The organism is Arcicella rosea, assembly GCF_040543805.1.
Classification (GTDB): domain Bacteria; phylum Bacteroidota; class Bacteroidia; order Cytophagales; family Spirosomataceae; genus Arcicella; species Arcicella rosea.
In genome coordinates, this window is the sequence record NZ_JBEUMS010000019.1 from 57,672 (window position 1) to 115,342 (window position 57,671).

The following is a 57,671-nucleotide window of genomic DNA, read 5'->3' on the forward strand; positions in this document are numbered from 1 at the left end:
ATTAATAAATTTATCACTTCAACTGGTCGTTGATTCGTCGTATTGAAAAGTTGGTTCAGAGCTATCATATTCTTTATTTTTGATAAACAAATTTGCTGAACATCTTCCTACTCTCCAATCTGAATTCAGATAGTTTCCATCTGCTTTTAGATATTTTAAAAAAACATGGGTTTTACTTGTAAAATTCATTCAGCCGTGATATTTTTATTTTAAATTAATAATTCTTCATTCACTTATACTTTTACAATTAAAATCATGTCAAACCTAGGAAAAACTATCAGAAATCTACGTCTGAAAAATCGCCTTTCTCAAGCAGCTTTAGCTGATTTAATTAACATTCCTTCACAAAGTAAAATATCAGCATGGGAAAGTGACCAAAGCCTTCCTGACGTATTTGAAGCTCAAAGGCTAAGTCAAGTATTCGGAGTAAGTTTAGATGAGTTGTTGAAAAATTCAATTAAGCAATGAAATAAACCTTGCTTTGCGTGTTTTATTGGAGAGTTTTTACTACTACATATTAGTGATGGTTCTCTTTACAATGAAGACTATCACTAATAGAATAGCAAATCAAAAACTAATACAGATTATTCTTAAAATTATCGGACTGCTTAAAAATATACTGATATTGCTTGTCTTTTTCTATTTGGGTGATAAACGTATTGTATTCATCAAGATGTAAATTATTTTTCCTTTCAAGTCCAATATTATATCATCTCGGTTATTATTATATAAAGTTTTATCTTATGAATCAACAAGGTCATTTACATGTGTTTGCCAATGTTATGAGCTTGTATTATAGCTAAAAAATATTATAAAAAGCTTTATTAAGCCCATAAATTTAGGCTCAAGAGTCTGTATTTGAATAAATTTATGTTATGTAACATTTTAATTTCAGTTTTATCTAATCAATCAATAAATCAACTAATTATTGTCATTTTCTTTCAATTGTTCTTCTATTTCTTCAATAGTTGGCAAACTACTTTTTAGATTATCTGGTAAATCAGGTGTAACAATATACTCACTTACTCCTATGGGTTTTGACATATCCCTAAGTGAAAATTCGACTTCTAGATTGTTTTTTTCTTTACAAAGCAATAAGCCGATAGTTGGGTTATCATCAGGCATCTTCACCAGACTATCCACAGCTGAGAGGTAGAAATTTAACTTTCCAGCATATTCTGGCTTAAACTTGGTGTTTTTCAGTTCAATAACCACGTAGCATCTAAGACGTGTATGATAAAACAGTAGATCAAGGTAATAATCATTATCGGCAATGGTCAAATGATATTGTTGTCCCATAAAAGCAAATCCTTTTCCTAATTCCAACAAGAACTTACTTACGTGTTTAATTAATTGATTTTCAATGTCTTTTTCTCTATACTGTGTGTCAAGCGTCAGGAAATCAAAGAGATATGGATCTTTGAGTGTTTGTTGTGCCAAGTCAGATTGTGGATGAGGCAATGTCGTTACAAAATTGCTAATGGCTTTATTTTGGCGTAAATGTAACTGATTCTTAATTTGCCAATCAAGCGTTTCACGTCCCCATCCATTTTCAAGACACTGTTGTGCATACCAAAGCCGAGTATCAGTATCTTTTATTTTCTGTATAAGCAATATATTATGCCCCCATGGCAATTTTGCCACAGCTTGTGGCAAAATTGCCATATCAGGATATTCGTTAAAAAAAGTGAGCATTCTACTCAAATTTCGCTCAGAGTAACCTTTTTGTTCTGAAAATTCATTTTTTAGATCTGCGGCCAATCTAGGAATCACTTTAGCAGACCATCCTTCATTAGCTTGCTTTTTGGCTATCATTTTTCCAATTTGCCAATAAAGTATAATCCCTTCGGAATTTACGGCTAAAGTCGCTCGTACTTGAGCTTGATGAATGGTTGACTTTATTTGATTTAAAAGCGTTTGATATTCTTGTAATTCCATACTAATCAGATATTAAAATTGATTGAGGTGTTGATATTTTTTATTATAATAGAAAAAAAAGAATTTATTGAAAATTTAAACCTCTACCCTATCCACCCTAAAGTTCTAAGTTCTTGTTTCAGGCTATTCTCTTGTCTCACAAATGGCTCATCAAGCTCTTTAAATATGGTTGGATACAATTCTCTTACTTTTGTATTTAATACTGCGACAAATGAAGCCCTAGCTAAATTAGCTTCAAGACTAAGTTGCTTGTTATATTCAGCCCCAAAGGTTAATCCTTCTATGATTTTTTCTTGAATATCAGGATTTTTGATGAAAAATTCTGATACTAATCTATTCTGATTTTCATAGTAATCAATTCTCAAACTTTCTAGTTCTTTTTCTTTTCTCTTAATTATTACTTTTATGTTTTCTTGTTGCTTCGTATCAGTTTTTGGACTTTTAGTTTCTTGCTTTTGAGGAATAAAAAGAACATCCTGAAGCATTAATTTTTGTAAATAACCCATTGGATTTTTAATAACCCTCCCCTCCTTTTGATACTTCTTGAGGGTTTCTATTCTTTCTATAACATATTTAGGTGGATATTTTTCTAACCACTCATTCACAGTTTTAATATTAACCCCTTGAAAATGTTCTATCAAACTATGTATTTCTTTTGATGTTATCTCTTCTTGTTCTTGTTGATTAGCTACTGGCACTATTTCTTCTACATTTTCAGGAAGTTTTCGTTCATCTACAACGGTTTTGTTAGAAAAAATAAAAAAGACAATAGAATGGACAGCTTTCCCCCTTTTATCTTCTTCAAATGTAAACTTAATGTCTGTGTAACTCTCTAAATCTTCTTGTGCTTTTAGAATAACCCTTTGTTTGAAATTGGCATACAACGGGTACTTGTCAGCCACAGCCAATGTATCTTTTAATTCCGTAAGCGTAAATGTTCGTTTTCCAATACGTTCATATTGTTTTAATAATTCGTAAATACGTACAGAGAAAGAGCTTTGTAACTGTAAAATATTGCGCACATCATACATCAAGAATTGCGTTTGCAATTGCAAAAGAAAAGGTTTCATCTTGGGATGAAACGAAATATCTATATAACTCCCCTGACTTTTACTTGTAAAGCTATCTAAACCCACAGCAATGTGCGTCAAAAACTCTTTCTCCCCTTCATCTGTATCCCTTACGATTTTAATTTCCTTTTTCATCAACTTAACTGCGCCACCTTTCAATAAATTATAGGCCTGTTTATCAGTCGTTAAGTTAAAATCTTCTATTACATCTTTTAAATAAATTCTATATTCTTTAAAATCCTCATCATTAGGTAAGATAAGGGTTAGCATTTTAGTGAAAACACGCATTTCCCAAATATCAAATCGATATTTGCCTTCTACAAGATTGTTAGATTTTCTTATCAATTTAACTGATTGTGATCCATCTTTACCGTTATCCTTTTTTTTCATGCGCAATATTAAATTATATCCTGTAAATATACCTAAATCTGTTATAGTTAGCCCTAATTCTGTTATAGAAAACCCTAATTCTGTTATAGTTAATCCCTAAAAAAGTTATAGAAAACCCTAATTCTGTTATAATAAACCCTAATTCTGTTATAATAAAAGCTATAACCAATTGATTTTAAAGTAGTTACAAAGCCTGAAAATACATAAAAAACATAAAATAAAAAGTAAAATACTCAAAACAGCAGTTTGCTATTATTTTCTAATTTTGTATACTTTTTTAATGATTATTTAATAAAATATACATATTTGTAATATTAACTTATTATCTTTTTAAACTATCAAAGATCAATAGCCCTAAATTTGGTATAATTGTTAATAAAGGCTAAACCATTAATTTCTCCCCTATTTTTGTTATAGATAAATAGCTCGCCAACCCTAAATTTGTTATAATATAACCTTCAATATGTATTTCTGATAGCAATTTCTTCCCTAAATTTGTTATAATAAGTCCTTTTTTAAACAAATTGACAACTAAAAATATGGGAATGATATAAGAATAAGTCATCCCTAAATTTGTTATAGTAACTTTTTAAGCGCCTCTGAAGCTTGTATTAATTCATCACAAAGCGTTGGATTGGGATTAATTGATAATTTCTCTACTATTCCTTGAATTTTTTTCTTAATTATTGTCAGTTCATCAATATTATCTGAGTTGTTTGGTGAATCTTCTGCACTATGTTCGTCCAAAAGGTTAGATACTTCTTCTAATGATGCAATAGATTTTTGATTTACATTTTCAAGTTTAGCAAGTTGTTGTATTGAAGATTTCTTTGCTTTTACTTTTCCTGATAAAATATCTTTTTTAAGACTAGGTGCTAGTAGGTCGATACCTTCTGCAAATTCAGCATCTCTTTTTATAGTTTTTTCACTAACATTATATTGTTTGGCAAGTTTAAGTGAAGTAGCTTCTTTTTTGGCTTCTGGAGCATAAGGGACATTTTGACCTTTATGCTCTTCACGAGAATATTTACCCTTTTCGAGCTTCTCTGTATTATATCGAATACCTCTTAAATAAGAAGCCTGTTCAGGAATTAGATTTCTCCTGCCTAATTGATTATCAATCATATATTCCTTTGCGTCTTTTAATGATTCAAAAGAAACAAGGTGGATTTTAAAATTGATTTGATGTTTTTGGCAAATTCCATAACGGTTGTGTCCATCTACCAAAACATAGACAGTTGAGTTATCTGAAGTAGTATTATCAATAATGTTTTTGGTAGTTTCCCAAACCATCAAAGCTTCTCTACAACCTTCAGCTAAAATATTTTTTTCTAATTGTGAATATTCTTCTTCTTGGAGCGGTGGAATAAGGTCACGAAGTTCGTCAACGATATAAATCTGTTGTTTGATTGCTTCATGATTTAAAAGACTTTGATCTTTAATGATTGTGGCCGTTCCGAGATTGCCCATATATTTTTTTGCCATGATATTATTCTAAGAAGTTTTATGTGTTTGAGCAAAATTCTTTTGCCAAATTCATATAATCTACTGCCCCGTTTGAGTTTTGATCGTAATCAAAGATGTTGATTTGTGAAATCTGCGATTCCTTTACTGATACATTATTTCTAATCTCTGTTTTGTATATTTTGAAGTTACTTAGCGTTTTATACACATACTCAATCATGTCTTTGTGTACTTTTAAACGCTTATCTACCATTGTTAATACAATTCCTTCCACTACAAGCTCAGGATTAATTCGTTCTCGTACTTGAGAAATTCGTTCAAACAAATTGTTAATTCCTTTCATCGCAGAAACCTCTGGCTGTAAAGTAACCAGACAGCCATTTGAAGCAACCAAAGCAGAGTTTGTAAAGATATTTAAGGCTGGTGGGCAGTCAATTAAAATATAATCGTATTTATCTCTAAGTGGATTCAATTTGTTTTTAAGTTGATTGACCCCTCCTACTGCTTGAACAAGTTCTAAATCAGCAAAAGCTAATTCTAAATCACTTGGAGACAAATCGTAATTTTCTGCAATTTGAACTACAGGCAGGTCTTCATTTTTTAGTAAAGCATTAACTACCTGTTTTTCAGGATTATCTATACCCAAAGCCTGAGATAAATTTCCTTGAGAGTCCATATCAACTAATAAAACTTTAAATCCTAGTTTATTTAAAGCTCTACCAAGATTAATGGTTGTAGTTGTTTTACCTACTCCTCCTTTGTGGTTAACGATAGAAATAATTCTAGCTTTATTATGCTGAACCTCATTATATCCATACTTAATTAAAATAGGATAAAGTGCATTGAGATGTTTGGTATTGAGAATTCTATCGCCGTTGAGCGCTTTTGAAAGCGTACTTGCAGGCAGTCCAGCTTCTTTTTCAAGAATTGAAACTGAAAGAGCTGGATTTTTTCTTAGAAATAAGATTGTTTTATCGTGAGAGAGCATATTTCTGATTTTATTTGTCTTAAAATTAAGATAAATAAAATTATTTGTCAAGTATTTTTGACAAATAATCGTAACGGTTTTAATTTTTTCTTTCTACCTTCAGTTATTTAATGACAATCCCCTTCTCAACTTTCTTATAATCCTCTTTCCGAATAAAATAACTTCCTGACTGTTCATCAAACTGAATGACTTTAGCAATATGCTTGTAATGTGCATATTGTTTTTCATTAGATTTTAGTATTACCAAACCCATCCAAAACACAGATAAAAAAATAGAAATGCCTAAGACTATGCTACCATATTTACCAATGCCAAGGATTAAAGCCGTTTTAGGATGATCACAATAAATAGGAGATACTTGTTGTTTCATCAAAGTTTCAATCTGTTTTGATTGATGCTGAAAGCTATCTACAGACTTTTCAAGACGATTTGCCATATTATCAATTGCCATTAAAATAGGAATGATAGAAGGATCTAAATCCTCAGCAGCGATGTCGTATTTATGGGCAAGTTGATGCCTAGTTTCTTTCAAATTCACCATGATGTTCAGCAATAATTAGTTTTACCTGTTCTAATACTTTCCTAAAAGTTATTTTACCCATCAGATTGAGAGCATCTTCCCCTTTACCTTCGGTTAAAATTTTAATCACATCTTTGCCCGATTCAGCATTTCCTAAATTGCCAAAACCTTTGAACATAACCTCAGTACCTATAAAATTTTGCTTAACTAAAGTTATTGTCTCAGCATCTGAAAAAGTACCTTCGTTAATAAGCACTATCATTTGGAAGTGTGTTTCAATGAGTAATTTTAACTTTTCATAATATGAATAACAAGCTACAAAAGCATCTCTACCAGCCATAATGATATAAAATCTAAGGTCTATCTCCATTTGAGAAAGTTCCTCTTTAAGAATATAGGCAGGAATATCAAACTCTAATAATTTTTTAAATTCTTCAGATTCAGCCGCACCAAAATCAATAAAAATAGTCGGAGATTGTACTTTAGACAAAGACTCAAAAAGTGCAATAATTTTCTCTCGTTCTAACCTTTTATAATCGTTCAAAATATCAACATGACGGATTCTATTTTTTCCAACAACCGACTCAAGCCGATTAGCAGTTGTTTTGGTCGATTCATCCAAGTCAATAAATGAAGTTTTTTTATCTTTTTCAGCTTGTGCCACAAACCAAGTAAAAAGTGATTTGCCAACGCCTCCTTTGGCTTGTAGGATTAGATTAATTTGTTTCATGATAAAGATGTAATAAAGGTTTTTGTTTTATTAAAAATCGTTTCCAAAATCAAATTCATTTGTTTTTTGGTTGGCTAGCTTCATTTGAGCAAATAACTTTTCTGCCGTTATAGATTCTTGATTTTGTTCAATATTTGATTGAATACCCTTACTATTATTTTTGAGAATCAATGTTGGGTCTAATATTTTCTTCGTACTCTTTTCAGTATTGTAATACCTGAATTTAATTTGGTAGAGAACCTCTTCAGAGATTACGAAATTATATGTTTCCAAAAGGAATTTTGCGATGGCATCCATAGGCATATTTTCATCAAATAACGGTTTGATAAATGGGAGTAATGATTTTCTCCACTTACGTTTTCCTGCTAATTTTCGTTGTTTTATTTCATCAATCGTGAGCATAAAAATTAGGTTTTGTTTGATTATTTCTCTTATAAATTTGAAGTAGGATGGTTTAAAAAAGCTTAAAAAAGCACTATTGTCAAATTAATGTAAGATTAATGAAAGACTATTGTCAGATTAGTGTAAGAATGCCTGTTATTGTAATATTTATACAATAATAGTGTAAAAATGATATAAAATTAAGGAATTTAGATAAAATAATTAGTTTTGTGTATATTAAAATATTTTTTCGCTACTTTTGTAGTGAAGCAAGATGGAGATTATGTATACATAAACTACCGTGCAAGCACTTTTTGAGGAAGGAATCATTTTACAGAAAATACACATCAACCTAAAATATCACAAACCTATGGAAGCAAAGAAGCCAAAACAATCAGGACGACCTAGATTAGAAGATGCCTTGGAATGTGTTATTCCAGCGAGGTTCACCCAGACAGAATTTGAAGAGATTAAACAAAAATCAAAAGGCTTAAAAATGTCAAGGTCAGCTTATATTCGTTCCATGACGCTCAAAGGGAAGGTTCAAAATTTGTTTACGGAAGAAGAACAAAAAGCCAAAAAACAATTGATAGGAATTGCCAATAATCTTAATCAACTCTTGAAGCTTTGTCATATTCATGGCATAGAGAAAATGATAAAACAAGTAAATCTACAGCTAGGAAATATTGATAAAATCTTAGATAAGTACAATCATGGTGGGAGTAGTGAGTGAAAAGGGAAAATCATTTGAAGGTCTAATTAATTACTTGTTTGAAGGAAGACTAAAAGATAGAGGAAGTGCTAATAAACGCCCTGAAATCGTGAGTCATGCAGAAAATGTGAGAATTCCTTTTGGAATAGAAGATAAAGTAGGTCGAAACAGGCTTATCTCAGATTTAATCAATCAAGCTAAACTACATCGCAATTATGGTGATTATAGCACGAAGTATGTTGGAGAGCATATTTTATCTTTTACGGAAAAAGACGTTAAAAAATTAGGGAAAGACCAGATAAAAGAACTTTGCGAACAGTATGTAAAAGATGCTGGTTTAGATAAAACTCAATATGTAGCCATCTCACATGCTGATACAGAGCATTATCATATTCATGTTATCTTTAATAGGTGCCAGAATGATAATACGCTGTATCCGGATTGGAAAGAAAAAGCAAAAACAGCAGAGAGAGCTATAGCGCTTGCTTTAAAATATGATTTAGGTTTAACAGATAAGCAAGAGCACATGGCAGATAGTAAAGGGGTTTTGGAAATAAGGGCAAATCACGGAGATATTATAGATTTAGCCAAAAATCCAGTTCTCAATAGTATCAGAAATATAAAGCATTTAGAAAAAATCTGTGAAGCTCAATACATTCCATTTTCACTAAAGAGAGACAAATTGAATGTCGGAAATAAGACCTTCAAGAAGCGAGATTTAGAGGCTGTGTTCTTTAGGAACCGTCAAATGAGCAAAGAAGAAAGAGACAATAAAAAAGCTAGTGAGTATTCATCTCAAAAAAGAAAAATTAAACAAAAACCAGCCTATACCCTCAAAAAAGAAAAGATTAAAAGAAAATCAGAAGAGCAGCAAAAGCAAGAAAAGAGTAATATTAACCTGAGCATTCTAGATGAACCATTACAAAGTATTCCTCAACCCTTAGAAGAAAATCTGGAGTTTAATTATAAAAAGGCATATAGTAAAAGTGATAAAGAAGAAAAAATGTACTATAAAAGAAGAAAAAGGCGTTAGTATTTTGAAAAATAAGTATTTAGCTCTATAGTTCCCTTAATAATTTGAATACTTCCTATGAATGAACAAACCAAAAATGCAGAGTTTATCAAAGTGATTGGCATTACACTTATTCCTGTACACCTCTTTTTCTTTTACTATCCATTGATGCGTAAAAGCTTACACATTTCATGGCTAGATCCTATTTATTTGTCATTAAATGGAAGGCTTTCCATGGTAAATTCGTCGATACTGATGAACACTTTAGCTGTTTTTATGCTATTAGTATATGCCATTACAACGCCAATTGGAAAAGATAAAGAGCTTAAAAAATCACAAATAGTCAGGAATACTAGCTTTGGTTGTTTACTTATTCTAATGAGTGCTTTCTTGTTTTATGTATTGCCTTATAACCAGTGGGGATTTTACGTATACATAATAGGGTTGGGGATAGGATATTATTGCTACATGAGTAATATTGCTTTACTATTACAACTGGTTCAGCTCAATCAATCAGAGGAATTTAATGTTGAAAAGGAGACATTTCCTCAGATGCTAGAAAAAGTAGAGACAGCGCATAGTATTAATATCCCATATCATTTTTACTACAAGCAAAAATGGCATAAGGGCTGGCTTAATTTTGTTAATCCCTTTCGAGCCATCTTAGTAGCAGGTTCTCCTGGTTCAGGAAAATCTTTTGGAACAATCAATTTAGCCATCCATCAATTAATTCACAAGGGCTATTGTTTGTACGTTTATGATTTTAAAATACCAACCTTAGCACTAGAGGTGTTCAATGGACTTTGGCATTACAAAGAACTACTCAAACAAGAATACGGGAGCATAGCCCATTGGGAGAAAAAGACAGGAAAGTTTTTTCCCAAGTATTATCAAATAGACCTTAAAAACCCTCTTAAATCCAACAGAATCAATCCCATAGGGTCAAACTTAATCCTAGAGGTGGTTGATGCTGCAGAAAGTGCCAAATTTATCATGCAAGGCTTAAGAGGAACAGAAGGTGGGGGAGATGGGAGTAGTAAATTCTTCGACCAATCAGCAGAAAACTTATTAACGGCTTGTATATACTTTTTAAAAAGAAAGTCTAATCAATATGGAAAGGAATTTTGTAGCCTTCCCCATGTAGTAGAACTGCTACAAAAGCCCTATGAAATACTCTTTCCACTTTTAATGTCCGATCCTTATGTCAGAAACCTCGCTTCGACTTTTAACAATGCTTTTGAAAAAGGCGTTTTTGAGCAGCTACAAGGGCAAGTAGATTCCTTAGTGATACCGATGGGACAATTAAGTGATCCCGGCATCTACTGGGCCTTTACAGGAGCAGATTTTGATATTAATATTTCTAATCCTAAAAATCCCTCCATTTTAGTGATTGGAAACGACCCAGATAGAGAAGATACCTATGGAATATTACTTTCATTACTCAATGGAAAGCTCACTAAAACCATCAACAAAAAGAATCAATTACCTTTAGCGGTTATTTTAGATGAATTACCCACCTTACCTTTTAATTCGGTGAGTAATCTAATAGCCACCGCACGTTCTAATAAAGTAGCCTGTATTTTAGGGATACAAGATACTTCACAGTTTGTATTAAGATACGGGCAAGAAAAAGCCAATATGATTATTAATATGGTGGGTTCTATTTTGACAGGACAAATTCGAGGAGAATTAGCCAAGACTATTTCTGAATGTATCGGGAAAATCAATCAAGAACAGGTTTCAGAAAGTATTTCGGCTCAGGGAATTTCTTATAGTGTATCGACCCAGCTTAATGAGGCGGTAACCATTTCTACGATTGCCAATTTATCGCAAGGAGAGATGGTTGGAACCATTTCAGATGATTTTGTCGCACCACTTAAATACAAACGCTTTCACGGGAAAATAGATGCCTTAGCACACGAAGCATCACCCACGACAACAATGCCCATCAAAGAAATCCCAGATTTGAATCCTGCTTTTCGTTTAATGAAAGGCGAAACAGAAAGCGATAGAGAAATGCGAGTAAAAATTATGGTGAGAGAAAACTATGAAGCAATCAAAAAGGATTTAGTCCTCTTACAATATTTAGAGCTGATACGCTTTCAGTTTCAAAAGGAAGAAAGTCAAGATATTAATTTAGAAGTACTGGCAGAAGGAATGCTGAATTATATCATGAAAGTGAATAAATACCTCACCAAGGAAGGCTTAAGTCCTCAAGGAGAAGTATTTATGGATAAATTAGAAATCATGAATACCATCTTTCAGAACAATATTGCTAGTAAAATAGCCTTGTCAGAAACTGAAAGTCAGGATAGTTTAGTGGATGGAAAGATTGTGGCAGCTCCCAAGAAATTGTATGAAGAATATACCTCTGAAGAAGCCAAAACCTTACAAGCACATTACCGAGAGTTTTTTCAAGTGTATAGCAGTGCTTCTGTTCAAAAACCGATGAATGATTATGAAAGTTATGATGGCGATGATTTTTAAGATTGACTCCACTTTCTCCAAAGCATTTCAAGGACACCCATGTTATTAACCACCAAGAATTTGCTAAAGAAGAGTATCACTAATTGAATGATACAATAGGAGAAGAAGAACTCATTAAAATACCCTTCTATATTGCTGTCAGACCAAAGCCAAATGCTTGTAATGATCATATTTTGAAGTAAATAAATGGTAAGACTTCTTCTACCAAAGGGGATGAAGAAAAGAACCAAAGAATAGTACTTTTTAATGAGTAGATAGAAGCCAATGACAAAAGATGTAGATAAAGAAAGGATATAAGTAAAGAAGAATATTTTAACCAGAGCACTTCCATTTTCAAGGATAAAAAAGATAGTGGCTAACGCTATAAACATCATTGATAAAGAAAACCACAAGAGCGTAAACCTTTTTCTAAGAATGAATCCTTCTAAATGAAAGAAGGAGATAAAAAAGCCTATTGAAGCCATTAATAGCATTTCTAAGTGATAACAGACAGCGAAATATAAAGAATGAAGGTTTAGGTTAATACAGTATTTAAGATTAGCGATAAAGATGTTTGAATCATGGAAATAGTCTTTTGGGTTTCCCGCTTCATTCATATCAAATGGAATATAATAGAGCGCCAAGAAGGTCAGGAAGCAAATGAATAGGAGGGAAGAAACAGGATATTTTGCTAAAATAGGATGAGCATAAAATAGTATTAAACCAATGATGGCATATTCTTTTAAAATATCTCCGTAGAAGAAAAGATTATTAAAAATTCCCAACAAAAAAAGCAAAAACATTCTTTTAGCAAAAGCAGATGGCTTGTCTTTAGAAAGCTTAATCAATAGACCAAAACCATAGCCAAAGATGGCACTTAAACAGAACCATCCCTTATCGTTAATGAATAAAAGAATGGAAGAAAGAATAAGATTAGGCTGTATTACATTAAAAACGGCAAAGGTGTTATACAAGCCAATCCACAAAATAAAATAGCCACGAAGCGCATCAATGACGCTGTTGCGATTGTTCTTAGGATTCATGTATGATAGGTTTTAAGGGTAACTCAGTACTCATGTAGAGAGTACTGAGGAATAAGTATATTGTGTGTTACTTCTTCAAAGACTTAGGAGTACTGATTTCATTTTTAGGTACTTCAAGTACTTCTTTCACAACCTCTTTTTTATCAAGGGGAATGGAAGGTGTTTTTTTTAAGAGACCTGTATAGGCAGCATCCTCCAAAAGTGGAATTTTTAAGGCTTTTTCATTGGTTTTTGTCTCAGCTGTTGGTATGACAGCTTGAGCTTCCCCTTTCTTAAAATGGAAAACGATTCCTTTTTCAGCATCTAAAGTAATGTTAGCATCAAATAGCTTACCTGTCTTATTGCTGGTAAGTCCTGTGAGGGAAACGGACTCCCCTACACGTAATTGATTTCTTTGCTCCTCAGAGAGTTCTAAACCCAACAATTTTTTAGGAATATCTTGGATGGGCTTGAGCTCCAAATGGCCATCTTTTAAAGAAACAGCAGCACTAAATAGGTTACCTGTTTTGGCCGAGCGTAAATCGTACAGTAACACAGTCTCTCCATGTTTAATTTGTTCTTGTTGCTCTTTGTCCAATTTTACACCCAGTATTTCTTTAGGAATGGATAAATCAACTTTTTTAAAGCTCAAACCTCTATTAAGTGCATCTACACTAACAACAGCGTCCCAATTTTCACCACCATCTTTGGCGGTAAGTCCTTTTAAAAGAATGGGATTTCCTTGTTTGAGATTTTCCTTTTGTTGCTGGGTTAATGTTACACCAAGAATAGTATCTGCAACTGATAATTTAGAAGCACTCATGGTTGCCAAGGTATTTGTCTCTTTATCTAACGAAACATATTTGGGTGTTGCTATACCTTTTTCATCCACATAAATGACTCTATTAGCATTGCCAAATTGCTGTAATTTATCAATATCTTCCTGACTTAAAAACTGCTTTAAGGCAGAAGGAATTTGTAAGGTTTGTTGTTTTTCAATAAAATGCAAAGTTGGTTTCTGCTCAGGATAGGTTAATACATACTTTCCTTGGCGACTTTCACCTTCAGGATTCATTTCAAGGAGAGGCGTTCTTTTCCCATCAATCAGGTTTTTCGCCATTTTACTTAAATCCCCAATTTCCTTGTAATCATTGTGCACGACGATGAGTACATTCTTTAAGATTTTCGCTAATTCTTCTGAAAGGGCTGCAATGTTTTGCAGATGTTCTTTTTCATTAAATTGTGCCATGAGATGAATGTTTAAAAGATTAAATTATACCTGATTGGCAGGCTTTGAGGAATTACTTTGTGTATTGGCTCCCGATTGAGGAAGTCCGTAAATTTTACTAGCATTACTATTACCCCCGCCACCATCAGTACTATTGCCACTAGTCCTTGCCATTTCTGCTGCTTTAATAGTCCGAGCCGCTTCAGCGATAGGTTTACTAATGGTCTGTGCCGTTTTAAGGGCAAGAAAACTGGTGGCTGCCACAAATGTTGAGCCTGAGATAGGAGAGTTGGTCATTCCCCCCGAAGCGCCACTGACAATTAAAGTCACCAAAGAGGGTGTTTTGAGCACAGCAAAACAGCCAATGATAGTAACACCAATGGACAGAAATACAGGAGTCCAATCAATGTATTGAATGGTGTTATAAGCCTCTAGTGTACTATTAGCCGTCGCTAAAGACCCACCAATGATGGTTCCTCCAAGAATATGCGTGTTTTCTGCAAACTTAAGCAGTACATCATAAGCATTTTGGTCAGAAATGTTTTTAAGGCGGTAGGCGATGGCTAAACACATATTGGCCACAGGAAACCAAAGTAATTTCCCGACATAGTTGGCATAAAAATTCTTCCAATTATCAGAAAAAGCATGAAAGACAGAAAGACCAATAGCGATAGGACCAAAGGCAATTAAAATGGCAAGATTGATATTTTGCATGGTCAGTACTGCTAGATAACTAATTTGCAAAGCCACATTAATTAAGGCATTGATAATGCCTACAATCATTCCTATCCACCATGAAACAGCAGTAAATAGCTTGACATTGTAATAAATATTAGAAACCGTTTGCTTAACACTACCTAGACCGTCACTAACAGCATTTTTTATATCATCCAGAAAGCCCTCATCTTGTTCTACAGGACTGTTTGTGCCATTGCTAGGTGTATTGTTGATATTATCCGCCTCTTCTGTTTGATTATCTTTAATTGTCTTCTCTAAGTCAATTTTATACTGCTCTTCTAATGCTTGATTTTGCTCCATGTAGGAAATTGCCCAGCCTTGAGTAGAAGCGCCGACGGGAGAGATAAGAAAATCACAAAGACTAAGGGTCGTATTATAGAAAATGAGTAACATTGCCAGCATAAATGGACGAACAAATGCTTCTAAGTGCGTTGCTAATCCATCGACTTCTCCACTGGCCATGATTCTCCACATTTTAATGCAAATCCAAAAGAGTGAACCGACTCCTGCGATGGTTCTACCCACGGCAATAAAAGGAGAAAATGCCGATTTTATATCGGAAGTAATCACATTGATTTCTGAAACAAGGGCTGAAATATCCATCGGTTTATTGGCTAAGTAAGAAGCTACAGGTTAAGAATTCAGCGCCTAAATCAGATTTTTTATTATCATAATACACATTCAGTGTATCCCCATGAAAACTGATAGTATGTTTATGCGGGAAAAGTAATGGAAAGAAGTAATTCGTAGATTTTTGATGGTCTATTTGATGAATCTTTCTATTCAAATAAAGAGCTTTTAGGATTGATACAGCCGTATCTTTTTGATTTAAACCTCTTGTACCTGTTTTTTTAAGGATTTCAAAAGCACTGTTGTCATCCTTGATTTTTATTTGATCAGTCCATTGGATTTCAGATACTTTAGTTCCATGGTCAATGATTTGAAAAGTAGCCGTTGAATCGAAAATGTTCTTTAAGTCCAAGGTAATATATTTTTCATATCGATTGCCCAGCCAATTAGCTGTTTTCCCTTTGTACCAGCGATAAATTTTATTTCCGTAACGGAAATGGGCTTCAATGCCAATGAGCTGAAAATTCTTAGCCGAATAGGCTTTAATGACATCTGAAGCAGTTTCTATCTTAGCATCGTTTACTTCAGATGTTGAAGAACAAGCTACAGTAAAGATTAATATGAGTAGGAGCGAGATTCGCTTTAAGTTAATGGTTTTCATAAGCATAAGAGTTAAGAGAAATATATTTTAAAGGTTTATTTATCGAAATTCATCATTTTTCCAGCATCCATAGCACCAGAGTTTTTATAGAAATCAGAAACATTAAACTTATTATCTTTACTAAACAGAGCGTTTTCATGTTGCTGTTTAAGCATGATGAGTTCGGCATGAAGTTTATTGATTTCTGAATCAATTTTTGTGTACAAATCAACTTGTTTATTGATTAATTGGATTCTATCAATGTCGGATAATCGCCCTAATTTGGCATTGATTTCAACAGCTTGACCTTTCCCTTTTTCATTGGCAGAGCCACCAAATATTCCTCCAAGGTTTAGGCCTAAAGCATCTGATAGCGTAGAAACCATTTGATCTTGAAAATTAGAGGCAAGTTCATCAATAGAATTTGAAAGACTTGATTCAAGGTTATTAAAGACGTTCCCAAGATTGCCACCAGACTGAAGTGTTTGGTAGAAATTATTCAAAGCTTGAGTATTGCCAAACTGAATAAGGTGCTGTTCTAGCACAGCGAGTTTGATTTGTTCTGAGCCATCAGAATTCTCAAACTCACTCTTTAAAGTGCTGAGTGTTGTTAGTTGATTGGTGACTGACTGGGTAGCCGCATTAAAACTGTTTTCAATGCCCTTGGTATTGACCTGTGCGCCAAGTCCCGTACCTGTTTCTCCTTGATTGGTATAAGATGCTGGATTGGTATCAAAAGAGATTGGTGCAGTATTACCCTGTGTATTGGTAAAAGGCTGATAACGAGTATCTATGCTGATAATTCCTTGATAGAGACCATTAAACTTTGTGATGTATAATTGCTTTTGAAGGGGATTAATAAAGGGTATGATAGCCTGCTGAAAATAACTTTTTACTTGTTGTAAATGCGTTAAAACCGCTTGATTTCTTCCTCTGATATTCATGTCCTTTTCATAATAGTTTTTAATTAAGTCAGAAGGATTGTTGTTGTAGTTAAACTCTGCCATCTCAAGGTTTAGCCTCGTTTTCTCAGTTGAATTCATGCCAATGACATCTGCCGTTGTTTGATTTTCTGTTTTTAATTGAGAATTCGCAATTTCTTTATGGTCTCCCTCAATTTTACTCATCAGTTTTGATTGGATAACTTGTGCAATATTTTGAGCAAGGTTTGAAGGGTCAATCACTGCGGCATGGCTGGTAAAGCTTAATAAAATACCCAGTAGGAGGTAGTGTGATTTTTTCATCTTTTTTATTTATGATTTAGAAAATAGGAAAACAGTTTTGCCAAAAAATAGGAATTACTGATGATAAAAAGTACAGGTAAAGTACATGAATTCAACAGGAAATAAATTTCAAGAAACGTAAAATGAGTAGATACTTTCTCTTGTAAAAATTCTTCTTTTTGCTCATCTGAGGCATTCTTTGAGGGAATTTTGAAATATTTAAGATGAAGCTTTAGCAGTACAAATCTTAGTTGCTTATAAAAACCAACAAAGGTCATTTTATGTCTGCTTAGCCATATCAATCCCTGAAGAAAAAAAGCGATTAAAAAGTAAAGTATTTGCCCAAAAAAGGGCTTTATACCATACAATGTTTCAATATCATTCAAAAGTGTAATGGCATAGAAATATGGAAGTACATATAGTCCAGTATTCTTGTGAATCAATTGATTAATTTTTTGTACAAATGGCGAAGATGCAGTCTCCCCATGCCTGATGATTCCCTTTCTTTCCAAAAAGGCAATGAATGCTAAAAAGCATACGGTGGTCATAAGGTCTATATAAAATACTAGCATAGTGGAATTCCCCCTCATTGATATAACAAGTTTACCTATTGGATTAATTACAATCAGGTTTATAAGGACTATAGGGCATCAAAGAGTTTAAATTTTAGACCTACTTGTGCATTTGCTTTGATTTGCCGAGTAATCGCAGCGGTTGTTCCATCGGCATCAACTTTGGCGAAAACTGCTATTTTACGAGAGAAAAATTTCTCTACATTAAAGCCAATCGTCAAGAATGGATAAGCCTTACCTTGGCTAGCTCCATTAGCTGTTCCATTACTAAGTGATTGAAATCCAGCACCTAATCCATATAAAAATCCGAGAAATGAAAGATGATATTTTCCTTTCAGTAAAGTTGCTTCATAGCTATATTTTAGTTGATAGTTTTTAAGTAAAGCGGCAGTATTATCTTGCATTTTCTCTTGTCTATAAGCAAAACCAATTCGATGATAATTGGATGTAGCAGTACCAAAACATAAGGATGCGGCATAAAATCTATCACCTTGTTGCCAGTTTTGTGGGAAATTGTTATCCTCAAAAAGTAAGGGTATTCCGCTTGAAACTTCAAGGTATTTTGTGCTTTTATTCCTGATTTGTGCCTGAGTGTCAGTTAAATATCCTGTTATCAAAATGGCTATCAAAAAGTATGTTTTCATAATTTTTTCATCTGATAGTAAAAGGTTTCATAATCAATTTTAAGGTTCATATTACGGCTACCGTCTTTCTCTACGATGTCAATTTCAAAGTTTTTGTCTTTACCAATTGAAAACTTAGGCATCATAAACACAAAGTTGAAATAAGCACCAGCGTCTCCTAGTTTTCGTCCATCTGGAGCACCCTCTTGTTCGAGGTAAACGAAATTGGGATTAAGTTCAATTTCTTGTGAAACTTCCTTTTTGCGCTTTGTTTTATCACGTACATAGAATTTCATGTACTCCAAGCCATAATCTAAGGGCGAGCTATTTTTCATGCTAATACATACAATAATCTTCCCTTCCTTAGTAACCAACTGTATGAGTTTGAACTGTACTTTTCCGACTTTATCAGCAATGTGTTGAATAGTATGCCTAGTTTTTGATAGCTCAATCATCTTTTTAGAGAAATGAATCATCTCCGTTTCCGTATAATAAGTATCGCTAAAGACTATTTTCTCTGGTCTATCGCTAACCTGTTTCTCAAAAGCATCATTTAAACCTGCTGCCATGGTAATATTGAGTTTGTTGGGAGATTCGTTATAGGAAACCAGAAAACTATAATACTTTCCATCATGCGTAATGACGGTAACATTGGTTTCAAAAATGCCTATTTGAGCTGCTTTAAGCTTTAATACATTATCGACACCTTCCACTCTATCGCAAATAATTCGGTTAGAACCAGCATCAAAATATTTAATAGGGGCATCAAATACAATATGAGTAGTCTTATAAAAAGCGACACTCACAGGATAACTCCCTTTGATGTTATGCTCTTTGAAGGTTAAGACCTTCTTCTGATTGGCGGAAGAAATAAGACCCGTAGAATCAGTTTTAATCAGGTTCAATGTCTGTGCTTCCATCAAGAGTGAAAACAGCGTCAAACAGCAAGAGAGTAGATATTTCAGATTTTTCATAGATTAGTTTTTGATTAAGAGGAAGAGTTGTTGTCCAGTTTTAATGCTGACTTTTACATCTCTAATTTTTGCATTAACATATTGATTAGCACCATTGAGGGACTGATTGACTAAAGAACCCACCACCTGATTGCCGACGGTTTGGGCAAGACTTCCTTGGGGATTATAAACCAATAGCGGATTCATAGCACCTAGCGTACTTCCTACATTTTGTCCCCAAGCATTCTTTTGCATTTCGTTTTCAGCATCAATGCTTACTTTCAAGCCTAACAAGCCATCCAGATCCATCACCTGAGCGTTGAGGGCTTGATAAACATCATTTTTGATATAACCCTCTACAGAAAGTAATAGTCTATCTCCCTGAATATGGCTTTTAGCACCAATAATATCGCCCGCTTGATAGCGTAGATTATCCAAGGATTTACTTTCGGTCAACATAATTTTGACTGTTGTATTATTACGCACTGTTTTAGATTCTAATAATTTTCCTTTGATTAAAATATGTTGTTTACTCTTTCCTAAGTTGCTACTGGGATCAATGCCAATGGTTGGCATATCTTCTTTCATTTGATGATTAGCATAAAAGCGATTATTGACAGGTGATAAAAATGGATTATCCCATGCTGTGGATTGATCATTTTTAGCTTTTAAATCATCATCACTAAAGCTAAATCCATCGTTTTTAGATTTTTCGGAGTCTTTATTAGCTCTAAGAGGAGTAGTCACATTGTTTTTAGGTTTATTGACCGTTTCTAATACTTTGATTCTTTCCTCCAATCGTTGAATGCTTTGAAGGTTTTTATCCTGATAAGAAGACCTATTTTCATTTGAATAAACCTTCTTCTTTTTCTCCAGTATTTTAGAAGAATCAACGTGAGTTTTTCCTAAATACTCAGGATTGTTCTCCCATGAATTGGGTGAATTTTGTACTGGTTCGCTAGCCCAAAAACGCTCATTCTCTATTTCCTTTTTTTGATTAAAAGGCGTTTTTTCTTCAATCTTTTTATCAGCCGCAGGAATGTCAAAATTGATGGCTGAAAATTCATTTTCATGCGTTTGGGCAGCTCCATCTTTTTGAGGAATGATGTACAAGTAAAATCCTACGAGAATCATATTGATGATCAGCGAAATAGGATATTTAAGAAAGCTTAAGTTAAAATACTTTTCCATATTGTTTAAAGGGTAAGAGCCAACTATAACAAAATTAGGGATGGAAAAAGTCTTAGAAATCTAAGGATTGCTTGGATTAATGACTATATCTTTTGTCCCCCGACTATTGATTTCCTTATTGCCAATGACCTTCATTTTATTGAGAAAAAAGCCATAAAGATTATTATCCGTTCTATCTCTTTCTTCCATCGAAAATTCAGTCACTAGAAAACTCTCTTTGGTAACGCCCCCTTGTCCTCTGAGTAATACTTTTCCGTAAAACCGCCCCATAGAGCCTCTAAAGACAATACTATCGACCTTAATGTACTGAATGGCATTGCGTTGAACGATGTTATTATAATAGTTTTGGCTGTTGTAAAATTCGTACAATGGAATAAAGTCAGCATAGTAAAAACTCTTTTGAATATTACTATGGATTTGCTGTTCATCTGGTTCGAGTCGAAAGAAAAGCTCATGGGCTTTAGCTACCATCGCCTTTTTTGCTACTAATTCAAAGCCATCATTATAAACATCATATACTTTACGAATCTCTCCATTTTTATCCATGATGTAAGGTTTAGGCTTTTGAGAAGTAACAGCATCTTTATACAAAACCATTGAAGTAATAATCAAGATGAGAGCAAAACCCAACACGCCAAAAACTAGGTACTTTCCCGTATGGTTAATGCGATCAATATCTCTGAGATACTTGATTTCAAAGCTTTTTTCTTTACTCATATTCATAGGAAATCATGCGAGGATTATGGCTGATTTTAGAATTATAATTGAATTTTTCATCACAGAATCTGATAACTGCTTGAGGTGAGCCATTGAACATCATCATTAATTCAGCGAGGTAATTAATCGTTAATTCAAAATTTCGGTTGAACTCTCTCAAATAAAGAAATTTGACTAAATTCTTCTCAGGTGCTTCAGTAGTATATGCCCAGTATTCTTTATGAGATAATAAAATGCCATAGACACCATACACCTCATTTGTCCAAAGAATCAATAATTCTCTGAACCTATCATCTGCTTTTAAATCACGATTAAGACTTAACAACATGGCAACGTGTTTATCTTCCAAAGAAAGTACCTGAGCGATTTTATCAATCTTCTTCATATACTTAGCCATAGAAAGAATGAACTTAATGTCTGACTGAGTAACGACTGTTTCTTTGATAATAGGAGAGGAGATAATGTCATCTAATTCCTGCGTTACCAAACCAATGGTTCCTTTAAACTTCCTGGCAGTTTTATAAACCTCTTTGATGTACTCTGCAAACATATCCGACATGATAGCCTTCCAGGCTTCCTCAATAATGAGATATTTTCTTTGGTTAAGCTTTTCCTTGAGAATCTCCTCATAAGTACCTATCATGTAAATGACGACGAGCGGGAAAAGTACTTTATTCCCTTTGATATTATCTAATTCAAAGACAATAAAACGCTCATTTTTAAGGTCAATTTGATAAGAAGCATTTAATACTTCTGCATAAATACCACCCACATGAAAAATCTTTAATACATCTAAAAAATGATTGATGTCAAAAAGCTTAGAAGTGTTCAAATGCGGTAAATCCTTATGTCTAAAAACACTCGCCATGTATTCATAATAGCTATTGAAACAAAGCGGAATCATTTCGTTTTCCTCTCTTTTCTTTGTTGCTACATAATTGTAATAATAGCTAATGGATTGTAACACAATGTTTTCATCTAGTTTACTAGGCAAGTCATCTCCTTTCCAAGCTTTGAGAAGCAATTTTAGCATCATATCCAAACGCCGTTCGGAAGGCATTTCAGTATCAATCACAAAAGGGTTAATTTGAATGGGGACTTCGTCACCAAAAGAAAAATAAGAACCTTTGAGATAGTTTTTACAAAGGTTTTCATAACTATGTCCTACATCAACAAGCATTACAAATGCTCCACTTTCTACAGCCCAGCGGACTAAATAATTCATGCTTACGGATTTTCCTGAACCCGTTGGTCCTAAGCAAAAGAAATTATACCCTGTAATGGCTTTTCGCTGTCTCGAATTGCCACTTTCCGCAAATACATCAACAATTACTCTTGCCCCATTGCGATTGACAAGTGGTAATCCCAAGGCTGACTTACCATCGAAGGCAAATGTTTCTTCAAAGTTTAAAAAAGATGAACCCACCGCATCATAGGTCAAAATCATTTGGTCAGCACCGATGTTACCAGCATTGCCCGGCATGGTATTCATAAAGACAATGGGTAATTCTTCATTACATTCAAAAGGAATTAAATCAACTTTTTTGAATCCATCATTGATTTGAGACTTGAGTACTTTTAAATCTTCATAACTATCAGCATGCCAGAAAACTAGATTGGCATAAAAGCGAATAGGAGATAAGCGTCCAGATCCATCAATCAAATTTTGAAGAAAGAGTTTGGTATCCTGTAAAGAGTGTTCATTTTCCTCTGAAAAAGAAAGAATCCCACTTTTTTGCTTGATAAGGCTTTGCAGAGATGACTTAACATTTTCAAGACTTTCTTTATAAATCACCACATTGTAAATACACTCTCCGTCTATTTTATGCGTAAAAGATTTACACAAGGCAGCAGGGAAAAAACTAATTTCAGTGGAAAGGTTTTTATCCCCCGTAAAACTTGAAATGGTATCGTTGATGGATAAGATGGAATCAATTTGATAGATTCCACAGTATTTATCACCCACTTTCAAGCAGTTTTTATCAGGCAGGTAAATAACATCCTTGATCGCATCTTGAGTATCTTGGGTGAGCATCATGTATTTTTCACAGAGATTAAGATGGCTTTTAGTGCCTAATAAATCTTTCTCATCCACCAAATGAAAAGAAAAATCCATGCCTTGTGCTAATGTTCTAAGAAAAATCTCAATACTGCTGGTAAATTTCTCAATAGACTCTTTTTGTATGTTCTTCTTATCTACTTTGATAAGCGAACTAAAAATACCATTGGTAGAGAGTGTTTTCTTAGTAGGAGGAGTATTAACCAAAGTAAAGAATAGATAACTTTTGGTTTGTTTAAACCTTTTTTCAAAAAGTAAACGTTCGTTAGCTCCTCCAAGATAAGTTTCTGAAGAAGCCTGTAAGTTAATATCACCCTCAGTATAATCGTTAAAACAAAAAAAGGTCTGCGCATGTAAAAGCGTATGAGCAGGAAGGCTCGAAAACGCATTTTTAAAATTGAGGTTAACTTGCTGATAGCTATCAGCCGATAAAGTATTTAGGTTAGCAAAAACACCTTCATAACATAAGGTTATATCACCATTTCGACTGAGTAAAGCCCCAAAATCAGTCGCACCAATGATGGGAAAGCTTTCTTTGTTATTAATAATCATAGAATAGATAATTAGGTTTAGCGGTGAAACAAACTTAGAAACCAATACCTTTTTCAAGTAAGTACAAGAATAAGCACAAGAGTAAATACAAGGACTGTGTTTAAAACAATCTTATCTTGGTCATAGTAGGTCTTCCACCTGCTATTTTATGAACCCGAAAAAAATACTTTACCAACATCTTTTCATAACCGAAAGGACCAATTTTTCTAAGGAAGACGAAAGAGAAAAAGCCAACACAAGCAACCGTAATGATTGAAAATAAAGAACCAATCAATAAATGCCCAATTTTAATAGCAATGATTAAACATACTAACATGGTTACTAGTAAGATAACAGCCCAAACAATGATTAAAGACATTGGAAAGCCTTTAAAATAAGGCGGTTGATTCACGCCTTTGTGGGTGTAATATTGGGTAATCATTTGCTAGAAAAATAAGATTTTAGAAAGCCCAACACCTATGAGGATGACCAATGAACCCATCAAAACACCCTGAAGGTTTTTAAAGGCTTGCTGATCGCCTTGTTTATACTTAAATCCAGCAGAGGTAATACCTATGAGGAAAACCACACCCGAGATTGCCATGAGTAGTGTGGTTACACCATCAATAATACTTCTGATTTCTGTAGCCCCAGATTCAGAGGCGGAAGCCACTTTAGTCCCCCAATTAGATTGGGCTTGGATATAGCATCCATACAGAGAGAAGAGAGTAGTCAGCAGTAAATGCTTAACTTTTTGCTTGTTTGATTGCATGATAGAATAGATTTAGGTTTGAAAAATTTGCTCATAAATTCAGAAAGAAAACAATCACTGATTAATCATTGCATCGAACTCCACCTTTTCGGCTTGAATTTGGGTACGAGTATCTAATGATTTACCTAAAGAAGAAGGATTGTCAAACATAGATTCTTTGCTATGCTGACCACTGATAAAGTAATCATAGAAGAAGAAAACAGTCCAAGTACAGAGGGTTAAAGTTCCTACCCCTATTCCATATACGTTCCAGTTAAATAATAAAATTGAAGAATGATTCATAATTGTATAATTTTGGATTGACTATTTATATATCATATATCAAATATAATAAAAAAATAGATAAGTATATATTAAACTAATAAAAATGAAAGAAAATATTTTACAGTATTGTATTATCTTTTGCACTAAGTATAAAAAAACACTTTTGACTGAAGAGCTTCATGCAGATTTTTTGAATCTTACATATCGTTATTGTTATGAAAACTCCATAGCTTTGTTGTCATTAGACATTAGAGATAAACATACGGTTATCCTTGAAATAAGTACAGAGATAGCGATGGAGTCTCCTCATGTAATCATTACCAATTTAAAGGCATACTTGGCGGGAGAATTAAAAAAGAATTATCCGCAGCTTAAATCAAAAACCCCAAGCCTTTGGACAAGGCAACATTTTATTCAAACGATAGGAGTAAGGAATGATGAATTAATGGAAGCTTTTGTATTCAATCAGAAAGGATTAAAAGATTAGCTTAGCGTTTTAAGATTAAATTTAAATTATAATATAATCTTTTTGTTAGTTTGGTGGTAGTGTATTGAATAAATTAAACAAATTGTGTAATTTTACCAATATAACCACAATTCAATACATATTACTTTTATGCAGATGGATTTATTGTCAGGTCTCAAAGAGCGATTCTTTGTGAGTGCTGAACAAATTGAAAAGATTAAGTTAAATACTATTCATGATAGTATCCTTCATACAACTCCTTCTGAGAAACCAAGTTTGATTATTGTGGGTGGGCAATCAGGGAGTAAGAAGGAAGAGTTAATTTTTATGGCTACAGAAGAGCTTGCTGGAAATACCATGCTATTGTCAGCTGATATTTTACGTAACTATCATCCTAATGTTACTGAGATTAAGCAAGAATATCCTGATATGTTGCTGCCTCTAACAGCAGATTTTACCAAAGAACTTTTGCTCCATATTGAGGACTATGCCATTCAAAACCATTACAATGTTGTATTGGAAGCAAGTTTAGGTAATGCAGAAAAAGCAGTTCAACGATTAAGTAAATACAAAGAGCAGGCTTATTTGATAGCCTTGAAAGTACTATCCATCAATAAAATGTTTAGTTATTTGAATGCAGAAGAAGAATATGAAAATCGGTTACTAACAGAAAAAAGCGGAAGGCTAGTATCTAAACAGTATCACGATCAGCTATGTAATAAGATTCCTCAGACACTTCAAACGTTATATGAACAGCAATTACTGGATAAAATAAGTATTTACCAACTTCATACTTTTGAAGAAAATAGGGTATTAAAATCCAAGCCAACCATCTTGGAAGAAAAGAAGGAGAAGGCTTTAGAAGCTTATTTGAATGAACAAAACAGAGATTTTACTTCGACAGAATTAGCTTATTTAAAAGAGAAAGCTCAAAAGGTAAAAGCTATGAAAGTAAACAGAGAAGCTAACTTTTTAGAAAAAGTACGTTTCGATTTCAACTTCAAGTTTATTTTAGAAGGTAAGGAAGGAAAAACTAAAAGTAAGAAGATGACGGCAGTGTGATTTTAAGCCTATCAATACATAAAATCTCTTTTATGTATTGATAGGTAAAAGTAAGGAGTGTTCACTAAACTGTCATAAATGCTCTGCTAATCATTTCCTGTTCGTTTCTACTTATTTTATATTTTGTAGCTATTGTTTTCCATTCAGCCACAACTCCCTTAATCTCTTCAATAATTTGCTTGGCACGTTCTTGTTTTAGCCTAAAAAATATAGCGACTTCCAATGCAAGATTTGTATCCAAAGCATTATCATTTTCTGAAATGTTTAATTTTAATCCAGTGCCGGTTTCAATGGGATTTATATCAAAAGCAGGGGAGAGTTCCCAACCTTTGTTTGTCAATAAAAATCCATGATTTCTAAGATGGTCATCTGTATTAGAGACACAAATATTAAAGACAATTCTTCTCCAAAGCTGTTCTAAATCACCCTCAACGTTTGAGCCATTTCGCATGATAAATTCGGCTAAATGTAAGTAACTTACCCCATCTTGAAAATCTGTTCCATCGGTATGTCCTAGTAGTGTCATAGCAGAGGCAAAATGAATCCTTTTATTATTAACTCTATCAAAACGTTTTGTCAAAAAAGTATGATGATGACCACTAAACTTTTGAATCATTGCTTCAGACATTTGAATACCCGATTTTTGAGCTAATTCATAAATAACCATTTCCCATGCAGCAGTATCTCGATTATCAAAGTTACTTGGGAATTTTGCAATCCATAAATGGTTATTGGTATCCACAATACTTGCTTTGGGTCTTGCACCTCCTAAAGATGAACCAGGAGCAATGAGCATATTTAACCACTTTAAATAGTCAGGATTATCTACACTGTCATCTTTTTCAAGTAGAAGACTAGCTTGCTCTAATTCTCTTAAAGAGGTAAAAGGTGGAGCCGCCATTGCTTTATTATCATTTAAAAATGGCCCCTCAATAGATTCCTTAAATCGTATTGCCCCCATTCTATGTTGGTCATAGACACCCAAAAGATAATCTGTTTCAAAAAGTAATTGTTCTCTGCGTCCCTCAAATCGTGCTATAGCGGCTTCACGCCTACGCATGAGTAACCGTCCCCATCTGTCGGGAGAAGAATCCATAAAAATTCCAAAATTACTTTTAGTATCATTTAGGTATTGCTTCCCACTATATAATGCTAAATCAGGATCAAGTGAAAAGAGATATTCATTAACTTTCAACCACTGTTTATCATATTCAAAAGCAAATATTTCTTTTCCTCTGATTTGCGTTGCAGATAATTCACCCATTAATTGAGGTATTTCTGAGCTTTCCCAATCTGTAAATACAGTGATATGTCGTTTTTTTTCTGCCATTATCTTATGCCTCTTTAGGTTTTCTGCTTGCCCGTTTTTTGACCAATAAATCAGCATCTTGTAATTTTCTACCTAAAGTATCATCATTGGCTAGGTTTAGAAAGTTTCTTTCTAAGCCCAATACAAATAATACTTGAACGTATGCTCCCATCGCAACACTTGGTGTACCTTTTTCAATTAACCATAGTGTGGTACGACTAATATCCGCACGTTCTGCAACTTGTTCAGCGCTTAGTTTTCTTCTTAGTCGAGCCAGTCTAATATCTTCTCCTAATTGAGCTAATATTTTAGCAGCAGTCGGTAATAATATAGTTGCTTTAGTATTCATAATGTTTGATATTATGAACAAATATACAATTAATGTTTATAATATCAAACATTATGAATTAATCTGATTATTTCAAATTTTAACTCTCATCCCTTTCTTTTCCATCTCATTAACCTGCTCTTCAGCATTGCTTGATGGAGTAATATTGATGGACTTTTCCTTCTTTTCAATGGTTTGATCAATTTTTTCTTTTAGGGAGTCAAGTTCTTTTTTGACTTTGATCAGCTCATTTTCTCCTTTAAAGTCCTCTTGGATAAACTTTCTTAAATCATTGATGTTCTTGTTAATGTTTTCAATGTTCTGTTGAACGCTTTCTAATAATACAGGAATTTTGAGGAGTGCTCTTTGAGGATATTGTACAGCAATGTCTGGCGTACTGGCAAGATAACCGCCATTGAAAGCATACTTTTCATTACTCTGTCCCTGCAAGATTAAGATATTCTCTAAACTTACTCTGTTATCAAAGTCCCTTATCTTAGTCGCCTCAAAATACATTTTAAATCCTGCATAAGTGCCTACTTCCGTAATACCTTCTTGAGCAATGCTATCTCTTAATTTAACAAGATATGTGCCTAGTCCTTTTTCAGTCCTTATATCAAGTTCCTTTTTATCAAAAAGTGAATCTGAATGACGAGTAATAAAACTTTCTAAGCTTTGTGAATTAACCAGGTATTTGTCAAGATTAATTTTTTCTGACTTAAAATCTACTTGTTGGTCTAAAAGGAACTTTTGATCTTTCAGCAATGCTTCTTTTTTTATTTCATTTAGCCGTAAGGAAGTTTCCAAACCCTCTATCTTTTCTTCAGCCAATCGTTGATCTTTCAAAAACATAAACTTTTCAGATTCAACCTTTCCAAGCTCACGTTCTAATTTTGCTTTATCAAGAAGCATGGTATTTCCAGAAAGAATGGCGCAGTACTCGGCATAATTCATACCATTGGCTTCGTCCATACCGCCTTCATCAATTTTTCGTACACCTAGCTGATTCGATTTAATCTGATTGATAAAAATACTCTTGTTAAGCAGAAGATTGAATTTATAGGAATCTAGCGTCTGTTCAACGGCATAGACAAAATTATGTACTTCATTGTTATTAAACTTCATGGCATATTCGTTACCTTGCCTAGCACCTCGACCAATGCGCTGTTCAAATTCAGAAGGTTTCCATGGAATATCCAGGTGATGCATGGCAATCATACGACGCTGAGCATTTACGCCAGTACCTAAAGTACTTGTTGAGCCAATCAAAACTCTCACTTCACCATTATTCATTTTTTCAAAGAGTTTTTCTCGTTGTTTATCCGTTTTGAAAGATTGAATAAATGCAATTTCCTCTGGCTTTAAGCCTTTTTCTATCAACTTATCCTTAATAGCAAAATAAACATTGAAGCCAGTACTTTTAGAAGAAGGAGTACTTAAATCACAGAAAATCATTTGAGTCGCTTTAAAGTGATTACCTTCCTGATAGTAATCTAATACTTTATGACAGCATTGATTGATTTTATTATTGACATCATCGTTAAAACTAGGATGAATCAAACGCATATCCAATGCCATTTTCTTACTCTCATTGGTGGCAATTAGCATCTTCGCCTTTTCTTCACTTTCACTTAAAGGATTACGATAGATTAAGGTACCATCACCAGTATTAGCAAAATCTTGTAAACGCAAAGAAAAGTCTTGTTGCTCTTTGGTTTGTGGTAAAACCACTAATTCTGTTTTAGCTTTGGCTGGAAAGATGCCAACCATATCACTTGTTTTATAGTCTGTAATTTGACTATAGAAAATAGCTAATTCAGGTACTTTGATGTATTCTCTAAAACGTTCTTTCTGAATGATATTATTGGTGATGGAGATTTCGTACTCGGTTGATTTAACCCCATAAGTAGCAATCCAAGAATCGAAATTAAAAATCTGTTGTTTCTTTAATTCTTTGGGTCGAAGGTATTTAAATAACAAATACAGTTCATTCAAAGAATTCGAAATGGGCGTTCCAGACAGAAAAGTAACCCCTAAATCTCTCCCTTTTTTCTCTTGTAAAGTTCGTAGCGCAACCAACATATTTAAAGCTCTATCACTTCCTTCCATACTTCCTAGTCCAGCCACATTATTATGACGAGTACTGTAAGTAAGGTTTTTATAAATATGCGATTCATCGACAAAAATATGATCAATCCCCATAGAATCGAAGTTGAGCACATCATCACGATGTTCTTTAATCGCTTCCATTTTGGTCTTAAGCTTACTTTCTAAATTAGCTTGACGTTTCAGTAAGCCTTTGTATTGTTGTTTGGTCTCATACGTTTGAGACATCGAATTCATCACCTTCAAATCCTTGTTCAGGTTATTCAATTCATCTCCAAGAACAGCCGAAAAGGCTTCATGAGAATGAGGTATTTTGCTAAACTGCTCATGGGTAAGAATAACGCAGTCCCAATTATTATTCTTGATTTGATTGAAGATATTCTCCCGATTCTTTTTACTAAAATCAACATCACCACTGTAAAGTAAACTAGCATTAGGATAAGCCTTTTTATAGGTTTCAGCAATCTGAGCAATGTTCGCTTTCAAGCAAAGAATCAAAGGTTTATTAGCCACGCCTAAGCGTTTCATTTCATGGCTTGTTACAATCATCGTCAATGATTTACCTAAACCCACTTGATGGTCAACAATTCCACCATCTTGCTGAATCAAAGCCCAAGCGGCATCTTTCTGGGATTTATACAAATCAGGAATACCTAAATTCTGTAAGTTTAATTGAGGGAAAGTTAAATGTCCACCATCGTATTGAGGTTTTACGTAGCAGTTAAACTTCTGATTATAAGTTTTGGCTAAATCGTTCTTAAAATCAATGTCTTGTTCATTCAAAAAGGCGATGAATTTGTTTCTAATATCTTCAATCTTGTTATTGACTAAGATGGTTTTATCTTTATCAGTTACATAAATATTTTTACCTCTGTCAACATCATAGCCAATTAACTTTTCCATTTTTGGCGTAGTATTGTACAAAGCATGTTCTAGCAAATCAATTCCATTTACTTTATTGTTGTCGGCAGTAACGGCATACAAAGTATTAATATTCTCATTGCGTTCATACTTTTGGTATCTAATCATGTAGTTATCAGTATTTTCTAAATAATCTACCGTAATACTTGAACTGTTGAAGAGCTGCCGAGCAAAGCGTTCATAGATTTTAGGGGAAATCCATCTTTCACCCAGATTAAAATCTAAATCATTATAACTAATAGGAGTGGGGAGAACCTCCTTTAAACAATCTAAAGTATGCTGTAATCTTTCTTTTTTTTGCTGGTCTTCAATGTTAGGGAGATTGTTTTCTAACCAATTGATTTTCTCGACCACATTCCCTGAAATGACAGAAGCAAAACCCTCAAACCTTGCTGTTTTAGGATTAAAAGCAATAAGTTTATCCGCTAATAATTGCTGTTCAATTGCTGCTTCATTATGTTGACTAAGTTTAGTTATGTAACCAGTATCAGCAAACCCATATTGATTGAGCGAAACATAGAAAGCATCCTTGACAGAATAATCATGTACTTGATTAAAAGCAACGGGTTTATAGAAAATATCCGACTTGACAAACTCTTTATTTTCAACCCGCTCTAATCCGAAAACTTGCTTATTCTTAGGGTCTTCGTCTAAATAAATTCTATTGGTATTAAGAGAACCATAAACACTCTTAAAGTTATCGTACTGTTCATTGAGTAATTTCCTTAAAAAGGAATGCTCAATTTTTTCGGCTAATTCGTAGCGATACAAATCATCATAAGTTTTACGGATTTGCATCACAGACAAATACATATTTTGCAGTTCCAAAGTATAGTCAGTGGGAACAAGGTAATTAGCACCAACATCAATTTTAAGCTTGTATAACTTCTCATTTTCAACGACAAACTGACCATCAATATCGCTTTCGGTCAGTGGCGTTTTATAAGGAATGTTTTTGGGCAATGCTGGCGTAATTGATAAAGTGGTTTCAATAGGATTAACAGGAGCAGCAGGAGCAAAGAGGTCTAACTGGAAAAGATTAGCTTTCTTACTGACAGAAATAGCTTGAAAAAGAGAATGTTCAGATGATTTCACAGCAAGATTAATGGTAAAGTTTTTCTTGAAATCAGATGCCAAAATTTCATCCACCGCTTTACAGATTTCAAGGAGTCCACCCGCTTTTAAATACGCTAAATTGGGTCTTCCATATTGGTCTTTCCCGAAGGTCAACTCATCAGAAATGATAGCATTACGATTCAGGTGGAAATATTCATTAAGTTGAAATTTGTGAGATGACTGCTCATTAGTGATTAAAGCAGTTCGCACTAAAGATTGCTCCATTGGATTCAGCGAAGTTTTTGGACCAGTCTTTTGTAAAATCAATAAATCAGCACCAGCCTGAGTCCCGGCATCTAAGAAAGTATTTTGAGGTAATCGAATCGCTGAAATAAGATTAGCATTAGCCATTACAAATTGCCTAATGGGTAAATTAACTGGACTATCCAAAACACCATAAGGCATAATATGCGCTAAAACCCCGCCTTCCTTCAACAAGTCAAGTGATTTGATAAGGAAGAAATTATGAATATGATTGCTCGCCTGTCGTTTTACTTTATTCTTATTGAGATTATATATAGGGTCAAAAACTTTAAAATCACCGAAAGGAATATTGGAAGAAATTAAATCATAAGTACCCATTTTATGTTTTCCAACAGTTTCAAAAGGAGCATTTACACTGTTCGCATGAAGAGCCTTTAAGATTTTAGCGGTTAAATCATCTTTCTCCAAGAGTAAGCTATCTTTCATGGCAATTCCCAGTTTTTGAAACTCGCTAAAAAATAATCCAGAACCCGCACTTGGATCAAGATAATTATCAGCTTTCACAGCATTTTTTAGCAGGGCATTTCCAATGGAGCGAATGAGTTCAGGGGAAGTATAAAAGCTGGTGAGAATACTGTTTTTGATACTCTCGATATTTTGCTCGTAGTTTGGCTTTGAGGATAAGAAAGCATGTAATTCTTCAATGTGAGGTTTAATTTTTAGAGACTCTAAACTCCAAGAAGAGATATTATCCAAAGGCAAGAGTAATTCTTTTAGACCACCCCAACCTTTAAATGCTGAAAGAATCTCTTTCTCCTCAGGACTGGCAACTCTTTTTTCATCGAGGATTTGGTACGCAGTTTTGAGTCCCTCCAAATTATCTTTGAGGACTTGCTTCTTATGATAGGACATTTTAGATAGGAGGTTTAGAATAATGTAGTACTGTGTGTGTTTAATGAAGTTGATTTAATCCAGGAAAAAGGATTCAATCAGTGTTGAGATAGATTTCTCTTCATCAATCAAAGAGCGGTATTCTTTAGAGAAATAGCGCATTTTTGCGCTAGTCTCAGCATCAAAAACATCAATACTAAAGGCGTATTGCTCCACCAGCATATCATACAGTCTTGAGTAGCTCGTCTGAAAATCAAAGAGATTTTTAGAGACCATTTCCTCAGCTTCAGCTGATTGAAAACCTAGGAGTATAAGCCTTTCCAATTCACTATAATAGTGCTGAATTCTTTGATTGATAAGTGTTTCCAAATCGTTTTTTGGATAATAATCCAAGATGTCAGGATTGTTTGCTTCTAAAAAAGCAACGACTGTTTTCTGTTTTTCAGTAATGACAGAGTTTTTGAAAGATAATTGCGCTTGCATATAAATATAGTTTAGTGTGTATATAACTAATTTTAAAGTAAAGATAATAACTTAAAGTATTATTCAAAATTTAAAAAGAATAATTTGGAAGAATACATCAAAAAAGAAGAGATGAATTAAAAGAAGAACCTGAAAATCGGCATAACTGTTGTCCAAAGACAGCCTTCTCTGGGCTGATACACAAGGCTTACGAAGACAGTCTTTGGAAGTGATTGCAAGAGTTCCCATCATGAAATGAAAGCTCAGGCTACACACGATTTCATGATTGGAACACTTGCTTGGGCTATATTAGTGGAAATAACACCTACATTTTGTTGCCTATTTAGAGAAAGATTAGCCCATAAAAGTCGTTTTAGATTGGTTAAACCTAACATGTACTATTGGGAGTTTTGGTAGTCATATACATGAATTCGGTCGATTTGCACGAATTGGAGTTTCAATCCTTATTCAACTCTTGATTATCCTTGATATGAGATAAGAAATGAGGGGTTAGAAAGTATAATTCCTTTTATACAATCCGAAAATTATATAAAACAAACGACTCAAAATGTAACAACTTGATATAAGCTTATTAATACCTTTGTATTCAAGCTGAAATAATGAAAACACGTTTGACTCGCATATTTTGTTTGCTAATGGCAATGCAGGTACTTTTTATGAGTACAGGCTTTTCCATGATTGAACATTATTGCAAGATAAAAGGTAAGCAAACGTTCATTTTTACAAAACCACCACAATGTTGTGCGAATAAAATTCAGCACAAAAAACAATCAAGTACATCAGTAATTAAGAAGAAAAAGTGTTGCGAAGAACACAAAACTTTTCTAAAAATTACGCCCAATGCTTCTCATGGTCATGATGTAGCGCAAGGGTTTGTGCATCATGATTGGATTGATATTACCCCAAAAATATCATTTATCTCTGTCTGGGTATCTGAAGCTGTATCTTTTCAGATTTCTCATCGTTACAGTCCAGCACCGCCACTTTCAGGACGAAATCTTCTTGTTTTTATTCAATCGTTTCTTATCTGATACTGTTGGTTAGAATTGCCTACTATTTTCTTGATTTTACCAAGAAAATGAACTCAATTTTTAACCTAAACTGTATCGTTTATGTTTCATTCCACTCTTGTTTCTATTTATAAAAATCAGCGTAAGTTACCTGTGACAACTTATTAGGAAAGCTTTGAAACTAACGCCAGCATATCATGGGTAATACCGATGCAGTAACGGTTTCAAAAGAAATTCAATTATTGAGATTATCAATCAAGTTAGTGAACAAGTATCCTGAAGTACAACGCAAATGCAATTTAAAAAGTAGTAGATTATACGAAAACACGACACATTTTAAAGAATTATTAAAGAAAAATATCTATTAAAGAAACATTCTTGATTACGTCAAAACGCAAAGATGAAAAAAATAATCATTCCCATTTTTACTCTAATGCTAGGTGGTTGCATAAGTAAGACAAGTGAAGTTCCTCAACTAAATATAAATTATCCAGCCGCTTATGTTGTCAATGGCGAGAGTAGTACGATATCCATTATCAACTTAAATATCAATGAAGTTGCCGATTTGATACAATTAACGGATGATATGTCGGGAATGGCTCATGGAGCAAATGCGATGTTTTTACAATATCCACATCATATTTATTTGAATCCTAGTAAAAGTCAGATTGCCATTGCAGCTCCAGGAGCAGATTTGAGTCAAGGACATGGAACGACTGCAAGCCATTCGGGCGGAGCAAAAGTTGCTGTTCTAAATGCAAGCTCTGGCATAAATGTAAAGTTGATTGATGTACCAATGATGAATCATAATGCTATTTACACGACCGATGGAAAGGAAATTTGGACTTCTCAAATGGATGAAGCAGGAAAAATATTGGTTTATGATGCCACTACCTATACTTTGAAAAATACGATTTCAGTGGGAAAAGAGCCTGCTGAAATTACGTTTTCCAATGATGGAACAACTGCTTTTGTTGCAAATGGAATGGATAATACTGTAACAGCGATTAATCCAAATACCAAAACCATTTTAGCTACGATTCCTGTTGGAATGAATCCTGTGGGAGCGTGGACGGGTTCGGATAATCGAATGTACGTGGACAATGAAGAGGGGCAAACTGTATCAATTATTGATGTAAAAACCTTGAAAGTGGTAGAAACTATTGCGTTAGGCTTTATGCCGGGTTTTGTAGCATACCAAGGCGGTATGAAGGAAATGTGGGTAACAGACCCAATGGCTGGGAAGGTGCATTGGTGGACAAAAGATGCTACTGGAAAAATGGTTTACACAGGAGCATTTGCCACCGCAGCGGGTAGCCACGCCATTGCTTTTAAAGATATGATGGCTTATGTTACTAACCAAGAAGCAGCCAATGTTTCAGTAATTGATGTGATGCAACACAAGGTTACAAAAACGATTGCGGTTGGAAAAAAACCAAATGGAATTGTCATTAGATAAAAAACAATACTTAGAAAATCAATTAAACTTAAAATTTCCATTTAATGAAAATTACACATTTTAACCCTCATGCTAACAATGTCTTCCGTTGTTAGCATCAATCCTGCTCCAAAATTAGAAATGGTAAAAATTGCAGTCTCTGCCATTTGTTAAATGTGTAAAGCAACGATTGAAAAAATGTGTTTTCAATCGTTGTAACGGAATACAATTTGAATTTAAATGAAAAGTTGTTGTAAATAGATGCCAAACCACATCATTGATTAACACTTATCTGTTCGACTATTTATAAAACATAAAATTCAAAAATCATGAAAAAAATATTAGTTATCTGTTCATTGCTCGCTTGCTTTTCAGCAGAAGCACAATTGAACACTCCAGAGCCGAGTCCATCGGCTTCATTTACGCAGACCTTGGGATTCACCAAAATCAAAGTGGATTACGCTCGCCCAAGCGTAAAAGGACGGGATATTTTTGGGAAAATGATACCTTATGGAGCGATTTGGCGGACAGGTGCGAGTAACTGTAGCACGATTAGTTTCAATGATGAACTTACCATTGGCGGAAAGAAAATAGCTAAAGGGAAATATTCGTTATTTACCATTCCCAATATTGAGCAGTGGACAATCATCTTAAATACTGACACGACTTTACACGGAACAAGTGGTTACGATGAGAAAAAGGACGTGCTTCGTTTTACTGTGAAACCCGAAAAAGCTCCTCGTTTTTACGAAACCTTCACGATTGAACTCTCTGATATTGTGAAAGATAACGGAATGCTTTACATTTTGTGGGAAAGCACAATGGTTAAGTTTGATTTGGTAAGTAGTGCCAAAGAACGCATTTTGGCAGATATTGACCACAAAATAAATAAGCTAAAAACAGAAAATGCAAAGCTCTATTATCAAGCTGCTGAATATTATTATAACCAAAAAATCGAACCAGACCAAGCAAATGTATGGATTGCCAAAGCAAGGATGATGGAAATGGACAATGTTTATTATCCTAATTTGCAAGCTAAGATTTTGGAAAGTCAAGGCAAATTTACCGAAGCAATTCCAGTAGCACAGAAAGCTGTTGAATTAGCGAAAAAGCAAAATATCATTCCAATTGCCCAAAATTGGGAGAAAAAAATTGCTACTTGGCAACAAACAATGGGTGTAAAAACAACCAATTCCAATGCTCACGCTGAACACGATATGGGTAAAAGTATGGGAGACATGAAAATGGAAAATACTGTACAAAAACCAAAATTGGATGCAGAAGTACAGGCAAGCATCACAAAAAGTTTAGGCAATTACTATGCTTTGAAAAATGCTTTAATAGCCGATGATGGAAATACTGCCAATGTGCAAGCTGGTGAATTAGTAAAGACCATTTCAGCACTACCAATGGCAAAATTAAGTCCTCAACAACACACTGTTTTCATGGGGCTATCCGAAAAAATTAAATTTGATGCTAGCCATATTAATGAAACGAAGGATGTAAAGCACCAAAGAGAGCATTTTAATGATTTATCGAATAATGTTTTTGCCCTACTAAAAGGCTTAAATGCCAACGAAAGCCCCATCTATCAACAATACTGCCCAATGGCAAAAGCCTATTGGCTGAGTGATAACGCTGCGGTGAAAAATCCGTATTACGGGAAAAGTATGCTTACTTGTGGAAAGGTATCGGAGACGTTGAAGTAAACGAACAAATCCAATAATTATATAAAATATACCCGAAATTGTATAACAATTAAAGTTCTAATAATCAGATATTTATATCATATTAAATTAAATTATTAGAATGTAACAATTTAAGGATGAAAACATGAAGAACGACATGATTTTTTGTATGGAAACCAAGTACTTATTTCGTTTTTTGTAAAATAGCAAAGCTATGACACACACGTATAGTATAAAGGGAATGACTTGTAATGGGTGTCGTTCAAATGTTGAGAAAACGCTTAATCAAGTGGAAGGAGTATCTGCCGTAGTAACGTTGAACCCACCAGTTGCTACAATTACGATGCACCAACATATTGCTACCAATAAGTTACAAGTGGCACTTTCTAAGATAGGAAATTATGTTGTTGAGGATACTTATGGCTCAGAAATGACATCACATGATGAAATGAAGCAAGCAGAGGGAGTGATTCCATCAGCAAATGGCACTGGTAAATTTTATTGCCCCATGCATTGCGAAGGGGAAAAAATGTATGATAAAGCGAGTGATTGTCCTATTTGTGGGATGCACTTAGTTCAAGAGCAAACCTTATCACAAAAAGCCCAATATACCTGCCCAATGCACCCTGAAATCATTAGAGATGCCTCTGGATCTTGTCCGATTTGTGGGATGAATTTAGTGCCGATGCAACCAAGTGATAGCGATGAAAGTAAGGTGTATGACGATTTGTGGAAGAAAATGAAAGTTGCCATGCTTTTTACAATTCCCGTTTTTTTGATTGCCATGATTTCTATGATTCACGACAACCCATTAATGAAAATGATGGGTATGCAAAAATGGAATTATGTTCAGTTTATTCTAACATTGCCAGTAGTTTTTTATGCTTGTTGGATGTTTTTTGTGAGAGCTTGGAAGTCAATTATCACTTGGAATCTCAATATGTTTACGCTCGTAGGAATTGGTACGGGTGTAGCTTTCTTATTCAGTATTGTCGGAATGTTATTCCCAAATTTGTTCCCTAATGAGTTTAAAAGCATGGACGGAACAGTTGCGTTGTACTTTGAGGCTACCGCCGTTATTTTGACATTGGTTTTATTTGGTCAATTATTAGAAGCAAAAGCCCATAGCCAAACCAGTGGCGCAATCAGGGAATTACTAAAATTAGCTCCCACCGAAGCTACCTTGGTTAAAGATGGGAATGATAGTATTATTTCAATTCACGATATTAAAAAAGGAGATTTATTACGGGTTAAACCAGGCGATAAAATTCCCGTAGATGGAAAAATTTCTGATGGTGAAGGTACAATAGATGAATCCATGATAACGGGTGAGCCAATTCCAGTGGATAAAATAATGGGTGATTCCATAAGTTCAGGAACGATAAATGGGAACAAATCTTTTGTGATGGTAGCGGAGAAAGTAGGGGCAGAAACCCTACTTTCTCAAATCGTTCAAATGGTTAATAATGCCAGTCGTTCCAAAGCACCCATCCAAAAATTAGCTGATAATATCGCTAAGTATTTTGTTCCCATTGTGGTTATCATTTCAATTATAACTTTTTTGGCTTGGGCAAAATTTGGACCAGAACCTGCCTTAGTTTACGGTTTTATTAATGCCATTGCGGTGTTGATAATTGCTTGTCCATGTGCTTTGGGATTGGCAACACCTATGTCCGTAATGGTGGGCGTTGGCAAAGGTGCAACATCAGGCGTTTTGATAAAAAATGCCGAAGCCTTAGAAAATTTGAACAAAATAAATGTATTAATTACGGATAAAACAGGCACAATTACCGAAGGGAAACCCACCGTAGAAAAAGTTTATTCAAGTCAATTGGATGAAGAAACAATATTACAAAACATAGCATCCCTTAATCAAAATAGTGAGCATCCGTTAGCCGAGGCGGTTGTAAAATACGCCAAGGCAAAAAACATTTCTCTAATAGAAGTTAAAGATTTTGAGGCTGTTTCTGGTAAAGGCGTTATCGGAACAGTAGCTAATAATAAAGTAGCTTTGGGTAATAAAAATCTAATCAATCAAGAAGGGGCAATAATTCCAGAAGATTTTGAACAAAAAGTCATTGCCGAACAGAAATTAGGCAAAACGGTTTCTTATATTTCTATTGGAGGAACTGTGGTTGGTTTTGTCTCAATAACAGATGCCATTAAAGCAACCAGTAAGGATGCTATTAAGGAATTAATGCAACAAGGAGTTGAAGTGATAATGCTGACGGGGGATAATGAAAATACTGCAAAAGCTGTGGCAACAGAACTAAATTTGAGTTTATACAAAGCTGGGTGTTTGCCAGAAGATAAATTAAAAGAAATTAAACGATTGCAAGCCGAAGGGAAAATAGTGGCAATGGCCGGTGATGGCATAAATGATGCTCCAGCTTTGGCACAAGCTGACATCGGAATTGCGATGGGAACAGGAACTGATGTTGCGATTGAAAGTGCTAAAATAACACTGGTAAAAGGGGATTTACAAGGAATTATAAAAGCCAAAAATTTGAGCCATGCTGTGATGAGAAATATTAAGCAAAATCTATTTTTTGCCTTCATTTACAACGTATTGGGCATTCCAATTGCCACAGGTGTTTTATATCCATTCTTTGGTATTTTACTTTCTCCCATGATTGCCGCCTTAGCCATGAGTTTGAGTTCAGTATCTGTAATCGGAAATGCTTTGAGATTAAAAAGTTTAAAAATTTAGAAATACCATTTAACCAAACGTGGCGACGTATCGCAAAAAAAATGAAAAAAAATATCGCAATAATCGTCCTCTTTTTTATCGCTTCACTAAGCGTATTCGCTCAAAAATCAACGCCAATGGTTGATTATAAAGGGCATATTATGAACCACAATTCGATTATTGGTAAAATGACCCCAGAAGGTAGTTTTGACCCATCGGGTAAATCAATGACCCGAATTGATGGTAATGGAAATGTGGTGGATTCAACAGGCAAAGTAATCGGTAAAGCTCCTAAAAATGGGAACTCATTTGTTTACTATTTTAAGGGGAATGAAGAGAAATATACCATTGGAAAAGCGAACCATACGGGAATGTGTAAGGTGACAAACGCTAAAGGTGAGATAGTGATGCTCTTACACAATAATTATAAACAACAAGCTGCCTGTGCAATTCACTGTTTACACGAAAACCATTGTATGCCCGAAGATGATATGAAAGAGCATAAGCATTGATTTTTAGCATCAAGATAGGAAACATAACCAATATTATTTCTTGTTTCCTATTTTTAAAACAAGTAAAAGATGAATAATAAAACATCTTCCTTCTTAAGTATCATTGGATTATTTTTTACCGTGATTGTTTCGCCTTGTTGCTTTCCAATATTTGGATTTATACTGGCTGGTTTTGGAGTAGCAACTGATACTTTTGAATTATTTGGTAAATGGACAATGCTCATTTTTCAATATATGGTTCTTTTCTCATTGGTCAATTTAACGCTTAATTATGCAGCTAACCGCAATGTTTGGATTTTGGGTTTAGCACTAGCTAGCACATTCATTATATTTTATGGATTTGATGATGATTTTAACCACTCCATTATTTACGCAGGAATACTGGGACTTTTAATCGCACAAGTTTCCAATTTCTATATTCAACGTAAGCGAATAAATACCAACATGAATTCCACCGAGTTAGAATCTATCATTACTTGTCCTAAGTGTGGTCATAGAAAATTAGAAACGATGCCTACTGATGCTTGCCAATTCTTTTATGAATGCGAAAAGTGTAAAGTTGTTTTAAAACCGCAATCAGGAGACTGCTGTGTTTATTGTAGTTATGGAACGGTTAAATGTCCATCTGTACAGACGGGAGCGAATTGTTGCGAATAGCACCTAGAAGGAAGGGTGTAAAAAAGGTGGCAATTGTTCTAAATGTAGTATGGAACTTACTGAGGTAAAACAAACGGAAGATTCTATAAAATAGGATTTAAACGCTAAACAATCACCATTACAACCGACAACCAAGGTATTTTCAACACGTGGTTAATTAATTTTACATGTAATTATTACCTTAAAATATTAGTACGTTATTAATAATGTTAAAAAATATAAAACTGAAATGATAATAGATAAACTAATAATGATATTCGATAGACAATTCTATATAACTTCAATTAACCAAATCTCCCAAAAATTGAATATTCCAATTTCTGAGATAGATAATCTGATTAATAGATTAGAGTCTGAAAATATAATTTATAGACTCAATCAATGTAATTTTATATTAACGGAAGAAGGGAAAAAAATCAGAGAAGTAGGTTACTTGAGATGGAGAATTGAAAGCAAGTTAGAAATGAGATATTCCATTAATTATTTATACTACTTTTTAAAATCATGGCTATTTGTTGCAATATTTTTTTCTACAATTACTATAATGTATATGATATACTTGCTGAATAAATTCACTAGATACCACAGCAGTAATTTTAAAAAAATAAAAACAAATTGTCTTTTTTATAATAAAAAAATTTATTCAATAGAATAAACTGTCCATAGCTCGCCTATCCTTTGGATAGACTTATATTGATTGATATTAAAAACGCTTTTAACGAATGGTATTCCCTTAAGTAGAGACCCCGATAGAAAAAGCAAAATATCCCCTACAAAATATAGAATTTATCTATTGAACCCCATCAACTATGAATACAGGTTTAAACCACATTATTACTCAATATAAAAGCGACAATCAAAGTGTTTTTAATACGTGGTTCATTGATAATAACCAACGCCTAAAAGCTTTTCGGACTATTAGAAGAGGTGTTTTACAAGTGGTGGAAGATATAAAAAACAAAACATTCCCAAACGATTTTAAGGGTAGTTCCCTAGAATTCGTATTAAGTTGTATAGCAGAACAGAAACAAATATTTGTAGGTGTCTCGCATCCATTTTACTGGAAACCAAAACTACGGATTCCTGACATTTATGAGCATCAAGGGAATAAAATGGCTTTTGGACAATTTTTAGGAAACTGTATTAATGCCAAATCTGAAGAACAAATTATTAAAGAAATTGTACGGTTAGATGCTTTAAAAATAAAAGGTTTAGGTCCAGCCGTTGGGAGTATTTTATATTTTCTGCATCCTACCTTATTTCCGCCATTCAATACCGCAATCGTGAATGGATTTAATGTTTTATTCAACGATAAAAAGAAATTAGGTTCTTGGTCTGAATACCTAAAAATTAGAGAGGTACTATTGGAGACCAATAGTAAATACAAAGCCCACCTTTCTAATGATTTAGGAGCTATTGCGGGGCTTTGTTTTGAGATTGGAACGCAAAAAATGTTGATTGGTAACGATGAATATTTGAGCGAAGAAGAAAGAAATAAACTAGAGAAAAGTGTCGAAAAACGGCAAAAGGAAATTCAAGAGGAAAAGCAAGAAGATAATCAACACTCTGAAATGCAATTTCACCTCTTAAAAATTGGACAAAGTTTGGGATATGATGCTTTTGTGGCATCTAATGACCGTTCAAGGTCTTATGAAGGGGAAAGTTTTTCGTTTATAAGTCCGGATAAATTCCCAACCATTAATTGTGACAAAGAAACCGCTAATACCATTAAATTGATTGATGTTTTATGGTTCGAGAAAGGAACTAACAACGTGATTTGTGCCTTTGAAGTAGAGAAAAGCACTAGTATATATTCAGGCATTCTACGATTAACAGACCTCTCTTACTCGATTGCTGATGGGGATGAAGTTTTCTATCTAGTAATACCCAATAGTCGAGAAAAAGATGTGATTGTACAACTTTCACGCCCATCTATCAAACAAATCAAAACGCCCATTAAATATATTTTATTCTCAGAACTTCGCCAACATTGTGAAGCTCTTTGTCGGTTTGGTGAGAATCACCAAATCATGGAAAAGATTGCTAAATCAGCATAAATAATATGAGAAATTCCATCCTGTTAGGTTTATACCTCTTGCTTATTAACGGTAGAGTTTTCGCTCAACATGAGCATCTTAAAATGTCTATGCCAGTGGCAAAAGAAATGGATAAAAGTATTCATTATAATAATGATAAAACCGTTAAATACTTTCCCAAAGTTGTACGATACGATTTATACGTGAGAGATACCACCGTGATTTTAGGCAAAAAACCTAAACGAGCCATTGCTGTAAACGGACAAATCCCAATGCCAACGCTTACATTTACTGAAGGGGATACCGCAGAAATTTATGTGCACAACGAACTAAATGAAGAAACTTCTTTGCATTGGCATGGTTTATTTTTACCCAATCAGTACGATGGTGTTCCCAATCTGACCCAAATGCCTATCAAACCACATACTACCCATTTATATCGCTTTAAAATTATTCAACACGGTACACATTGGTATCATAGTCACACGGGATTACAGGAGCAAATTGGAATGTATGGCTCAATGATTTTGAATAAACAAGACGAGCCTATAATTCCAACAATTCCACTAATTTTGAGTGAATGGACTGATTTAAAGCCAAATAATGTCCACCGAATGTTGCACAATGCCACCGACTGGTTTGCCATTCAAAAAGGAACAACCCAAAGCTATTCCGAAGCCATTAAACAAGGTTATTTTAAAACCAAAGTCAAAAATGAGTGGAAAAGAATGACAGCAATGGATGTGAGCGATGTCTATTATAATCAGTTCCTTATTAACGGTAAAAATGAAAGCCAATTTTCGCAATTCAAGGCAGGGGATAAAGTTCGTTTAAGAATTTCAAATGGAGGTGCATCAACCTATTTTTGGTTAAATTATGCAGGGGGTAAAATTACAGTTGTGGCAAGTGATGGTAATGATGTTGAACCCGTTGAAGTAGATAGATTAATTGTGGCAGTATCCGAAACCTATGATGTAATTGTAACGATTCCAGTAGATAGAAAGGCTTTTGAATTTTTAGCTACTTCCGAAGACCGTACCAAATCAGCATCTATATTTTTGGGTACGGGCGATAAAGTGAAAGCCAAAGCAATGCCCAAACTCAAATATTTTGAGGGAATGAAAATGATGAATGGCATGATGAAAATGAATGGAGATTTGGACGATATGGGCATGAGTATGAGCCTAAATCAAATGGATATGAATACCGTCATGTATCCAGAGATCACAGGAGAAATATCAGATAAGTCAAATACTGAAAAAGATACTGAATCCATGAAAGGTCACGATATGAAAGAGATGAAAATGGATGAATCTCAATACAATAGTAATGAAATGTCAGATATAGTTACGTTGAATTATTCACTTTTGAAATCTCCCTCAAAAACAACTTTACCCAGTGCACGCTATAAAGAATTAAATTTTGAATTGAGTGGAAACATGAACCGTTACGTATGGAGCATGAATAATAAAGTAGTTTCTGAAAGTGATAAAATACTCATAAAAAAAGGTGAAAATGTACGAATGATAATACATAATGGTTCAATGATGAGACACCCAATGCACCTACACGGACATGACTTTAGGGTTTTGAATGGACAAGGAGATTATTCACCGATGAAAAACATCATTGATATTATGCCTATGGAAACAGATACTTTAGAGTTTGCTGCTACTGAAAGCGGAGATTGGTTTTTTCATTGCCACATCCTTTATCACATGATGGTAGGGATGGGAAGAGTTTTTTCTTATGAAAACTCTCCTGCTAATCCCGAAATACCTAATCCCAAATTAGCACAACGCAAATTATTTGCTGATGATAGACAACTTCATATCATGGCTGAAAACGCCACGGAAACAAATGGAAACGATGGCGAAGTGATGCTTTCTAACACTCGTTGGAGTATCGGAACGGAATGGCGTTTAGGGTATCATGATTATCATGGCTATGAAACAGAAACGCATATTGGACGCTATATTGGCAAAATGCAATGGTTAATGCCCTTCATAGGTTTTGACTGGCGTTATCGTAAATTTGGAATGGATGAACAAGAAAAGAATCTTTTTGGACAAACTAACACTAAAGACAAACGAGCCGTATTGAGTGTTGGTGTAAATTATACATTACCCATGTTAATCACGGCACAAGCCGAAGTATTCACAGATGGGAATGTGCGTTTTCAATTAGAACGGAAAGATATTCCTATTTCAAAGCGACTACGGATGAGTTGGATGATAAATACTGATAAAGAATACATGGCAGGTTTCAAATATATTGTAAGTCGTAATTTGGGTATTTCAACGCATTATGACAGTGACATGGGATTTGGTGCAGGGATTACGTTGGGTTATTGAGGTATTATTTCTTTTACACCATCAACACTACTCATGTTCATGTTACAGAAAGCTTCTGTAACAGAAATTAAGAGGGCTTAAGGTTTAGAATTAGAACAAACATTTTATTGAGCAATATGAGGCTGTACAAATAATACAGCCTCTATTTTAACAAAAAGGAAAGACCTTTACATTTTAAATTGTAGTGTAAAATAAAAACTTCTACCATCAGACGGCAAAATCCCAGGACCTGGATAACCTGTAGCTCTTCTGGTAAAATACATTTCATTAGCAACATTGTTAATACTTGTTTCTAGCTTAATCTTCTTGAAGTCATAAGAAAAGCTTAAATCCATAATTTTATAAGCTGGAATTAATCCTATTACAGATGATATTCCGCCATCTCTAGCATTGGTAGCATCCGAAAATTGGTCTGTTAAGTAAGTAAACTGAAATGAGCCTTTCAGTTTTTTGTAGCCAACCCTAAGGCCTGTTTTAAGGTTTACTTTAGGTACAAATTCAACCTCATTGCCTTTTACTCCTACCATCTTACTTTCACGATATTCAGATTTAATCAATGCAAGGTTACCGAATAGCACTGTACTTATATCTTGATTTTCTGGCTTAAATAATCGGAAGAAATCAGCTTCTGCATACGATTCTATCCCCATAATCACAGCTTGCCCTACATTAGTTCGTAAACGTAATATTCTGTTGCTCTCGTCATAAAATTGTATTTCACCTATCCTGTTATTATAATTTAGGTAAAACAAGCTAACATCGTAATTGTAAAAAGATGTTTGGTGACTTCTAATACCAAGGTCTATTGAATATCCCTTTTCATCCTTCATGTCAGGGTCTATCACCGACGAAGGATTTGAAATACGCATATCACTAAAGGTAATCGAACGATAGTTTTGCGAAATGTTACCATAGATTTCAGTCTGTTCAAATGGTTTAAAGCTAATGCCAATTCCAGCCAACACAAATTGGCGGTTATTTACACGTACTTCATCTGTTCTGGTAATATTGATTACGTTTCCTGCTAAATCACGCATGATACTCCCATAATAACCATCAGCTTTAGTACTAATATATTCATAGCGTATACCAGGAGTTACGGAAAGTTTATCGTTTAGGTAGAAAATATTTTCAGCAAACAATGATACATTTTGGTTGGGGAAACTGTAATCGTATGTAATAAAGCGTTCGGGCTCTACAAAATTAAAGTTCGCATCTTTTCCTGTACTTCCTAGTCCTTGTAAACTGTGGTTGAATCCATGATAATATCTTCCTCCTACTAACAGTATAGATTGTTTTTTGGCGATAGAGTAACGTTTTAAATACCTTGTTTCTGTTCCCCAGTTTTCAAATTCTCCTTTTATTAAATCTCGGTCGCTGTTATCATCAATAGTTGCTACACGGTTTGGTCTAAACCCTAACGAATATCGGTGAGCTGACAGCCCAAACAAACGGAGATTAAACTGGTTGGTTTCGTTAAACTTATGATCGAAATGAACAGCCAACATATTCCAATTTACATCAAACCAATTACGTTCTCGGTTCGTTTGTCTTGGATCTTGTGCAAACATAGCATCTGACACCCCCCCTGGTTGTTTGGCTAGGTAATCCATGTGGGTTACATCTAAGCCAACAGAGGTTTTTTCTGATATTTTATAATCTATATCTGAATAAAATGTGTAGCTATTAAAATGTGAATTTGCTCTCCAACCATCGGCTTTTTTATATTGAAAAAAAGTATAATAGCTAAGTTTCCCTACAGTACCACTTGCACTGGTAAAAGCATTATAAAATCCAAAAGAACCTACAGTTTGCCTCGCCACTACTTCAAGTTTTTTATCAAGAACGGGTTTCCGCATGATAAAATTAATGAGCCCTCCAAACTGAGTACCATATTGAAGTGACGCTGCTCCACGAACAATTTGGATTCGTCCCACGGCTTCTACCGGAGGGGTATAATAACTTTCTGGATAACCCAAGGCATCGGCACTTATATCATATCCGTTTTGTCGAACATTGAAGTTCGACGTTCGGTTGGGGTCTAATCCTCTTCCTCCGATACTTAGTTGTAAACCACCACCCTCATTTTCCCATATATTAAGACCAGCTACTCTTGAATAAATTTGTCGGGCATTGTTGGTTGATAAATTAGCAACTAGTTGATCTGGTGTAATTACTTCCGACTTCTTGCCTTCATAAATACCCATATTTTCAACACCTCTTAATCTTGAAAAACCGAAATCGGTTTTCTTATCCGATACCACAACTTCATTCAGCGTTTCATCACGTGAAGAAAGGTAAATTACTATTTCTTCATTTTTGCCTGCGATAACAATCGTTCGTTTGACAGGCTTAAAGTCTGGAGAAATAATTTGTAAAGTATGTTCGCCATTGGAGATAGAGGGGAATATAAATATGCCTTCTGGGTTAGATAACGTTTTCTGATTGCCATCAAGATAAACCGCCGATGCTGCCACCAAGGCACTATCGTTTTTTGATTTAATAATACCTTTCAAACGATATTGAGCAAAAGTATATGTTGCGAAAAAACAGATAAAAACTGTACTAAAAACCTTTAATTTCATTATTGAGGGGAATAATCCAGGATTTATGCTGGAAGGATTCTATTTCTTTGGCTAAATCAGTAGTAGGATTAATAAATGTTTTACCCAACCTACCATTCAGGGTAACATAAGCATCGACATATACTTGAGGTGACCGAAAGCCTTGGCTTTGATAATAATCTCTCAAGATATGTGCATAATATAAAATCATATCTGGCTGAGTAGCCATCATTTTCTCCTGCAGCGTTGTCAAGAACTCTGTATTATTAACTATTTGTTGGTGTCCATCATTATCCTTTACAGTAAACTGTGCATTACCTGCCTTTTCCATCAACATTACTCTCCATGAAAATCGGTAGCCTTCTTCCGTCCAAAAAAGTTCATCAGGATACATCAGGTACCTAAATGGAAATATCAACTGGACAGTGAAGAATATCACAAACCCACCTATTAAAAGCTTATTGACTACAGGAGCAAACGAGTAAGTTTTATCAGCCTGTAAAAAACTGGCTGGTACTTTCAACACTCTTGCAAGTTGTTGAATAATGCTTTGATGAAAACTAGGAGAGAAAAAAATCAAGGCTGTCACTATCATAATATATGGAAACATACCGATAGGAAACAACAAGGCTGTAAAAACATGAAAAACTACAACTGTTAAATAAGCGATTGGCCTTGTTGTAGAGTTCAATAGTAAAAAGACAATAGTTAGATCATATACACATCCGAACCAGCTAAAAACATAGGGTGTCCATGAGTAATTGAACAAAAAACCTATGATAGGCATATCATTACGTGCTGGAATCCATATTTTTAAGGGCAACGCCTGAATAAGCCAGTCACTATTTAACTTGGCAAGCCCAGCGTAGAAATACAATATAAAAACCAACAGCTTGATAACATCTATACACCATGCAGGTACTTTATCAACTAATAATGCTTTGTCTTTATAGGCATCTACTGAGAAATACCTATGTGCTGGCAAAAACACCATAATCAAACAAAGTAAGCTGATGAAATAATAGTGATTTAAATAAGTGCTTTTGTCCATCAATTCTATATAAGTAAAACTCAGGAATAAGCTTACAATGGCTATTCTATAAAAATAGCCTATCATTACTAAAACCGACGACACAATACATACTACAAACAGCATGTAAGTATATTGCCCTAAAGGGCGAATAAACTCGAATCCGTAAAAAGGAAAAAAATAATGAGGCTTTATGTACAAATCATAAATCCAACCTTTGCTCCAAAAACGCAAAAGACTTACGAAAAGCATAAAACCTAACATTATTCTGAATACAGCCAACGGTGCAACAGAAGTCTCTTTTTTTAAATATTTTATATCTATTTCCCGACTAGTCACCGTCATTATCAGTATAAGTAATGGTAATGCTCATAGCCGAAGTCATATCTACTTTTAGCATTCTTACCGCTTTTTGTAGTTCGGTATAAACAGCTTTCATCGCTACGTTATTATCTACCACCTCTTGATAAAAATTAGGCTTTAACGCATCTATTTTAGCTTTATTAGCCACAAACTGTGTATTGATTATTTCACTTAATAATTTTCCTGTAGTAACATCTTTTGCCACTAAACCATCAAGATAGCTTTTGAAAGAAGGTCCTTCTGCACCAGTTTTTACATTTTTACCATTAAAAAAGTCAACAGCGGCTTGATGTGCACTTAGTGCCAATGTTTTAGAAATATCCTTTTTATAAAATGCTTCTACTTTATTTGCCGACACAACACCATTGAGCATAGCTCCTGATGGAATACCGAATTTACCTGAACGAATAAATCTTTCATAATGTAAAATATAACCATTTATCATTTCCCCCATTGGCGAACCTATATCGGTACCTGTCTTTGAAATAAACTCACTGCGATAAGTTCCCCAGTCGCTTATTACTTTGGTAATAAGCTCGTTCATGTGGTCAACAATTCGTTTAACGTATGCCAAACGCTTGGCACCATCTGTAGATGATTTAAAATAGGCTATGATTTCAGCATCGGTACTTCCTGTTCCATTCAATAAATAATCTAATGCAGGAAAACCCTGTTTGTCGTAAGCGGCAGTTACTTCAAAGTTTTCAGACGGATTGTTTATGTATGTTGCAATGCCAGCGACATTTGTTGGATATATATTGAAATAATTACGAATCCCTGTCTTGGTTCCTGGACCAAAATCAAAACCTTCAACAGTTTCCCAACTGATATAAGCATCTACCCATGCTTGGCGAAATTCAGTAAGTGTAGAGGCTTCAGGCTTGGCAATAAAAGCTTGAGACTTAGTAGACATCAAATCCAATTTTGCTTTAAAATTGGTATAGGATGGCACAATGACATTATCGGCCAAATTGGTCAATATTGCGGCACGATCTTTATTCAAATCTGGCGTTGTATTTTGTGGGTCATCAGTTTTTGAACATGCCAACATCAATACAATTGCAATCAATAAAATACTTACTTTTTTTAAGTCTATTCTAGTCATCACATTAAACGATAATATGGGTTGACAGCAATACCATTGCCACCAACCCACTTGGTTACTATTATTAAAAAATAAGTTCTTATAAAGCGAACTTTGCTTTGATGGCATCAGACGCTGCTGAAATTTTAGCAGGAGTTAAGTCCCAATATCCATTTGCTGAACCTAACAATGCTGTTAAAATATCGTCTGAAAACTTAGCATTTGCACCATTAACTGTACAGAAACGTAAAGAATAGATAAAACCAGCACCTTCACCAATATCATGAACTTTGTCTGCTTCAGAGGTTCTATTTCCCCATTTTCCTAAATAACCTACTGCTGCTGCCGCAATTGCTTTTTCAAACGCTGCTTTAATAAAATCAGCTTGTTTTTTCAATTCTGTTTTGTCGTTATTAACAATCGCTGCACGACCTTTCAAGAACGCAAGGTGAACTTGTGGATAAGCCGCTTGGTTGTATTCCCATACATAAGAGCCTAACGCAAATTCAGTTGTACCTCTTACTGTATTTGTAGAACCAGCTAAATACGCTTGGTTTAATGTTAAAAAAGCATAGGCTTCGTCCCAGTTTTGCTCTAATTGAGAATAGTTTTTACCTGTTACAAGCTTGCTATTATCAGCATCCAGCCCTTTGGTTAACAATACATTACCAATATAGTCATACTGTAAAGCACCAATTAATGATTTTTGAATAATTTGGTTTGTTTCAATACCTTTAGCATCAACCAAACGACTCCCTAACTTTCCTGCTTTACCTTTTTCAGCAGTCGAAGTAATTGATTTACTTGCTTCAGCAATTTCACCAAAAAGCGTTTCTATTTTTGCTTTTACTACTTCTGCCTCGGCTGTTGACCAAGAAGAAGCTACAGTATTACGTAACTGTACTCCTGAAGTATTTAGTTTAGTACTATCAACAAATGGGTTATTAGTATTAGCAAACATATTTTTCAACACAGTAGCATCTATCACTTTATTACCACTAATTGATGAACTCATTGAAGTATTTAATGCCTGAAACATTTTATAACGGTTATTACCATTACTTAAATCTACTGTAGTTTTTCCTCCGTCAACAAAAGCATTACTATATGGTGTGGTAGCTGTCAATGTTGCGTAATCAATTTTTGTAGTACGTAATGGTGCCACTACTGCATCATCATCTTTACACGAGGTCATGCCTGCAATTGCTAAAGCAACTAACACAAATTTCATTTTGTAGGTTCTCTTAAACATTGTAATAAGGAATTAGTTATTTATTTATATTCAAAAATTTATTTTATTCTTTGTTAATTGTATTTAGACTTATTCCAAACAAATAGTCAAAAAAATAGGACTATTTTATAGCACCTTTTGGTCTTCCCATTTATAGCCAATACCGTATATTGTATTGAGGTATATTTTGCATCCAGCATCACTCATCTTTCTTTTAAGATTCTTGATATGTGCATAAATTATATCTGCCTTATTTTTGGAATCTTCTAGTTGCCCCGACAAATATGTCAAAAGAGCGTCTTTAGTAACCACTTTGTTTTTATGTTCTAAAAAGAACACAAGTAATTCAAATTCTTTTTTTGTTAATCCGAGTAATACTTCATTCACCAAAACAGACTTTGCTAACAAGTCTATTTGTAATTCGTTGTATCTGATAATATTCTTATTATTCAAGTTGCTTCTTCTAAGCAATGAAAATATCCTGGCTACTAATTCTGATGCTTCATAAGGTTTATTCAAAAAATCATCTGCCCCTTGATATAAAGCATCTATCTTTTTTTGAAAAGAATTATCCGAAGAAATAACAATAAGCCCTGCATGCTTATTTATTCTTTTTACCTCATCTATGAGTTGTATGCCATTATTTTCCTCGTCTGTCAGGTCAACTACAATGCAATCGTATATAGAATTTTTAATTTTTTGCTTCAATTCTAGGGCGTTTATTACGAACTCTGTCCTATGTCCCATTCCTAATAAATCATTGGCAATCTCATCGCTAAACTTCCCAGAACTTTCCATTATGAGAATTTCCATGTCACAAAATAAAGAGTGAATTCTGAATTTTTTTTAAATTAATCTAATTCTAAATAATATTTTTGACGACTTTAGCTTTTAGAATCATTTGGAAAACCTTTTTTATTGCAGATAAACTTACTTTTGAATATTTAAAACCAATATACAACCCAGAAGGATAGAGCAATCAAGTAATTTTATTTTCTCAAACGAGTCAAGCAACTAATGAATATTTAATTAAATAAAACCCTTTACGGTAAATTGTAAGCGTTCGTTGCGTTACTAAAAAATATTTTTAATCTTGTGTTCACAAGTAATAGCACTTTATTTATAAACTTTAGCAAACTATGAAGCTTTTATTGGTAGAAGATGAGCAATTTCTTTTAGAAGAAATGGATACTTACCTGACTGAACAAGGTTATCGTTGCGAAAAAGCAACAACATACACTGAAGGGCAGGAAAAACTACATTTATATCATTACGATGCCATCGTATTAGATATTACTCTTCCTGGTGGTAACGGATTATCACTACTTGAAATATTAAAAAAGCAACATAAAAATGTTGGAGTCTTGATTTTATCAGCCAAAGATTCTCTGTACGACAAAATAACAGGTTTGGAAATGGGTGCTGATGATTATATCACAAAGCCTTTTCATCTGGAAGAACTCAATGCTAGAATTTTCTCCTTGCTAAGAAGAAGAACTTTTGATGGAGAAAATGAAGTAAAGTTTGACAGTCTTGTTATTAATATGGTTACTAAGACTGTAAGTTATAAAGACGAATCTATTGTTTTAACTAAAAAGGAATATGAACTGCTATTATATTTTATTGTCAATAAAAATCGTGTTGTAAGTAAACAAGCTATAGCAGAACACCTTTGGGGAGATCATTATGATATGGCCGAAAATTATGATACTGTATATGTTTATACGATGAATTTACGAAAAAAAATCACCACATACACAGGAATTGACTATATCAAAACGGTATATGGAATGGGATATAAATGGATTGCGTAATGAATAAATAAAACGTTTTAGTTTAGAAAATGACTTTACTTCATAAAACTACAAGAGACTATTTAATTGCCTCTGTATCTATTCTAATATTTACGGGATTTACCCTTTTTGTGATACTCCAAAAAGCAGTAAGTGATGAAATGAATGAGCAATTAGAATTGCAAGCAGATCAAATTTTTGAGAGCATCAGGCTTGGTAATCATGTCAATGCACCATTAATTAAAATAGATAAAGTTACTGATAATAATACATCCTTAGGACTGGTTTTTGGAGATTCTATGGTTTATGATCGAGTTCAAAAAGAAATGGAAGAATATCATTACCTTAAAGAAACACAAGTAATAGGAGACTCTAGATATCATGTAACAGTGATGAGTTCACATATTGGTTGGGATAATTATTATCTTACCATTTTCTTCATTTTTCTATTAACGGCTATTTTACTTACTCTGTCGGGCATTTTAATTAACTATTATTCTAATAAGAAGATTCTGAAACCTTTTTTTGAAAATTTAAAGAATGTTCAAGCCTTTTCGGTTAGCTCACCTCATAGTCTTCAACTTCATGATTCAGCTATTACAGAATTTAAAGAATTAAATTTTACACTAAAAGACCTAACAGAAAGAAGCAAAAAAGAATATTTAGCTCTCAGAGAGTTTACAGAAAATGCCTCTCATGAAATTCAAATCCCTTTAAGTATTATTCAATCTAAGCTTGATAGGATGAGCCAGCTTGAGATTACAGAACAAATGGCTGGTTATATTACACAAGCAAAATCTGGCGTAAATCGTTTATCAAAGATGAACAAAAGTCTTTTATTACTGGCAAAATTAGATAATCAGCTATTTACGGAACAACATGAAATCGTTTTTAACGATGTTTTAGATTCACATCTTCGAAATATGGAAGATCTTTTTTTAGCTAAAAATATTAATTTAATAGAAACATTAAACAAGACAATCATCCATTCCCATCAATATTTGATAGATATATTAATTTCAAATTTTCTTTCGAATGCACTTAAATATACCTCAACAAATGGTACAGTTAAGATAAGTCTGAAAAACAATATACTCATGATTTCCAATACTGGTTCTCCCTTAGATTTCCCTGAAGAATATATTTTTGATAGATTCACCAAGAATCCAGAGAATACTTCATCAACAGGTTTGGGCTTAGCAATTATTAAAGAAATTTGTGTGTTAAATCATTGGACTTTAACTTATGATTTCCAAAATGGATGGCATACATTTATCATTGTTTTAAAACAAATAAATTAACTAATACATATTCGTTCTGAAGTCAAGAAATAAAAGGTAGTCTCAAATAATATTATTAGGATAGTCTTCTTATTCTTTCCATTATTGGAAGTTTTAAACGGGTGCAAGATACTACTCATGTAATTGTCTTTCTGTTATATAAAACGATGGGAAGTATTTTTTGTTAGCTTAACACAGTCGGGCTGGAATCACCATTTGGGCCAAATCTAAACTAAGTCTCACAAGTTATTGATTTTCAATATTTTGCAAATTTCGTTCTTGTCCCATTTCTTCTAAATATCGGTAAACAGTAGCTCTACCAACTCCAATAATTCCTGCGATTTCGATGGCAGATTTCTTCTGTTTGTATAACATTACTGCCGTTTCTGCCTTTTTCTTGGCTTCTGGACTTAATCCCTTCTTTTTCCCACCCATTCTACCCCTTGCCTTGGCTGCCGAAAGTCCCGCTTTGGTGCGTTCACGGATAGTATCTCTTTCAAATTCGGCTAATGAACCAAAAATGTTCAATAATAATCGCCCTTGAACGGTAGATGTATCAATGGAATCTTTGATAGAGGTAAAATTTACTTTTTTTAATCTAAAAGTTTCTACCAGATTTATCAGCTCTTTTAATGACCGTGCCAATCGGTCTAACTTCCAAACCATCACGGAATCTCCCTCTCGAAGATTCTCAATCATTTTCATTAATTGAGGGCGTTCTTTACCCGAAGACACTTTTTCTTGGTAAATCTTCTGACATCCCAATCTTGTCAATTCATCCGTTTGTAAATCTAAATTTTGGTCTTGGGTTGAAACCCTTGCGTAGCCTATAATCATTTCGGTTTATCGTTAAGCTTGTCTCATTAACTCATCAATATTTTACTTATCTAATTTTGTTTTACAAGATAGCAATTTGAGACGGCATAATAGCGTATTTTTGTATTTTTATCATTGCTTGTCTCACTCTCATAGAATGCTCGTTTTGTGAGACCCGTTTTAAAATCATTTTAACTTTATGAGTCGGATTAAACTTTTGCAACCCAAAGAAGTAATTTTATTCAACCAAGCCCCCTTGCTTAATTTAGATGAAAAATCTTATTTCTTTTCCTTGCCATCGCCTTTCGATGAAGAGTTCAAAGAGCTCAGAGATGGATATGCAAAAATTGGATTTATTTTACAATTAGGGTATTTCAAATATTCGGGTCGATTTTATGGGGCAAATCAGTTTCACAAATCTGATATTGAATTCGTAATTAAGCAATTGGGTTGGAAAGATTGGGAAAATAAAGTTGCTATTTTTCAAGACAATTATAGTTATCAGGCATCCTATAAACACCGATTGAAAATCTTAGCTTTATCAGGCTGGTCTTCTTTTGAAGAAAAACAAACGGAATTCAATCATCGGATTCGTTTGTTGATTGACCAGCAATTATTACCCCGAAAAGTTCTCTGGAAATCTCAGGAATACTTATTCAATAATCGAATAGAATCCCCCTCTTATGATACTTATCGAAGGACTATCTCTCAAGCTCTCATTGATTCATCGGAAGAGATTTCGGCAACGCTATTCAAACACCTTTCAGACCAAGATAGAGGAGTTTTGGATTTATTCATCCTTCGTGATAAAAGTTATCAAAAAACAGAAATAGCTTCTTTCAGAACGGTTATCCAGTCCCTAAGACCTTCGGATATAAAAGAAAATGTGGTTATTTTCAAAACCTTAAAAGACTGATTAGTAAGGCTTGATTCTTTGGTAAAAAAATTAAACTTGACGGATGTTGTCATTGATTATCACGCCCATTGGGCAAGTATTGCTGATACCCAAAAGTTAGTGGCCCACTCAGATAAATACTTATTTTTACTTTGTTTTCTTATCCATCAAGTCAGAATTAGGAACGATTATTTCATGGACACTATCCTCCAATGTGTTAATTCAGCCAAGAAATATTCGGAAAGATTGGAGGTGAAAGATTATTTCGAGAATCGCAAACAGCGAACAAAAGCTATGAAATTATTGGTGGATTCTCGTAAGGATTATAAGCAACAAGTTGAAGCCATCAAGACCATAGTCAAAAGTCCCCATGATGCTCAACAAAAAGTAGATTTCATCGAAGACCTCTTTGAAATTGATACAGATTTACAGCCCGAAGATGAAGCGTTAGTAGCTTTAATTGAAGCTGAGTTAACCAAAAGTAAGGAAAAGACTTTCCATGATATTTGGGAAAAACGTAGTATTTGGTTGTCAAATAGGGTGGCTGAGATTATTCAACATTTACCCTTTA

51 protein-coding genes and 1 pseudogene (2 of these 52 cut by a window edge) are annotated in these 57,671 nt (G+C 34.1%); 20 read left to right on the forward strand and 32 right to left on the reverse strand.

The window, feature by feature from the left end; genetic code table 11:
- Nucleotides 1–68: the beginning of a vitamin K epoxide reductase family protein gene (locus ABID42_RS20980; RefSeq protein WP_367285335.1), read on the reverse strand. 1,561 nt of this gene lie to the left of the window's left edge; the window shows 68 of its 1,629 coding nt (coding positions 1–68); the start codon lies at nt 66–68; the stop codon falls past the left edge of the window.
- Between the two features lie 187 nt (nt 69–255).
- Here ABID42_RS20980 and ABID42_RS20985 point away from each other — a divergent pair, with 187 nt between their 5' ends.
- Nucleotides 256–468 carry a helix-turn-helix domain-containing protein gene (locus ABID42_RS20985; RefSeq protein WP_367285336.1) on the forward strand — a complete coding sequence of 71 codons (213 nt, stop codon included), beginning with the start codon at nt 256–258 and terminating at the stop codon, nt 466–468.
- Between the two features lie 453 nt (nt 469–921).
- Here ABID42_RS20985 and ABID42_RS20990 read toward each other — a convergent pair whose 3' ends face one another.
- The 7 genes from ABID42_RS20990 to ABID42_RS21020 all read right to left on the reverse strand — a co-directional run bounded on the left by ABID42_RS20990 (nt 922) and on the right by ABID42_RS21020 (nt 7,502).
- Nucleotides 922–1,938, reverse strand: a complete 1,017-nt coding sequence (locus ABID42_RS20990) for a PDDEXK nuclease domain-containing protein (protein WP_367285337.1) — start codon at nt 1,936–1,938, stop codon at nt 922–924.
- A gap of 83 nt (nt 1,939–2,021) precedes the next feature.
- Nucleotides 2,022–3,398, reverse strand: coding sequence for a replication initiation protein (locus tag ABID42_RS20995; protein ID WP_367285338.1), 1,377 nt, complete (start codon nt 3,396–3,398; stop codon nt 2,022–2,024).
- 576 nt (nt 3,399–3,974) lie between these two features.
- Nucleotides 3,975–4,883, reverse strand: coding sequence for a ParB N-terminal domain-containing protein (locus ABID42_RS21000; RefSeq protein ID WP_367285339.1), 909 nt, complete (start codon nt 4,881–4,883; stop codon nt 3,975–3,977).
- A 19-nt stretch (nt 4,884–4,902) separates the two neighbouring features.
- Nucleotides 4,903–5,850, reverse strand: coding sequence for a ParA family protein (locus ABID42_RS21005; protein WP_367285340.1), 948 nt, complete (start codon nt 5,848–5,850; stop codon nt 4,903–4,905).
- A gap of 103 nt (nt 5,851–5,953) precedes the next feature.
- Nucleotides 5,954–6,391 carry a hypothetical protein gene (locus ABID42_RS21010; RefSeq protein WP_367285341.1) on the reverse strand — a complete coding sequence of 146 codons (438 nt, stop codon included), beginning with the start codon at nt 6,389–6,391 and terminating at the stop codon, nt 5,954–5,956.
- Nucleotides 6,369–7,100 carry a P-loop NTPase family protein gene (locus ABID42_RS21015; RefSeq protein ID WP_367285342.1) on the reverse strand — a complete coding sequence of 244 codons (732 nt, stop codon included), beginning with the start codon at nt 7,098–7,100 and terminating at the stop codon, nt 6,369–6,371. Before ABID42_RS21015 ends, ABID42_RS21010 begins: the two co-directional genes overlap by 23 nt.
- Before the next feature lie 30 nt (nt 7,101–7,130).
- The gene (locus ABID42_RS21020; RefSeq protein ID WP_367285343.1) at nt 7,131–7,502 is read right to left on the reverse strand and encodes a hypothetical protein; all 372 of its coding nucleotides are present in this window, start codon (nt 7,500–7,502) and stop codon (nt 7,131–7,133) included.
- 349 nt (nt 7,503–7,851) lie between these two features.
- On the opposite strand from ABID42_RS21020, the gene ABID42_RS21025 reads away from it, so the two are divergent.
- From ABID42_RS21025 to ABID42_RS21035, 3 genes are read left to right on the forward strand one after another with little or no spacing between them, the layout of a single operon-like run.
- The gene (locus ABID42_RS21025) at nt 7,852–8,214 is read left to right on the forward strand and encodes a plasmid mobilization protein (RefSeq protein ID WP_367285344.1); all 363 of its coding nucleotides are present in this window, start codon (nt 7,852–7,854) and stop codon (nt 8,212–8,214) included.
- Complete coding sequence (locus ABID42_RS21030) at nt 8,195–9,226, forward strand: relaxase/mobilization nuclease domain-containing protein (protein WP_367285345.1); 1,032 nt, start codon at nt 8,195–8,197, stop codon at nt 9,224–9,226. Before ABID42_RS21025 ends, ABID42_RS21030 begins: the two co-directional genes overlap by 20 nt.
- Nucleotides 9,227–9,283: 57 nt before the next feature.
- Complete coding sequence (locus ABID42_RS21035; RefSeq protein ID WP_367285346.1) at nt 9,284–11,692, forward strand: type IV secretory system conjugative DNA transfer family protein; 2,409 nt, start codon at nt 9,284–9,286, stop codon at nt 11,690–11,692.
- Here the strand turns inward: ABID42_RS21035 and ABID42_RS21040 are convergent.
- The 14 genes from ABID42_RS21040 to ABID42_RS21105 form a co-directional block, all read right to left on the reverse strand.
- The gene (locus ABID42_RS21040) at nt 11,689–12,714 is read right to left on the reverse strand and encodes a DUF418 domain-containing protein (protein ID WP_367285347.1); all 1,026 of its coding nucleotides are present in this window, start codon (nt 12,712–12,714) and stop codon (nt 11,689–11,691) included. The two genes, ABID42_RS21035 and ABID42_RS21040, sit on opposite strands and share 4 nt — an antisense overlap.
- Before the next feature lie 67 nt (nt 12,715–12,781).
- Nucleotides 12,782–13,942, reverse strand: a complete 1,161-nt coding sequence (locus tag ABID42_RS21045; protein ID WP_367285348.1) for a DUF3945 domain-containing protein — start codon at nt 13,940–13,942, stop codon at nt 12,782–12,784.
- A gap of 24 nt (nt 13,943–13,966) precedes the next feature.
- On the reverse strand, nt 13,967–15,262 hold the full coding sequence (locus tag ABID42_RS21050) for a TraJ family protein (protein WP_367285349.1): 1,296 nt from the start codon (nt 15,260–15,262) through the stop codon (nt 13,967–13,969).
- A 4-nt stretch (nt 15,263–15,266) separates the two neighbouring features.
- Complete coding sequence (locus ABID42_RS21055; protein WP_367285350.1) at nt 15,267–15,890, reverse strand: hypothetical protein; 624 nt, start codon at nt 15,888–15,890, stop codon at nt 15,267–15,269.
- Between the two features lie 35 nt (nt 15,891–15,925).
- Nucleotides 15,926–17,113, reverse strand: a complete 1,188-nt coding sequence (locus ABID42_RS21060; protein WP_367285351.1) for a hypothetical protein — start codon at nt 17,111–17,113, stop codon at nt 15,926–15,928.
- A 5-nt stretch (nt 17,114–17,118) separates the two neighbouring features.
- Nucleotides 17,119–17,640 (reverse strand): hypothetical protein, encoded by a 522-nt coding sequence (locus ABID42_RS21065; protein ID WP_367285352.1) that lies wholly within the window; start codon nt 17,638–17,640, stop codon nt 17,119–17,121.
- A gap of 92 nt (nt 17,641–17,732) precedes the next feature.
- Nucleotides 17,733–18,308, reverse strand: a complete 576-nt coding sequence (locus ABID42_RS21070) for a hypothetical protein (RefSeq protein WP_367285353.1) — start codon at nt 18,306–18,308, stop codon at nt 17,733–17,735.
- Nucleotides 18,305–19,261: a conjugative transposon protein TraN gene (gene traN, locus ABID42_RS21075; RefSeq protein WP_367285354.1), complete on the reverse strand. Its 957-nt coding sequence runs from the start codon at nt 19,259–19,261 to the stop codon at nt 18,305–18,307. The genes ABID42_RS21070 and traN overlap by 4 nt, the downstream gene beginning before the upstream one ends.
- A 3-nt stretch (nt 19,262–19,264) precedes the next feature.
- A complete protein-coding gene (traM, locus tag ABID42_RS21080; protein ID WP_367285355.1) occupies nt 19,265–20,374 on the reverse strand; it encodes a conjugative transposon protein TraM in 1,110 nt (369 codons plus the stop codon).
- Nucleotides 20,375–20,491: 117 nt separating this feature from the next.
- Nucleotides 20,492–21,148 carry a hypothetical protein gene (locus ABID42_RS21085; RefSeq protein WP_367285356.1) on the reverse strand — a complete coding sequence of 219 codons (657 nt, stop codon included), beginning with the start codon at nt 21,146–21,148 and terminating at the stop codon, nt 20,492–20,494.
- A complete protein-coding gene (locus tag ABID42_RS21090; RefSeq protein WP_367285357.1) occupies nt 21,141–23,759 on the reverse strand; it encodes a TraG family conjugative transposon ATPase in 2,619 nt (872 codons plus the stop codon). Before ABID42_RS21090 ends, ABID42_RS21085 begins: the two co-directional genes overlap by 8 nt.
- 100 nt (nt 23,760–23,859) lie before the next feature.
- Entirely contained in the window at nt 23,860–24,117 is a 258-nt protein-coding gene (locus ABID42_RS21095) for a hypothetical protein (RefSeq protein ID WP_367285358.1), read from the reverse strand.
- A 66-nt stretch (nt 24,118–24,183) separates the two neighbouring features.
- On the reverse strand, nt 24,184–24,510 hold the full coding sequence (locus ABID42_RS21100; protein ID WP_323689378.1) for a DUF4134 family protein: 327 nt from the start codon (nt 24,508–24,510) through the stop codon (nt 24,184–24,186).
- A 54-nt stretch (nt 24,511–24,564) separates the two neighbouring features.
- On the reverse strand, nt 24,565–24,792 hold the full coding sequence (locus ABID42_RS21105) for a hypothetical protein (RefSeq protein ID WP_367285359.1): 228 nt from the start codon (nt 24,790–24,792) through the stop codon (nt 24,565–24,567).
- Between the two features lie 85 nt (nt 24,793–24,877).
- On the opposite strand from ABID42_RS21105, the gene tnpA reads away from it, so the two are divergent.
- Nucleotides 24,878–25,261: an IS200/IS605 family transposase gene (gene tnpA, locus ABID42_RS21110; protein WP_367285360.1), complete on the forward strand. Its 384-nt coding sequence runs from the start codon at nt 24,878–24,880 to the stop codon at nt 25,259–25,261.
- A 129-nt stretch (nt 25,262–25,390) separates the two neighbouring features.
- Nucleotides 25,391–26,302 (forward strand): zeta toxin family protein, encoded by a 912-nt coding sequence (locus ABID42_RS21115; protein ID WP_367285361.1) that lies wholly within the window; start codon nt 25,391–25,393, stop codon nt 26,300–26,302.
- Between the two features lie 64 nt (nt 26,303–26,366).
- On the opposite strand, the gene ABID42_RS21120 is transcribed toward ABID42_RS21115, so the two are convergent.
- The 4 genes from ABID42_RS21120 to ABID42_RS21135 form a co-directional block, all read right to left on the reverse strand.
- Nucleotides 26,367–27,632, reverse strand: coding sequence for a type II toxin-antitoxin system HipA family toxin (locus ABID42_RS21120; RefSeq protein WP_367285362.1), 1,266 nt, complete (start codon nt 27,630–27,632; stop codon nt 26,367–26,369).
- Between the two features lie 4 nt (nt 27,633–27,636).
- Nucleotides 27,637–27,960 (reverse strand): helix-turn-helix domain-containing protein, encoded by a 324-nt coding sequence (locus ABID42_RS21125; RefSeq protein ID WP_367285363.1) that lies wholly within the window; start codon nt 27,958–27,960, stop codon nt 27,637–27,639.
- Between the two features lie 72 nt (nt 27,961–28,032).
- Nucleotides 28,033–33,198, reverse strand: a complete 5,166-nt coding sequence (locus tag ABID42_RS21130) for a helicase-like domain-containing protein (RefSeq protein ID WP_367285364.1) — start codon at nt 33,196–33,198, stop codon at nt 28,033–28,035.
- Between the two features lie 54 nt (nt 33,199–33,252).
- Nucleotides 33,253–33,660: a hypothetical protein gene (locus ABID42_RS21135; protein WP_367285365.1), complete on the reverse strand. Its 408-nt coding sequence runs from the start codon at nt 33,658–33,660 to the stop codon at nt 33,253–33,255.
- Nucleotides 33,661–34,259: 599 nt separating this feature from the next.
- Here ABID42_RS21135 and ABID42_RS21140 point away from each other — a divergent pair.
- The 10 genes and pseudogenes from ABID42_RS21140 to ABID42_RS21185 all read left to right on the forward strand — a co-directional run bounded on the left by ABID42_RS21140 (nt 34,260) and on the right by ABID42_RS21185 (nt 46,044).
- A complete protein-coding gene (locus tag ABID42_RS21140) occupies nt 34,260–34,691 on the forward strand; it encodes an HYC_CC_PP family protein (protein WP_367285366.1) in 432 nt (143 codons plus the stop codon).
- Between the two features lie 176 nt (nt 34,692–34,867).
- Nucleotides 34,868–35,038, forward strand: coding sequence for a hypothetical protein (locus tag ABID42_RS21145; RefSeq protein ID WP_367285367.1), 171 nt, complete (start codon nt 34,868–34,870; stop codon nt 35,036–35,038).
- A gap of 32 nt (nt 35,039–35,070) precedes the next feature.
- A complete protein-coding gene (locus ABID42_RS21150) occupies nt 35,071–36,129 on the forward strand; it encodes a YncE family protein (protein WP_367285368.1) in 1,059 nt (352 codons plus the stop codon).
- A gap of 308 nt (nt 36,130–36,437) precedes the next feature.
- Nucleotides 36,438–37,817 (forward strand): DUF2911 domain-containing protein, encoded by a 1,380-nt coding sequence (locus ABID42_RS21155; protein ID WP_367285369.1) that lies wholly within the window; start codon nt 36,438–36,440, stop codon nt 37,815–37,817.
- 193 nt (nt 37,818–38,010) lie between these two features.
- Nucleotides 38,011–40,506 (forward strand): heavy metal translocating P-type ATPase, encoded by a 2,496-nt coding sequence (locus ABID42_RS21160; RefSeq protein WP_367285370.1) that lies wholly within the window; start codon nt 38,011–38,013, stop codon nt 40,504–40,506.
- A gap of 41 nt (nt 40,507–40,547) precedes the next feature.
- The gene (locus ABID42_RS21165) at nt 40,548–40,997 is read left to right on the forward strand and encodes a DUF3659 domain-containing protein (protein ID WP_367285371.1); all 450 of its coding nucleotides are present in this window, start codon (nt 40,548–40,550) and stop codon (nt 40,995–40,997) included.
- A 69-nt stretch (nt 40,998–41,066) separates the two neighbouring features.
- Nucleotides 41,067–41,399, forward strand: a pseudogene (locus tag ABID42_RS21170) (MerC family mercury resistance protein); the annotation flags it as partial.
- Between the two features lie 42 nt (nt 41,400–41,441).
- Nucleotides 41,442–41,654, forward strand: a complete 213-nt coding sequence (locus ABID42_RS21175; protein WP_367285388.1) for a GDCCVxC domain-containing (seleno)protein — start codon at nt 41,442–41,444, stop codon at nt 41,652–41,654.
- Nucleotides 41,655–42,463: 809 nt separating this feature from the next.
- On the forward strand, nt 42,464–43,711 hold the full coding sequence (locus ABID42_RS21180; RefSeq protein WP_367285372.1) for a type II restriction enzyme NmeDI-related protein: 1,248 nt from the start codon (nt 42,464–42,466) through the stop codon (nt 43,709–43,711).
- Nucleotides 43,712–43,716: 5 nt separating this feature from the next.
- Nucleotides 43,717–46,044 carry a multicopper oxidase family protein gene (locus ABID42_RS21185; protein ID WP_367285373.1) on the forward strand — a complete coding sequence of 776 codons (2,328 nt, stop codon included), beginning with the start codon at nt 43,717–43,719 and terminating at the stop codon, nt 46,042–46,044.
- A 167-nt stretch (nt 46,045–46,211) separates the two neighbouring features.
- Here ABID42_RS21185 and ABID42_RS21190 read toward each other — a convergent pair whose 3' ends face one another.
- The 5 genes from ABID42_RS21190 to ABID42_RS21210 all read right to left on the reverse strand — a co-directional run bounded on the left by ABID42_RS21190 (nt 46,212) and on the right by ABID42_RS21210 (nt 53,129).
- The gene (locus tag ABID42_RS21190; protein WP_367285374.1) at nt 46,212–48,629 is read right to left on the reverse strand and encodes a TonB-dependent receptor domain-containing protein; all 2,418 of its coding nucleotides are present in this window, start codon (nt 48,627–48,629) and stop codon (nt 46,212–46,214) included.
- Nucleotides 48,610–49,902: an HTTM domain-containing protein gene (locus ABID42_RS21195; protein ID WP_435521489.1), complete on the reverse strand. Its 1,293-nt coding sequence runs from the start codon at nt 49,900–49,902 to the stop codon at nt 48,610–48,612. Before ABID42_RS21195 ends, ABID42_RS21190 begins: the two co-directional genes overlap by 20 nt.
- Before the next feature lie 67 nt (nt 49,903–49,969).
- Nucleotides 49,970–51,106, reverse strand: a complete 1,137-nt coding sequence (locus ABID42_RS21200) for an imelysin family protein (RefSeq protein ID WP_367285376.1) — start codon at nt 51,104–51,106, stop codon at nt 49,970–49,972.
- Nucleotides 51,107–51,185: 79 nt separating this feature from the next.
- On the reverse strand, nt 51,186–52,316 hold the full coding sequence (locus ABID42_RS21205) for a DUF4856 domain-containing protein (protein WP_323689828.1): 1,131 nt from the start codon (nt 52,314–52,316) through the stop codon (nt 51,186–51,188).
- A gap of 126 nt (nt 52,317–52,442) precedes the next feature.
- Nucleotides 52,443–53,129 (reverse strand): response regulator transcription factor, encoded by a 687-nt coding sequence (locus ABID42_RS21210; protein WP_367285377.1) that lies wholly within the window; start codon nt 53,127–53,129, stop codon nt 52,443–52,445.
- A gap of 326 nt (nt 53,130–53,455) precedes the next feature.
- Between ABID42_RS21210 and ABID42_RS21215 the strand changes: the two genes are divergently transcribed.
- The gene (locus ABID42_RS21215; RefSeq protein ID WP_309922145.1) at nt 53,456–54,130 is read left to right on the forward strand and encodes a response regulator transcription factor; all 675 of its coding nucleotides are present in this window, start codon (nt 53,456–53,458) and stop codon (nt 54,128–54,130) included.
- A gap of 29 nt (nt 54,131–54,159) precedes the next feature.
- Nucleotides 54,160–55,410, forward strand: coding sequence for a sensor histidine kinase (locus tag ABID42_RS21220; protein ID WP_367285378.1), 1,251 nt, complete (start codon nt 54,160–54,162; stop codon nt 55,408–55,410).
- A gap of 225 nt (nt 55,411–55,635) precedes the next feature.
- Here ABID42_RS21220 and ABID42_RS21225 read toward each other — a convergent pair whose 3' ends face one another.
- On the reverse strand, nt 55,636–56,226 hold the full coding sequence (locus ABID42_RS21225; protein ID WP_309922131.1) for a recombinase family protein: 591 nt from the start codon (nt 56,224–56,226) through the stop codon (nt 55,636–55,638).
- A gap of 178 nt (nt 56,227–56,404) precedes the next feature.
- Here ABID42_RS21225 and ABID42_RS21230 point away from each other — a divergent pair, with 178 nt between their 5' ends.
- Nucleotides 56,405–57,121: a DUF4158 domain-containing protein gene (locus ABID42_RS21230; RefSeq protein ID WP_367285379.1), complete on the forward strand. Its 717-nt coding sequence runs from the start codon at nt 56,405–56,407 to the stop codon at nt 57,119–57,121.
- A gap of 174 nt (nt 57,122–57,295) precedes the next feature.
- Nucleotides 57,296–57,671 carry the start of a Tn3 family transposase gene (locus ABID42_RS21235; RefSeq protein ID WP_367285380.1) on the forward strand. It continues 1,841 nt past the right edge of the window, so 376 of the gene's 2,217 nt are visible here — the first part of the coding sequence; the start codon lies at nt 57,296–57,298; its stop codon lies off the right edge, out of view.

Excerpts from the sequence above, each read along its gene's own strand:
- ABID42_RS21205 (WP_323689828.1), bottom strand. The coding sequence starts at position 52,316 with ATGAAATTTGTGTTAGTTGCTTTAGCAATTGCAGGCATGACCTCGTGT.
- ABID42_RS21000 (WP_367285339.1), bottom strand. The coding sequence starts at position 4,883 with ATGGCAAAAAAATATATGGGCAATCTCGGAACGGCCACAATCATTAAA.
- ABID42_RS21060 (WP_367285351.1), bottom strand. The coding sequence starts at position 17,113 with ATGAAAAAATCACACTACCTCCTACTGGGTATTTTATTAAGCTTTACC.
- ABID42_RS21090 (WP_367285357.1), bottom strand. The coding sequence starts at position 23,759 with ATGATTATTAATAACAAAGAAAGCTTTCCCATCATTGGTGCGACTGAT.
- ABID42_RS21005 (WP_367285340.1), bottom strand. The coding sequence starts at position 5,850 with ATGCTCTCTCACGATAAAACAATCTTATTTCTAAGAAAAAATCCAGCT.
- ABID42_RS21045 (WP_367285348.1), bottom strand. The coding sequence starts at position 13,942 with ATGGCACAATTTAATGAAAAAGAACATCTGCAAAACATTGCAGCCCTT.
- ABID42_RS21025 (WP_367285344.1), top strand. The coding sequence starts at position 7,852 with ATGGAAGCAAAGAAGCCAAAACAATCAGGACGACCTAGATTAGAAGAT.
- ABID42_RS21010 (WP_367285341.1), bottom strand. The coding sequence starts at position 6,391 with ATGGTGAATTTGAAAGAAACTAGGCATCAACTTGCCCATAAATACGAC.
- ABID42_RS21145 (WP_367285367.1), top strand. The coding sequence starts at position 34,868 with ATGGGTAATACCGATGCAGTAACGGTTTCAAAAGAAATTCAATTATTG.
- ABID42_RS21215 (WP_309922145.1), top strand. The coding sequence starts at position 53,456 with ATGAAGCTTTTATTGGTAGAAGATGAGCAATTTCTTTTAGAAGAAATG.
- ABID42_RS21135 (WP_367285365.1), bottom strand. The coding sequence starts at position 33,660 with ATGCAAGCGCAATTATCTTTCAAAAACTCTGTCATTACTGAAAAACAG.
- ABID42_RS21210 (WP_367285377.1), bottom strand. The coding sequence starts at position 53,129 with ATGGAAATTCTCATAATGGAAAGTTCTGGGAAGTTTAGCGATGAGATT.
- ABID42_RS21140 (WP_367285366.1), top strand. The coding sequence starts at position 34,260 with ATGAAAACACGTTTGACTCGCATATTTTGTTTGCTAATGGCAATGCAG.
- ABID42_RS21230 (WP_367285379.1), top strand. The coding sequence starts at position 56,405 with ATGAGTCGGATTAAACTTTTGCAACCCAAAGAAGTAATTTTATTCAAC.
- ABID42_RS21120 (WP_367285362.1), bottom strand. The coding sequence starts at position 27,632 with ATGGCAGAAAAAAAACGACATATCACTGTATTTACAGATTGGGAAAGC.
- ABID42_RS21125 (WP_367285363.1), bottom strand. The coding sequence starts at position 27,960 with ATGAATACTAAAGCAACTATATTATTACCGACTGCTGCTAAAATATTA.
- ABID42_RS21115 (WP_367285361.1), top strand. The coding sequence starts at position 25,391 with ATGCAGATGGATTTATTGTCAGGTCTCAAAGAGCGATTCTTTGTGAGT.
- ABID42_RS21065 (WP_367285352.1), bottom strand. The coding sequence starts at position 17,640 with ATGACCACCGTATGCTTTTTAGCATTCATTGCCTTTTTGGAAAGAAAG.
- ABID42_RS21020 (WP_367285343.1), bottom strand. The coding sequence starts at position 7,502 with ATGCTCACGATTGATGAAATAAAACAACGAAAATTAGCAGGAAAACGT.
- ABID42_RS21040 (WP_367285347.1), bottom strand. The coding sequence starts at position 12,714 with ATGAATCCTAAGAACAATCGCAACAGCGTCATTGATGCGCTTCGTGGC.
- ABID42_RS21050 (WP_367285349.1), bottom strand. The coding sequence starts at position 15,262 with ATGGATATTTCAGCCCTTGTTTCAGAAATCAATGTGATTACTTCCGAT.
- ABID42_RS21165 (WP_367285371.1), top strand. The coding sequence starts at position 40,548 with ATGAAAAAAAATATCGCAATAATCGTCCTCTTTTTTATCGCTTCACTA.
- ABID42_RS21175 (WP_367285388.1), top strand. The coding sequence starts at position 41,442 with ATGAATTCCACCGAGTTAGAATCTATCATTACTTGTCCTAAGTGTGGT.
- ABID42_RS21185 (WP_367285373.1), top strand. The coding sequence starts at position 43,717 with ATGAGAAATTCCATCCTGTTAGGTTTATACCTCTTGCTTATTAACGGT.
- tnpA (WP_367285360.1), top strand. The coding sequence starts at position 24,878 with ATGAAAGAAAATATTTTACAGTATTGTATTATCTTTTGCACTAAGTAT.
- ABID42_RS20990 (WP_367285337.1), bottom strand. The coding sequence starts at position 1,938 with ATGGAATTACAAGAATATCAAACGCTTTTAAATCAAATAAAGTCAACC.
- ABID42_RS21150 (WP_367285368.1), top strand. The coding sequence starts at position 35,071 with ATGAAAAAAATAATCATTCCCATTTTTACTCTAATGCTAGGTGGTTGC.
- ABID42_RS21035 (WP_367285346.1), top strand. The coding sequence starts at position 9,284 with ATGAATGAACAAACCAAAAATGCAGAGTTTATCAAAGTGATTGGCATT.
- ABID42_RS21225 (WP_309922131.1), bottom strand. The coding sequence starts at position 56,226 with ATGATTATAGGCTACGCAAGGGTTTCAACCCAAGACCAAAATTTAGAT.
- ABID42_RS21220 (WP_367285378.1), top strand. The coding sequence starts at position 54,160 with ATGACTTTACTTCATAAAACTACAAGAGACTATTTAATTGCCTCTGTA.
- traM (WP_367285355.1), bottom strand. The coding sequence starts at position 20,374 with ATGATTCTCGTAGGATTTTACTTGTACATCATTCCTCAAAAAGATGGA.
- ABID42_RS21015 (WP_367285342.1), bottom strand. The coding sequence starts at position 7,100 with ATGAAACAAATTAATCTAATCCTACAAGCCAAAGGAGGCGTTGGCAAA.
- ABID42_RS21055 (WP_367285350.1), bottom strand. The coding sequence starts at position 15,890 with ATGAAAACCATTAACTTAAAGCGAATCTCGCTCCTACTCATATTAATC.
- ABID42_RS21160 (WP_367285370.1), top strand. The coding sequence starts at position 38,011 with ATGACACACACGTATAGTATAAAGGGAATGACTTGTAATGGGTGTCGT.
- traN (WP_367285354.1), bottom strand. The coding sequence starts at position 19,261 with ATGAAAAATCTGAAATATCTACTCTCTTGCTGTTTGACGCTGTTTTCA.
- ABID42_RS21095 (WP_367285358.1), bottom strand. The coding sequence starts at position 24,117 with ATGTCTTTAATCATTGTTTGGGCTGTTATCTTACTAGTAACCATGTTA.
- ABID42_RS21085 (WP_367285356.1), bottom strand. The coding sequence starts at position 21,148 with ATGAGTAAAGAAAAAAGCTTTGAAATCAAGTATCTCAGAGATATTGAT.
- ABID42_RS21130 (WP_367285364.1), bottom strand. The coding sequence starts at position 33,198 with ATGTCCTATCATAAGAAGCAAGTCCTCAAAGATAATTTGGAGGGACTC.
- ABID42_RS21190 (WP_367285374.1), bottom strand. The coding sequence starts at position 48,629 with ATGAAATTAAAGGTTTTTAGTACAGTTTTTATCTGTTTTTTCGCAACA.
- ABID42_RS21105 (WP_367285359.1), bottom strand. The coding sequence starts at position 24,792 with ATGAATCATTCTTCAATTTTATTATTTAACTGGAACGTATATGGAATA.
- ABID42_RS20995 (WP_367285338.1), bottom strand. The coding sequence starts at position 3,398 with ATGAAAAAAAAGGATAACGGTAAAGATGGATCACAATCAGTTAAATTG.
- ABID42_RS21180 (WP_367285372.1), top strand. The coding sequence starts at position 42,464 with ATGAATACAGGTTTAAACCACATTATTACTCAATATAAAAGCGACAAT.
- ABID42_RS21155 (WP_367285369.1), top strand. The coding sequence starts at position 36,438 with ATGAAAAAAATATTAGTTATCTGTTCATTGCTCGCTTGCTTTTCAGCA.
- ABID42_RS21030 (WP_367285345.1), top strand. The coding sequence starts at position 8,195 with ATGGTGGGAGTAGTGAGTGAAAAGGGAAAATCATTTGAAGGTCTAATT.
- ABID42_RS21070 (WP_367285353.1), bottom strand. The coding sequence starts at position 18,308 with ATGAAAACATACTTTTTGATAGCCATTTTGATAACAGGATATTTAACT.
- ABID42_RS20985 (WP_367285336.1), top strand. The coding sequence starts at position 256 with ATGTCAAACCTAGGAAAAACTATCAGAAATCTACGTCTGAAAAATCGC.
- ABID42_RS21100 (WP_323689378.1), bottom strand. The coding sequence starts at position 24,510 with ATGCAATCAAACAAGCAAAAAGTTAAGCATTTACTGCTGACTACTCTC.
- ABID42_RS21200 (WP_367285376.1), bottom strand. The coding sequence starts at position 51,106 with ATGACTAGAATAGACTTAAAAAAAGTAAGTATTTTATTGATTGCAATT.
- ABID42_RS21195 (WP_435521489.1), bottom strand. The coding sequence starts at position 49,902 with ATGTTAGGTTTTATGCTTTTCGTAAGTCTTTTGCGTTTTTGGAGCAAA.